General features: G+C 72.3%; 48 protein-coding genes and 1 pseudogene (1 of these 49 running past the window's edge). 20 read left to right on the top strand and 29 right to left on the bottom strand.

Annotated features, from left to right (window positions below; translation table 11 throughout):
• Positions 1-76 precede the first annotated feature (76 nt).
• A complete protein-coding gene (locus IH80_RS0119095; protein ID WP_030961930.1) occupies positions 77-679 on the bottom strand; it encodes a TetR/AcrR family transcriptional regulator in 603 nt (200 codons plus the stop codon).
• A gap of 141 nt (positions 680-820) precedes the next feature.
• Here IH80_RS0119095 and IH80_RS0119100 point away from each other — a divergent pair, with 141 nt between their 5' ends.
• On the top strand, positions 821-2374 hold the full coding sequence (locus IH80_RS0119100; RefSeq protein WP_030961932.1) for an MFS transporter: 1554 nt from the start codon (positions 821-823) through the stop codon (positions 2372-2374).
• 80 nt (positions 2375-2454) lie between these two features.
• On the opposite strand, the pseudogene IH80_RS42435 reads toward IH80_RS0119100, so the two are convergent.
• The 5 genes and pseudogenes from IH80_RS42435 to IH80_RS0119135 form a co-directional block, all read right to left on the bottom strand.
• Positions 2455-4161, bottom strand: a pseudogene (locus tag IH80_RS42435) (DUF4173 domain-containing protein); the annotation flags it as partial.
• Positions 4162-4343: 182 nt separating this feature from the next.
• The gene (locus tag IH80_RS0119120; protein WP_030961936.1) at positions 4344-5258 is read right to left on the bottom strand and encodes an ADP-ribosylglycohydrolase family protein; all 915 of its coding nucleotides are present in this window, start codon (positions 5256-5258) and stop codon (positions 4344-4346) included.
• 11 nt (positions 5259-5269) lie between these two features.
• Positions 5270-5929, bottom strand: coding sequence for a histidine phosphatase family protein (locus IH80_RS0119125; RefSeq protein ID WP_030961937.1), 660 nt, complete (start codon positions 5927-5929; stop codon positions 5270-5272).
• 72 nt (positions 5930-6001) lie between these two features.
• On the bottom strand, positions 6002-6607 hold the full coding sequence (locus tag IH80_RS0119130; RefSeq protein ID WP_030961938.1) for a YdbC family protein: 606 nt from the start codon (positions 6605-6607) through the stop codon (positions 6002-6004).
• A gap of 32 nt (positions 6608-6639) precedes the next feature.
• Positions 6640-7479 carry an arylamine N-acetyltransferase family protein gene (locus IH80_RS0119135; protein ID WP_030961939.1) on the bottom strand — a complete coding sequence of 280 codons (840 nt, stop codon included), beginning with the start codon at positions 7477-7479 and terminating at the stop codon, positions 6640-6642.
• A 95-nt stretch (positions 7480-7574) separates the two neighbouring features.
• Here IH80_RS0119135 and IH80_RS0119140 point away from each other — a divergent pair, with 95 nt between their 5' ends.
• Complete coding sequence (locus IH80_RS0119140) at positions 7575-8534, top strand: DUF1152 domain-containing protein (protein WP_030961941.1); 960 nt, start codon at positions 7575-7577, stop codon at positions 8532-8534.
• Positions 8535-8621: 87 nt separating this feature from the next.
• Here the strand turns inward: IH80_RS0119140 and IH80_RS0119145 are convergent, their stop codons facing one another.
• Complete coding sequence (locus tag IH80_RS0119145) at positions 8622-11513, bottom strand: vitamin B12-dependent ribonucleotide reductase (RefSeq protein ID WP_030961942.1); 2892 nt, start codon at positions 11511-11513, stop codon at positions 8622-8624.
• Positions 11514-11658: 145 nt separating this feature from the next.
• Positions 11659-12171, bottom strand: a complete 513-nt coding sequence (gene nrdR / locus IH80_RS0119150; RefSeq protein ID WP_030961943.1) for a transcriptional regulator NrdR — start codon at positions 12169-12171, stop codon at positions 11659-11661.
• 469 nt (positions 12172-12640) lie between these two features.
• On the opposite strand from nrdR, the gene lexA reads away from it, so the two are divergent.
• A complete protein-coding gene (gene lexA, locus IH80_RS0119155) occupies positions 12641-13438 on the top strand; it encodes a transcriptional repressor LexA (protein ID WP_030961945.1) in 798 nt (265 codons plus the stop codon).
• Positions 13439-13531: 93 nt separating this feature from the next.
• On the opposite strand, the gene IH80_RS0119160 is transcribed toward lexA, so the two are convergent.
• The 5 genes from IH80_RS0119160 to IH80_RS0119180 form a co-directional block, all read right to left on the bottom strand.
• Positions 13532-15502 carry an ATP-dependent DNA helicase gene (locus IH80_RS0119160; RefSeq protein ID WP_030961947.1) on the bottom strand — a complete coding sequence of 657 codons (1971 nt, stop codon included), beginning with the start codon at positions 15500-15502 and terminating at the stop codon, positions 13532-13534.
• A gap of 54 nt (positions 15503-15556) precedes the next feature.
• The gene (locus IH80_RS0119165) at positions 15557-17413 is read right to left on the bottom strand and encodes an IucA/IucC family protein (protein WP_030961948.1); all 1857 of its coding nucleotides are present in this window, start codon (positions 17411-17413) and stop codon (positions 15557-15559) included.
• A gap of 98 nt (positions 17414-17511) precedes the next feature.
• Complete coding sequence (locus IH80_RS0119170; RefSeq protein WP_078906619.1) at positions 17512-18228, bottom strand: GNAT family N-acetyltransferase; 717 nt, start codon at positions 18226-18228, stop codon at positions 17512-17514.
• A gap of 33 nt (positions 18229-18261) precedes the next feature.
• Positions 18262-20661 (bottom strand): IucA/IucC family protein, encoded by a 2400-nt coding sequence (locus IH80_RS0119175; RefSeq protein WP_078906620.1) that lies wholly within the window; start codon positions 20659-20661, stop codon positions 18262-18264.
• 21 nt (positions 20662-20682) lie between these two features.
• Positions 20683-22068 carry a diaminobutyrate--2-oxoglutarate transaminase family protein gene (locus IH80_RS0119180; protein ID WP_420708810.1) on the bottom strand — a complete coding sequence of 462 codons (1386 nt, stop codon included), beginning with the start codon at positions 22066-22068 and terminating at the stop codon, positions 20683-20685.
• A gap of 237 nt (positions 22069-22305) precedes the next feature.
• Between IH80_RS0119180 and IH80_RS0119185 the strand changes: the two genes are divergently transcribed.
• A complete protein-coding gene (locus tag IH80_RS0119185; protein ID WP_030961954.1) occupies positions 22306-23475 on the top strand; it encodes a trypsin-like serine peptidase in 1170 nt (389 codons plus the stop codon).
• Between the two features lie 164 nt (positions 23476-23639).
• Here IH80_RS0119185 and hflX read toward each other — a convergent pair whose 3' ends face one another.
• The 6 genes from hflX to miaA form a co-directional block, all read right to left on the bottom strand.
• Entirely contained in the window at positions 23640-25145 is a 1506-nt protein-coding gene (gene hflX / locus IH80_RS0119190; protein ID WP_030961955.1) for a GTPase HflX, read from the bottom strand.
• A gap of 133 nt (positions 25146-25278) precedes the next feature.
• The gene (locus IH80_RS0119195) at positions 25279-26823 is read right to left on the bottom strand and encodes a M1 family metallopeptidase (protein WP_030961956.1); all 1545 of its coding nucleotides are present in this window, start codon (positions 26821-26823) and stop codon (positions 25279-25281) included.
• 85 nt (positions 26824-26908) lie between these two features.
• Positions 26909-28990, bottom strand: a complete 2082-nt coding sequence (locus IH80_RS0119200) for a RelA/SpoT family protein (RefSeq protein WP_030961958.1) — start codon at positions 28988-28990, stop codon at positions 26909-26911.
• A 140-nt stretch (positions 28991-29130) separates the two neighbouring features.
• On the bottom strand, positions 29131-30006 hold the full coding sequence (gene dapF / locus IH80_RS0119205) for a diaminopimelate epimerase (protein ID WP_030961960.1): 876 nt from the start codon (positions 30004-30006) through the stop codon (positions 29131-29133).
• Between the two features lie 160 nt (positions 30007-30166).
• Positions 30167-30679: a hypothetical protein gene (locus IH80_RS0119210; RefSeq protein WP_030961961.1), complete on the bottom strand. Its 513-nt coding sequence runs from the start codon at positions 30677-30679 to the stop codon at positions 30167-30169.
• Positions 30680-30811: 132 nt separating this feature from the next.
• Positions 30812-31750, bottom strand: coding sequence for a tRNA (adenosine(37)-N6)-dimethylallyltransferase MiaA (miaA, locus tag IH80_RS0119215; protein ID WP_030961962.1), 939 nt, complete (start codon positions 31748-31750; stop codon positions 30812-30814).
• A gap of 227 nt (positions 31751-31977) precedes the next feature.
• Between miaA and IH80_RS43865 the strand changes: the two genes are divergently transcribed.
• Entirely contained in the window at positions 31978-32145 is a 168-nt protein-coding gene (locus tag IH80_RS43865; RefSeq protein ID WP_324609412.1) for a gliding motility protein, read from the top strand.
• Positions 32146-32168: 23 nt separating this feature from the next.
• Complete coding sequence (locus IH80_RS0119225; RefSeq protein WP_030961965.1) at positions 32169-32414, top strand: antitoxin; 246 nt, start codon at positions 32169-32171, stop codon at positions 32412-32414.
• Between the two features lie 64 nt (positions 32415-32478).
• Here IH80_RS0119225 and IH80_RS0119230 read toward each other — a convergent pair whose 3' ends face one another.
• A complete protein-coding gene (locus tag IH80_RS0119230; RefSeq protein WP_030961967.1) occupies positions 32479-33201 on the bottom strand; it encodes a class III extradiol dioxygenase subunit B-like domain-containing protein in 723 nt (240 codons plus the stop codon).
• 43 nt (positions 33202-33244) lie between these two features.
• Positions 33245-34768 carry a tRNA (N6-isopentenyl adenosine(37)-C2)-methylthiotransferase MiaB gene (miaB, locus tag IH80_RS0119235; RefSeq protein WP_030961968.1) on the bottom strand — a complete coding sequence of 508 codons (1524 nt, stop codon included), beginning with the start codon at positions 34766-34768 and terminating at the stop codon, positions 33245-33247.
• Positions 34769-34943: 175 nt separating this feature from the next.
• Between miaB and IH80_RS0119240 the strand changes: the two genes are divergently transcribed.
• Complete coding sequence (locus IH80_RS0119240) at positions 34944-35939, top strand: TAXI family TRAP transporter solute-binding subunit (RefSeq protein ID WP_030961969.1); 996 nt, start codon at positions 34944-34946, stop codon at positions 35937-35939.
• 3 nt (positions 35940-35942) lie between these two features.
• Here IH80_RS0119240 and IH80_RS0119245 read toward each other — a convergent pair whose 3' ends face one another.
• Both IH80_RS0119245 and IH80_RS0119250 read right to left on the bottom strand, forming a co-directional pair.
• The gene (locus IH80_RS0119245; protein ID WP_030961970.1) at positions 35943-36932 is read right to left on the bottom strand and encodes an ROK family protein; all 990 of its coding nucleotides are present in this window, start codon (positions 36930-36932) and stop codon (positions 35943-35945) included.
• An 84-nt stretch (positions 36933-37016) separates the two neighbouring features.
• Positions 37017-38147, bottom strand: coding sequence for a LacI family DNA-binding transcriptional regulator (locus IH80_RS0119250; RefSeq protein ID WP_107056858.1), 1131 nt, complete (start codon positions 38145-38147; stop codon positions 37017-37019).
• A 410-nt stretch (positions 38148-38557) separates the two neighbouring features.
• Here IH80_RS0119250 and IH80_RS0119255 point away from each other — a divergent pair, with 410 nt between their 5' ends.
• Positions 38558-39811, top strand: a complete 1254-nt coding sequence (locus IH80_RS0119255) for a glycoside hydrolase 5 family protein (RefSeq protein WP_030961973.1) — start codon at positions 38558-38560, stop codon at positions 39809-39811.
• A 90-nt stretch (positions 39812-39901) separates the two neighbouring features.
• The gene (locus IH80_RS0119260; protein ID WP_051809553.1) at positions 39902-42064 is read left to right on the top strand and encodes an endo-beta-N-acetylglucosaminidase; all 2163 of its coding nucleotides are present in this window, start codon (positions 39902-39904) and stop codon (positions 42062-42064) included.
• 15 nt (positions 42065-42079) lie between these two features.
• Here the strand turns inward: IH80_RS0119260 and IH80_RS0119265 are convergent, their stop codons facing one another.
• Positions 42080-43492, bottom strand: coding sequence for a sensor histidine kinase (locus IH80_RS0119265; protein ID WP_030961976.1), 1413 nt, complete (start codon positions 43490-43492; stop codon positions 42080-42082).
• Positions 43493-43504: 12 nt separating this feature from the next.
• Positions 43505-44206, bottom strand: a complete 702-nt coding sequence (locus IH80_RS0119270; protein WP_030961977.1) for a response regulator transcription factor — start codon at positions 44204-44206, stop codon at positions 43505-43507.
• Between the two features lie 340 nt (positions 44207-44546).
• Here IH80_RS0119270 and IH80_RS0119275 point away from each other — a divergent pair, with 340 nt between their 5' ends.
• The 8 genes from IH80_RS0119275 (at position 44547) to IH80_RS0119305 (ending at position 50967) form a co-directional block, all read left to right on the top strand.
• Positions 44547-45332, top strand: a complete 786-nt coding sequence (locus tag IH80_RS0119275; RefSeq protein WP_030961978.1) for an amino acid ABC transporter ATP-binding protein — start codon at positions 44547-44549, stop codon at positions 45330-45332.
• A 118-nt stretch (positions 45333-45450) separates the two neighbouring features.
• Positions 45451-46302, top strand: a complete 852-nt coding sequence (locus tag IH80_RS0119280) for a glutamate ABC transporter substrate-binding protein (protein WP_030961979.1) — start codon at positions 45451-45453, stop codon at positions 46300-46302.
• An 83-nt stretch (positions 46303-46385) separates the two neighbouring features.
• Entirely contained in the window at positions 46386-47060 is a 675-nt protein-coding gene (locus tag IH80_RS0119285; protein WP_030961980.1) for an amino acid ABC transporter permease, read from the top strand.
• A complete protein-coding gene (locus IH80_RS0119290; protein WP_037880456.1) occupies positions 47057-47950 on the top strand; it encodes an amino acid ABC transporter permease in 894 nt (297 codons plus the stop codon). The genes IH80_RS0119285 and IH80_RS0119290 overlap by 4 nt, the downstream gene beginning before the upstream one ends.
• Positions 47951-48136: 186 nt before the next feature.
• Positions 48137-49711, top strand: a complete 1575-nt coding sequence (locus IH80_RS0119295) for an FAD-dependent monooxygenase (protein ID WP_030961983.1) — start codon at positions 48137-48139, stop codon at positions 49709-49711.
• A 117-nt stretch (positions 49712-49828) separates the two neighbouring features.
• On the top strand, positions 49829-49915 hold the full coding sequence (locus IH80_RS47380) for a putative leader peptide (protein ID WP_311318651.1): 87 nt from the start codon (positions 49829-49831) through the stop codon (positions 49913-49915).
• A 78-nt stretch (positions 49916-49993) separates the two neighbouring features.
• Complete coding sequence (locus tag IH80_RS0119300) at positions 49994-50533, top strand: cysteine dioxygenase (RefSeq protein ID WP_030961984.1); 540 nt, start codon at positions 49994-49996, stop codon at positions 50531-50533.
• Positions 50530-50967, top strand: a complete 438-nt coding sequence (locus IH80_RS0119305; RefSeq protein ID WP_234432290.1) for a rhodanese-like domain-containing protein — start codon at positions 50530-50532, stop codon at positions 50965-50967. Before IH80_RS0119300 ends, IH80_RS0119305 begins: the two co-directional genes overlap by 4 nt.
• Before the next feature lie 373 nt (positions 50968-51340).
• Here the strand turns inward: IH80_RS0119305 and recX are convergent, their stop codons facing one another.
• Together recX and recA are read right to left on the bottom strand one after the other, a co-directional pair.
• On the bottom strand, positions 51341-51907 hold the full coding sequence (gene recX / locus IH80_RS0119315; RefSeq protein WP_051809555.1) for a recombination regulator RecX: 567 nt from the start codon (positions 51905-51907) through the stop codon (positions 51341-51343).
• A gap of 3 nt (positions 51908-51910) precedes the next feature.
• Positions 51911-53032, bottom strand: coding sequence for a recombinase RecA (recA, locus tag IH80_RS0119320; RefSeq protein ID WP_030961989.1), 1122 nt, complete (start codon positions 53030-53032; stop codon positions 51911-51913).
• A 236-nt stretch (positions 53033-53268) separates the two neighbouring features.
• Here recA and IH80_RS0119325 point away from each other — a divergent pair, with 236 nt between their 5' ends.
• Positions 53269-54330: a PP2C family protein-serine/threonine phosphatase gene (locus IH80_RS0119325; protein ID WP_037880458.1), complete on the top strand. Its 1062-nt coding sequence runs from the start codon at positions 53269-53271 to the stop codon at positions 54328-54330.
• Positions 54331-54361: 31 nt separating this feature from the next.
• Entirely contained in the window at positions 54362-55405 is a 1044-nt protein-coding gene (locus IH80_RS0119330; protein WP_030961992.1) for a S66 family peptidase, read from the top strand.
• Here IH80_RS0119330 and IH80_RS0119335 read toward each other — a convergent pair.
• On the bottom strand, positions 55399-56046 hold the full coding sequence (locus tag IH80_RS0119335; protein ID WP_030961993.1) for a class I SAM-dependent methyltransferase: 648 nt from the start codon (positions 56044-56046) through the stop codon (positions 55399-55401). The two genes, IH80_RS0119330 and IH80_RS0119335, sit on opposite strands and share 7 nt — an antisense overlap.
• 119 nt (positions 56047-56165) lie before the next feature.
• On the opposite strand from IH80_RS0119335, the gene IH80_RS0119340 reads away from it, so the two are divergent.
• Positions 56166-56921, top strand: coding sequence for a Clp protease N-terminal domain-containing protein (locus IH80_RS0119340; protein WP_030961994.1), 756 nt, complete (start codon positions 56166-56168; stop codon positions 56919-56921).
• On the opposite strand, the gene IH80_RS0119345 is transcribed toward IH80_RS0119340, so the two are convergent.
• Positions 56875-57290, bottom strand: partial view of an AI-2E family transporter gene (locus IH80_RS0119345; protein WP_199819281.1) — the end only. It continues 673 nt past the right edge of the window; the window shows 416 of its 1089 coding nt (coding positions 674-1089); its start codon lies off the right edge, out of view — the gene reads right to left on this strand; its stop codon occupies positions 56875-56877. The two genes, IH80_RS0119340 and IH80_RS0119345, sit on opposite strands and share 47 nt — an antisense overlap.

Raw genomic sequence — 57290 nt, forward strand, 5'->3', positions numbered from 1 at the left:
CCCCCGCCCCGCCCCGACCGGCACGGGACCGGCCACGGGCCCCGGCCCACCGGACCCCCGGCCGCCCCCTCCCGTCTCACACCCTGAGCAGCGGCACCATGACCTCGTCGATCAACTCGGCGATGTCACCCTCCACCCATTCACTACCGCACACCTTGGCCCGGTACATCAGCATGGCCGGAATGACATCCACGACAAACGGACCAGTGGCGTCCGGCCTCACGTCCCCCCGCTCGATTCCGCGCAGCACAAGCTCCCTGATCAGGCGCTGGGCGGGCTCCTGCAGCCCGGACCAGATGACCCCGTGGAACCGCTCCGCCGTCTTGTGATCGCATTCGTGAAGCACCGACCAGAGAGCCTGTCCGGCACGCGAGTACATGACGTCCCTCGCCCGCACGCACAGCAGATGGAGGTCCTCACGGATCGAGCCGGAGTCGGGAATCTCACCGATCCCCGGCAGACCGGTCCGCAGCGCCTCGGCCACGAGATCCGCCTTCGAGGGCCAGCGCCGGTAGAGGGCGGCCTTGCCGGTCTGCGCTCCGGCGGCGACGCCCTCCATGGTGAGCGCGTTCCATCCGACCGTGCTCAGCTGCTCCAACGCCGCGTCGAGAATCGCCCGTTCGAGTTCGGGACCCCGCCTGCGCCCCGGCGGCGCCGATGACCAGCGCGAACCCACCATCTCTCCACCCTCCGACCGGCCCGAGGAGCCGCCGCATGCATTTTCGGCCTTAGTGAACGCTTGCGTTCACTAAGGCCGGCTCCTACCGTGGACGCCGTAGTGAACGACAACGTTCACTATTTCACTTTGGGGGGATCCTCAGTGACAAGCTCTCAACTCGCCGCGCCCCGGATACCGGGCGCGGCGCGCCGGGAGGGACGCCCCGGCGTGGCCCTCGCCGTCATCGCCGCCTGCCAGCTCATGGTCGTCCTCGACGCGACCATCGTGAACATCGCGCTCCCGCACATCCAGACCGCTCTCGACTTCAGCACCACCGACCTCTCCTGGGTCCTCAGCGCCTACACCCTCACCTTCGGCGGACTGCTGCTGCTCGGCGGCCGGGCCGGCGACATCCTCGGCCGGCGCCGGGTCTTCCTGGCCGGGATCCTTCTCTTCACCCTGGCCTCCCTCCTCGGCGGCTTCGCCGAGGAGCCGTGGCAGCTGCTCGCCGCCCGCGCCCTGCAGGGGGTGGGCGGCGCGATCGCCTCCCCGACCTCGCTCGCCCTGATCACGACGACCTTCCCCGAAGGCCCCGAGCGGAACCGGGCGTTCGGGGTGTTCGCCGCCGTCTCCGCGGGCGGCGGCGCGATCGGCCTGCTGGCGGGCGGGATGCTGACCGAGTGGCTCGACTGGCGCTGGGTGCTCTTCGTCAACGTGCCGATCGGCGTGCTGATCGCGGTGCTCACCCCGCTCTACATCAGCGAGTCCGAGCGCCACCCCGGCCGTTTCGACATCGCCGGGGCCCTCACCTCCACGGGCGGCATGGCCTCGCTGGTCTACGGCTTCATCCGCGCCTCGGAGGAGGGCTGGCGCGACCGGCTCACCGTCGGTTCGTTCACCGCGGCCCTGGTGCTGCTGGCACTGTTCGTCGTCATCGAGTCCCGCGCCCGCGAACCGATCATCCCGCTGCGCATGTTCGCCGACCGCAACCGCACCGGCAGCTACGTCATCATGCTCGGCCTCGCCGCGGCCATGTTCGGCATGTTCTTCTTCATCGTCCAGTTCGTACAGAACGTGCTGGGCTTCTCCCCCATCCGGTCGGGGCTCGGATTCCTGCCGGTCACGGTCGCCATCGTCACCGCCGCCGGCCTCTCCCAGCGTTTCCTGCCGCGCTTCGGCCCCAAGCCCTTCATGGTCGTCGGGTCCGCGCTCACCGGCACCGGCCTGGCCTGGCTGACCCTGCTGCGGACCGACAGTTCGTACCTGTCCGGCGTGCTCGGACCGATGCTCCTGTTCGGCTTCGGCATGGGCCTCAACTTCGTGACGCTGACCCTCACCGCCGTCTCCGGGGTGGACCCGAAGGAGGCCGGTGCGGCCTCCGGGCTGCTGAACGCCAGCCAGCAGGTCGGCGGCTCCCTCGGCCTGTCCATCCTGGTCACCGTCTTCGGCACGGCCAGCCGCGAGGAGGCCACGCAACAGGTCCCGGCCTTCCTGGCCCAGGCGGATCCCGCGGCCGCCGCCGCCTTCCAGGAGACCGGACGGCTGCCGGATCCCTGGGGGGACCTCGTCCTCGCCCAGGGCATCTCCACCTCGTTCATGGCGGCCGTGGCCATGGCCGGCCTCGCCCTGGCCACGGCCCTGCTGGTGATCCGCGTGCGCAAGAGCGACCTGGAGGCCCTGGCCGGAGCCGCTGCCAAGGCGGGCCCCGCCGCCTGAGGGCTCCTGCGCGTACGGGCGGGCCGGGCGCGGGGATCCACCCCGCGCCCGGCCCGGTACCCGCTGCTGCGCCGGCCTCCGTACTCCATGCGGCTGGCGAAGGTGCCCAGGCGGGAGCAGACCTCGTACGACGCCGTCACGGGACGCTCGCGAAGGATCTCCCGGGCCCGGTACTCGCCCATGCTCATCGCGTACCAAGGGACGTCGCCCGACCGGGACATGTCGTCGTTGATCCCGCGCAGGGCGCAGGACCGCTGGGGCTCGGGCAGCCGGTCCAGCGCGGGAACGGCGTCCGCCGACAGGGACTGGAAGTAGGCCAGGTCGATCTTCTGGTCCTTCTCGAAGCGGGCCACGTTCCGCTCGGCGACCATCCCGTCCGGGGACAGCAGACCGAAGGCCAGGACCGCGGCGGCGGCACTTCCGGCGACCGCGCGGGGCAGCCAGCGCGCGCCGAACACCCCGGCCGCCATGATCAGTACGATGACCAGCCCGAGCCACAGCTCCATGGCGGCCACCGAGACGCGCAGCCTCGTCAGCCCGTACGCGTCCACGTAGAGGTCCATGCGGCGCAGGGCGGCGGCGACCACGACGAGCGTCAGCGCGCACAGGAGTCCGAGGACGACACGGACGAGGCGCCGGTCGCCCGCCCCGGAACGCGGGGCCCAGCGCAGGGCGAGCGCGATCACCGCGAGGGTGAGCAGGGTGGCCCAGAGCAGCTGCCAGAATCCCTGGCGGGCGTACTCGGCGTAAGTGAGGCCGGTGCTCTCCAGGACCTTGTCGTAGCCGCCGAACAGGACGGTCGCCTGGACGGCGTTGAACCCGGCGAAGAGCAGGTTGAGCACCACGAGCGGAAGGGCCCATTCGATCCGGGAGCGCGGCTTGCCCGGCGCGACCTGGATACGGTCCCAGCGCAGCGGGGCGGCCGCCGTGCGGGCCGCCGCGACCGCGATCACCACGCCGAGGACGAAGAGCATGAACCGGATGGGCCCGTCCTCGACCGACACGTCGGGCACGAGGCCGCCGAGGAGGTCGGCGAAGGCCGCGTCTGCGGAGGCGAACAGCGTGCCGAAGAGCACGAGCAGCGCCACGGCCACGGCCGTCGCCTTGACGACGGGCAGCCAGCGGTCCTTGCCGATTCCTCCTCGCGAGCGCAGTCCCTTCAGCACCCAGGCGATGCCGGACACGGTGGAGTCGGCGAACCCGAGCGGGCTGAGGAAGACCCCGGGCCAGGTGCGGCTGCCGTGGAGGGCGAGCGCGCCCAGCAGTACGGCGGCCAGGACCGCCAGGGTGGACGGCCAGGCCGAGTCGCGCAGGGCGGGTACGGCGAGGAGCGCGAGGCAGCCGAGCACCCAGGCGAGGGTCCACGGCCGGGCCGTACGGCCCGCCACGCGGGCGGCGGCGTACGCGGCGACGACGGCGGGCACCACCGCGAGCAGCAGTCCGGGGCCCACGCCGTCGGCCAGGAGCAGCGCGGCGGCGAGGCCGGAGGCGAGCACGGCGACGAGGGTCGCGGTCCGGATGGGAGCGGCCTCGGCCGGGCGCACCACCGTGGCCCAGGAGGGCTTGGCGGGCTGCTGCGGCGGCGGTGGTCCCCAGGGGCGCGGCTGCTGCGGGTGGTGGTGCGGCTGCCAGCCCGGCCGGCCGGTGGGCGCGCCCGGCCGGGGCCCGGCCGCCTCGGCGGGCGAGTTCCCGGCCGGAGCCGGCTGTGTGGGCGAACCCCCTGTCGTGGCCTCTGCGTCGGCCGCCTTCGGCTGGGCCTCGTCCGCCCCGCCGGTGTTCTCTGACATCGGGTCCCCTCCCCTGTCGGCCGCCCCCGGCGTTCAGGTGGGGGCGGCGATGAGGACAGGTTAGGCAGCCGACCAGTGGTTTTGAACAGGATCAAAAGCATGCTGTGGCAGGACCGTGACAATCAAGTCGGAAGGCAGACCCTCACCACGCGCAGAGCCCTGCCCTGATCCGCCGGACACCCCTAGGCGGGCGTCGGCGGCACCCAGGCCGGAAGCGCCTCGGTGCGCGCCAGCCACTCGGCCGGCAGCACGGCGTCTCCGCGCGCGCCCAGCACTCCGCCGACGATCGCGCAGGTCGTGTCGACGTCCCCGCCCACCTGGGCGGTGGTCCAGAACGCCCGCTCGTAGTCGTCCAGTGCCCGCGCCGCGGACCAGAGGGCGAAGGGCACGGTGTCGTGGGCGCTCGTGCGCCGGCCGCAGCCCAGCACGGCGGCGACGGTGGTCGCGTCGCCGTAGTCCAGCATGTCCCGGGCACGCCGCAGCCCGGCGCCGACCGCGCTGCGGGGGACGAGCGCGATCACCCCGTCCAGCAGATCGGCAGCCTTCGGCGGGGCGTCCGTACCCGCGGCCAGCGCGGCCGCGGCGGCGACGGCCATCGCCCCGCAGACGGCCTCACGGTGCTGATGGGTCGTGTAGGCGGAGATCTCCGCCTGGTGCGTGGCCTGCTCCGGGTCGTCGGCGTACCAGGCGCCCAGGGGTGCGATCCGCATGGCGGCGCCGTTGCCCCAAGAGCCCTGCCCGTTGAACAGTTCGGCGGCCAGCGTGCGCCAGTCCTGGCCCTCCCGCACCAGACGCAGCATCCGGTTCACGGCCGGGCCGTAGCCCCGGTCGAAGTCGTGGTGGTGGGCGAAGGAACTGGCGAGCGCGTCCTGGTCGATCCGCCCGTGCGAAGCCAGCACGGCCACCACCGAGCAGGCCATCTCGGTGTCGTCGGTCCACTGCCATGTCTCGGTGCCGGCGGGCAGCTCGCGCCGCTTGAGCAGCGGGTAGTTCACGGGGACGAAGTACTGGGAGCCGAGGGCATCACCCAGTGCCAGCCCTCGGAGGCTGGCCATGGCGCGTGCATAGCGCCGTTCGGGAGTGGAGTCAGGCGTCATCGCGGGTCACTCTAGCCGTCCAGGTCATAAGGCTCAGGTGTGGTCCACCGCTCAAACGGGCGGTCCATCCGGTACCGGCCATCGGGGCCCAGCAGGAGCATCCGGAAATCGCCGTTACCCGGATTGGACAGCGCCTCGAACTCGGCCACCGACCAGTGGAACCAGCGCATGCAGAACAGCCGCATCGTCAGCCCGTGCGTCACCAGCAGCACGTTCTGGGGATGGTCCGGGGCCTCGAAACTGCGGTAGAGGCTCTCCAGGAAGGACCCGACCCGGTCGTACACGTCGGCCCCCGACTCGCCCTGCGCGAACCGGTAGAAGAAGTGCCCGTACGCGTCCCGGTACGCCTTCTGGAGTTGTACGTCCGCCCGGTCCTGCCAGTTGCCCCAGTCCTGCTCGCGCAGCCGCGGCTCCTCGCGCATCCGGACGCGTGTGGGGTCGAGCCTGAGCTCGCGGAAGGTCTGAAGGGTCCGCCGGTAAGGGGAGACGTACGCGCTGATGGTCTCGTCGCCGAAGACCTCGCGCAGCCGGACTCCGGCCGCCGCGGCCTGCTCGCGGCCCTTCCGGGTCAGCCGCAGGGCGTGGTCGGGTTCCCTCTCGTACACCGTGTCGTCGGCGTTTCCCTCCGATTCCCCGTGTCGGACAAGGACGATGCGCCGTGGTCGAACCATCCCCCGACCCTATTCGGCCACGGCCGGGCCGGCCGACCGGGCACGCCGGTCGGCCTGGTGCTTGTCGTACGGTCACACCGTCCAGGACGGTTCCAGGTCGACGACGTCACCGGTGAGGGCTTCGACGTCGGCCTGGATCTGGGCGCGCAGGGAAAGCCGCTCGACCCGCTCCTGCCGGTACTTGCCGTGCTCGGCGGCGGCGTGCCACATGGAGAGGACCAGGAACTCACGGCCCGGCGCCTCCCCGAAGAGGCCCCGGACCATGCCGGGCGAACCCGCCATGGCCGGGTTCCACACCTTCTCCTGCATGAGGGCGAAGTGGTCGACCCTGCCCTCCCGGACCCGGGTGTGCGCGACCCGGACGACGTCGGCATCGGTGAAGCGCGGCTCGAAGCCGGTCTTCACGTCGAAGCGGTGGTCGAAGAGCGTGACGCGCCGGTCGGTGTAGGTGCCGTGCTGCGCGGCGGCCAGTCTGTCGTGCGAGCGCGCCATGAAGGAGTCGTAGAAGGAACGGCTCTCCCAGAACGCGAAGACATGCGCGACCCCCTGCCGGCCTCTGCTCCAGCCGCCGCCCTGCCCCCGGAATCCCGGCTCGCCCGGCAGCCCCGCCCATTTTCGCTGCCCCCGCTCGAACCCGCGTCGGTCCGTCACCGTGCAGCGAATCCACTTGACCAGCACTGCGCCATCGTACGGGCCGGGCGCGGCCCCGGTCAGTCCCCGGCGAGGTACATCCCCACCAGTTCTTCCGCTTCCCGATCAGGCAGCCGAAGACCGAACTCCTGGTCGAGCACGGTGAGGAGCTCGTGCGGGGCGACGAGCCGCCGCTCGGTCCTCCCGTCGGGGTGCAGCAGGGCCAGTTCCCGCCCCACGAGCGCCCGGCGGACGTCGTCGCCCGGGCGCTGGACGATGACCCGGCCGACGAAGGAGGAGTGGGGGTGGCCGGAGCTGTAGTGGTTGAGCACGACGTAGTCGACGGGGTGGTACCGCTGCGGGGAGAAGGCGTACAGGTCCCGCCAGGTGTCGCCGCGCAGGAGGCACAGCACGAGGACCCCGTCCTCCTCCGCGCGGATGCGGTACGTCCACCTCCCCTGCTCCACGTCGGCACCGGGACATCCCAGCGGAACCGGCTCGCGGGGCCCCTGGTGGCCGAACCCGGCATCGCACAGCCACTCCTCGCCGTCGACCGTGACGACGAGGACCGCATGGGTCACCGCGAGCAGGGAGTCCCCGCGGGTGCGGTTGCGGGCACCGCGCCCGGTGACCTCGTAGCCGATCCGCTCCAGGGCGGCGGCCAGCAGCGAGTTCTGCTCGTAGCAGTATCCGCCTCGGCGGCCGTGCACGAGCTTCTCCTCGAGCGACCTGACGTCCAGCGCGACGGGGCGGCCGAGCAGGACGTCCAGGCTCTCGAAGGTGATGGCGGCGGTATGGGCCCGGTGCACTGCGTACAACGTGGCGAGGTCCGCCCGGAGTTCCCCCGGAGCCCCGGAAACCTCCCGAAGGCCGATCCGCTCCAGGTAGGCGTCCAGGTCCAGGTCGTCACCACTCCACATGAACCCCATCTCCCCTGTCCCCCCGCTGCGTTCGTTCCTCGCACGACCCGGAAATCCCGGGCGGGGGCACGTCCGCGCCCCGCACAATGATCGCCATGACCGCCCTGCACACCAACCCGCTCTTCGCCCGCCTCGACGGTGCCGAACGCATCCTCGTGGCGGGCGCGGGCGGCGGTTTCGACATCTACGCCGGCCTTCCTGTCGCCCTCTCCCTCCTGCACCAGGGCAAGGAGGTCCACCTGGCGAACCTCTCCTTCAGCCACCTCGCGGGACTGCCCCCGGAAGCCTGGGCGGCCCCCGACGTCGCCGCCGTCACGCCGGAGACCGCACCCCACCAGGCCTATTTCCCGGAGCGGACGCTGGCCCAGTGGCTGAGGACGCACGGCTACCCCTCCACCGTCTACGCCTTCCCGCGGACCGGGGTGCAGCCGCTGCGCGCCGCCTACCGCGCCCTGGTGGACCTCCACCGCATCGACGCGATCGTCCTGGCCGACGGCGGCACCGACATCCTGATGCGGGGTGACGAAGCGGGCCTCGGCACCCCGGAGGAGGACATGACCAGCGTCGCGGCGCTGGCCGCGCTGGACGACGTACCGGAGCGCCTCGTCGTGTCGGTCGGCTTCGGCGTGGACGCCTACCACGGGGTCAGCCACGCCCTGGTGCTGGAGAACATCGCCGCGCTGGAGCGCGAGGGCGCCTACCTCGGCGCGTTCTCCGTACCGCGCGCCACCCGCGAGGGCGCGCTCTACCTCGACGCTGTGGCCCACGCCCAGGACAGGACCCCGGAGCGGCCCAGCATCGTCAACGGGTCGATCGCCGCGGCCGTCCGGGGGGCCTTCGGCGATGTCCGGTTCACCGCCCGCACCAGTGGCGGCGAACTCTTCGTGAACCCCCTGATGTCACTGTGCTTCGCCTTCGACCTGCCGGGCCTCGCCGCGCGCTGCCTCTACCTGGACCTCATCGAGGACACCCACCTGATGCGGCAGGTCCACTCCCGGATCGCGGAGTTCCGTGAGGATCTCGTCACCCGCCCCGCCCGCCGTTTCCCCCACTGACGGCGAACGCGCGAAGGGGACCGGCCATGGGCCGGTCCCCTTCGTGAACCGTGGATCAGCCAGCCGCGCGGACTGCTCCGCCCGGTGTCAGCTGCAGCCGCTGGTGGAGCCGCAGCCCTCGCAGATGTAGCAGGAGCCGGCGCGCTGCATCTTCGTACCGCAGGAGAAGCAGAGCGGGGCGTCCGCGGAGACACCGAGCTGCATCTCGACCAGTTCGGCGCTGCTGTGGGCCGTCTTCCGGTCCGGGGCCGGGACGGCGGCCGGGGCCGGCTTCGGCGCCGACGGCACCGCGGCGAGCGGGGCCGACTGGGCCAGCGCCTCGGTGTCCACCTCCTCCTCGAGCGGCTCGTAGGAGCCGGTCTCCAGGTGGCGCTGACGCTCCTCGGCGGTGTGGATGCCGAGGGCCGAGCGGGTCTCGAAGGGCAGGAAGTCCAGCGCCAGGCGACGGAAGATGTAGTCGACGATCGACTGCGCCATCCGCACGTCCGGGTCGTCCGTCATGCCGGCCGGCTCGAAGCGCATGTTCGTGAACTTCGAGACGTAGGTCTCCAGCGGCACGCCGTACTGGAGGCCGACCGAGACGGCGATCGAGAAGGCGTCCATCATGCCCGCGAGGGTCGAGCCCTGCTTGGACATCTTCAGGAAGACCTCGCCCAGACCGTCGTCCGGGTAGGAGTTCGCGGTCATGTAGCCCTCGGCGCCGCCCACCGTGAAGGAGGTGGTGATGCCCGGGCGGCCCTTCGGGAGGCGCTTGCGGACGGGGCGGTACTCGATGACCTTCTCGACGGCGGCGCGGATGGTCTCCTCCGTCTTGGCGGTGACCTCCTCCTTCTCCTCCTCCTTCTTCTTGGCGGAGAGGGGCTGGCCGACCTTGCAGTTGTCGCGGTAGATCGCGAGCGCCTTGACGCCGAGCTTCCACGCCTCGAAGTAGATCTCCTCGATCTCCTCGACGGTCGCCGACTCCGGCATGTTGACCGTCTTCGAGATCGCGCCGGAGATCCAGGGCTGGATCGCGGCCATCATGCGGACGTGACCCATCGGGGAGATGGAGCGCTCACCCATGGCGCAGTCGAAGACCTCGTAGTGCTCGGTCTTCAGACCGGGGGCGTCGACGACATTGCCGTGCTCGGCGATGTGGGCGACGATCGCCTCGATCTGCTCCTCCTGGTAGCCCATGCGGCGCAGGGCCTGCGGGACGGTGCCGTTGACGATCTGCATCGAGCCGCCGCCGACGAGCTTCTTGAACTTGACCAGGGCCAGGTCCGGCTCGACACCGGTGGTGTCGCAGGACATCGCGAGACCGATGGTGCCGGTCGGCGCGAGGACGGAGGCCTGGGAGTTGCGGAAGCCGTTCTTCTCGCCGAGACGGAGGACGTCCTGCCAGGCCTCGGTGGCCGCGGCCCAGATCGAGTTGTCCAGGTCCTCGGTACGCGGGGCGACGGCGTTGGCGTCGGCGTGCTGCTTCATGACGCGGTTGTGCGCCTCGGCGTTGCGGGCGTAGCCGTCGTACGGGCCGACGATGGCGGCCAGCTCCGCGGAGCGCTTGTAGGCGGTGCCGGTCATCAGCGAGGTGATCGAGGCGGCGAGGGTGCGGCCGCCGTCGGAGTCGTACGCGTGGCCGGTGGCCATCAGCAGGGCGCCGAGGTTGGCGTAGCCGATGCCCAGCTGGCGGAAGGCGCGGGTGTTCTCGCCGATCTTCTGCGTGGGGAAGTCCGCGAAGCAGATGGAGATGTCCATCGCGGTGATGACGAGCTCGACGACCTTGGCGAAGCGCTCGGCGTCGAAGGACTGGTTGCCCTTGCCGTCGTCGTTCAGGAACTTCATGAGGTTGAGCGAGGCGAGGTTGCAGGACGTGTTGTCCAGGTGCATGTACTCGCTGCACGGGTTGGACGCGGTGATGCGGCCGGACTCGGGGCAGGTGTGCCAGTTGTTGATCACACCGTCGTACTGGATGCCCGGGTCGGCGCAGGCCCACGCGGCCTCGGCGAGCTTGCGGAAGAGCGCCTTGGCGTCGACCGTTTCGATGACCTCGCCGGTCATACGGGCCCGCAGGCCGAACTCGGTGCCGTTCTCGACGGCCGTCATGAACTCGTCGTTCACGCGGACGGAGTTGTTGGCGTTCTGGTACTGGACGGACGTGATGTCCTCGCCGCCCAGGTCCATGTCGAAGCCCGCGTCGCGCAGGGCGCGGATCTTCTCCTCCTCCTTCACCTTGGTCTCGATGAAGGCCTCGACGTCCGGGTGGTCCACGTCCAGGACGACCATCTTGGCCGCGCGGCGGGTGGCGCCGCCCGACTTGATCGTTCCCGCGGACGCGTCGGCGCCGCGCATGAAGGAGACCGGGCCGGAGGCGTTGCCGCCGGAGGAGAGGAGCTCCTTGGAGGAGCGGATGCGGGAGAGGTTCAGGCCGGCGCCGGAGCCGCCCTTGAAGATCATGCCCTCTTCCTTGTACCAGTCGAGGATCGACTCCATGGAGTCGTCGACGGACAGGATGAAGCAGGCGGAGACCTGCTGCGGCTGGGGCGTGCCGACGTTGAACCACACCGGGGAGTTGAAGCTGAAGATCTGGTGCAGGAGGGCGTAGGTCAGCTCGTGCTCGAAGATCTCCACGTCGGCGGGCGACGAGAAGTAGTCGTGGTCCTCGCCGGCCTTCGTGTACGTCTTCACGATCCGGTCGATCAGCTGCTTCAGACCGGTCTCGCGCTGCGGGGTGCCGACCGCGCCGCGGAAGTACTTGCTGGTGACGATGTTGACCGCGTTCACCGACCAGAAGTCGGGGAACTCGACGCCGCGCTGCTCGAAGTTGACCGAGCCGTCGCGCCAGTTGGTCATGACGACGTCACGGCGTTCCCAGTTCACCTCGTCGTAAGGGTGCACGCCGGGGGTGGTGTGGATGCGCTCGATACGCAGGCCGCCCTTGGCAGCCTTGGTTCCCTTGGCGCGGGAACCACGTGCCGAGCTGCTCGCCGTCTCTGTCATGCCGCTGCCTCCCATATGCGGGCAAAAACGCCCTAAAGTGCCAGCGATATTCCGCGGCACAATGCTGTGTCTCTGTATCTACGTCTCTTCGCGCGGCCGACCGGCCGCGACCCGGTGTACGAGTACCGAGCCGCGGGCAGCCCGGTCAGTCGGCGGCGGAGGCGGGCACGGGGACCGAACCGGTCCCGCCGTGCTCGCACTCTTCAGGGCGAGGCCGCCGTTCGCGGAGTTCCGCGATGGCGGTCTCGAAGTCCTCGAGGGTGTCGAACGCTTTGTAGACGGACGCGAACCGCAGGTACGCGACCAGGTCGAGCTCCTGCAACGGGCCGAGTATGGCCAGACCCACGTCGTGGGTGGTCAGCTCGGCGCTCCCGGTGGCGCGCACCGCCTCCTCGACCCGCTGGCCGAGCTTGGCGAGGGCGTCCTCGGTGACCGGCCGCCCCTGGCACGCCTTGCGCACGCCGGAGATGACCTTGGTACGGCTGAAGGGTTCGGTCACCCCGCTGCGCTTGATCACCATCAGCGAGGCCGTCTCCACCGTCGTGAAGCGACGGGAGCAGTCGGGGCACTGACGGCGCCGGCGGATCGACGTGCCGTCGTCCGTGGTGCGGCTGTCGACGACGCGGCTGTCGGGGTGCCTGCAGAAGGGGCAGTGCATGGTTCCCTCACCCTCCTTCTTGGCACGACTGAATCACCCCACGGAGTCGCTGAACGACAGAGACGGACTCTGTCGGGGGCTCGCGGAGCAGCCACAAGCATATGCGATCCCGGAGGTCTCAGCGGACCCAGGGACCACAACTTCTGGGTGGCCGCGCTCATCCAACCACTAGATCTTGGGTTGCGGTGGATTTGGACGCCTCTGCGTGTCGCAGCGTCCGATAGCCGGATACGAGCCCTCCCGGTGCCACACTGGGCACAGGGGCCGCACGGCCGCGACCCGACCGGGAAGGGTACCGTAAGCAACGGAAGCCGGACCGAACCCGCGTTCGTCGATCCGTCTCCTATACACCCCGCGTTTTACCCACGCAGGGCGATCTCCGATTTTTCACTCGAACGTGTGTTTGGCGCAACCTTTCGAAAGCAACTACCGTTGTCCAGCTAGGGAGAACATTTCGAGAGGGGCCGACGTGACCACCACCGCAGACAGTGCCGCCGCCATCACTGCCCAGAACCGCTCCCAGAGCCGACTCGAGCCGGTGCATGCCATGAACGACGCAAACCTGAATCCGGATGCGGACGCCGCCGTACGTCCCGCGCGCTCGCTGCCAGGTCGACCTCCAGGCATCCGCGCCGACAGCTCCGGGCTCACGGACCGGCAGCGGAGGGTCATCGAGGTCATTCGCGACTCCGTGCAGCGCCGGGGTTACCCGCCGTCGATGCGCGAGATCGGCCAGGCCGTCGGCCTGTCCAGCACGTCGTCGGTGGCGCACCAGCTGATGGCCCTGGAGCGCAAGGGCTTCCTCCGCCGCGACCCGCACCGGCCCCGGGCCTACGAGGTGCGCGGCTCGGACCAGCCCAGCTCGCAGCCCACGGACACCACCGGCAAGCCCGCGGCCTCCTACGTTCCCCTGGTCGGCCGGATCGCGGCCGGCGGCCCGATCCTCGCCGAGGAGTCGGTGGAGGACGTCTTCCCGCTCCCTCGCCAGCTCGTCGGCGACGGGGAGCTCTTCGTTCTCAAGGTCGTCGGCGACTCGATGATCGAGGCCGCCATCTGCGACGGCGACTGGGTCACGGTCCGTCGCCAGCCCGTCGCGGAGAACGGCGACATCGTCGCCGCGATGCTGGACGGCGAAGCCACCGTCAAGCGCTTCAAGCGCGAGGACGGCCACGTCTGGCTCCTCCCGCACAACGCCGCCTACCAGCCGATCCCCGGCGACGAGGCGACCATCCTCGGCAAGGTCGTCGCAGTCCTGCGCCGCGTCTGACCCCGCCCCTCCCTAGCCAGCCCCCGGGACCCACTGCGCCGGTCCCGGGGGTTGTTCTGTTCCCGGCGGCCGATCGCCTCTGCTTCCGAGGACCTACTTGCCGTCCGCCTGGGCGGCGGCGTCGATCGCGGCCAGCGAGCGGCGGACCTGGTTGCGGTCGTTGGTGTACCAGAAGTCCGGCAGCGTGGCCCGCAGGAAGCTCCCGTACCGGGCCGTGGCCAGGCGGGGATCCAGGACCGCGACGACGCCCCGGTCACCCGAGGCCCGTACGAGCCGGCCCGCGCCCTGGGCCATCAGCAGGGCGGCGTGCGTGGCGGCTACGGCCATGAACCCGTTGCCCCCGTGCTCCTCCACCGACTTCTGGCGGGCGCTCATCAGCGGGTCGTCTGGGCGCGGGAAGGGGATCCGGTCCATGATCACCAGCTGGCAGCTGGGGCCTGGCACGTCCACGCCCTGCCACAGCGAGAGCGTCCCGAACAGGCAGGTCTTCGGGTCGGCGGCAAAGGTCTTGATCAGCTCGCCGAGCGTCTCCTCGCCCTGGAGCAGGATCGGATGGTCGAGCCGGCCGCGCAGCTCCTCGGCGGCCGCCTTGGCACCGCGCATGGAGGAGAACAGCCCGAGGGTGCGGCCGCCCGCCGCCTCGATCAGCTCGGCGAGCTCGTCCATCATGTCGCCGCGGGTGCCTTCCCGGCCCGGCGTGGCCAGGTGCTTGGCGACGTAGAGGATGCCCTGCTTCGGGTAGTCGAAGGGCGAGCCGACGTCCAGGCCCTTCCACAGGGGCACGTCGTCCCCTTCGACGCCCTCCGGGGACAGCCCCAGGGACGCGGCGACGCCGTTGAAGTCGCCGCCGATCTTCAACGTGGCGGAGGTGAGCACCACCGAACGGTCCTCGAAGAGCTTCTCGCGCAGCAGACCCGACACCGACAGCGGGGCGACACGGAGGCTGGCGCCGAAGCGGTCGTGGCGCTCGTACCAGACGACGTCGTACTCGGAGCCGTTCGTGATCCGCTCCGCCACCGAGTGGACGTTCTCCACCGCCGCCAGGGCCTGCTTGCGAACCGCGTCCTCGTCGTGGACGGACTTGTCCCGGGTGGCCCCGATCGCCGAGATCACATTGCGTGAGGCGTCCCGCAGGGACATCAGGGCGTAGCCGAGGTCCTCGGGGATCTCCTCCAGGCGGCCCGGGAGCGCCAGCTCCATGACGCGTTCGAAGGTTTCGGAGGCGGTCTGCAGGGCGTCCGCGATCTTCTCGTCGACCAGCTTGGCGGAGCGCTTCACTGCCCGGTTGACCTGGCCGGGGGTCAGTTCGCCGGTGGCGACCCCGGTCACCCTGGAGACCAGCTCGTGGGCCTCGTCCACGATCAGCACCTCGTGCTGCGGCAGCACCGGAGCGCCCTCGATGGCGTCGATGGCGAGCAGCGCGTGGTTGGTGACGACAACGTCCGCGAGCTTGGCCCGCTCGCGCGCCGCCTCGGCGAAGCACTCGGCTCCGTACGCGCACTTCGTCGCGCCCAGGCACTCTCGGGAGGAGACGGAGATCTGCGACCAGGCCTTGTCGGACACGCCCGGCGTCAGGTCGTCGCGGTCGCCGGTCTCCGTCTCGTCGGCCCAGTCGCGCAGGCGGAGCAGGTCCTGCCCGAGCTTGCTCGTGGGGGTGGCCGCCTCGAACTGGTCGAAGAGGCCTTCCTCCTCGTCCTGCGGGGCGCCCTCGTGCAGGCGGTGCAGGCAGAGGTAGTTCGACCGGCCCTTGAGCATGGCGAACTGGGGCCGGCGGCGCAGCTGCGGGTGCAGGGCCTCCACCGTCCGGGGCAGGTCACGCTCGACGAGCTGCCGCTGGAGGGCGAGGGTCGCGGTGGCCACGACCACGCGCTCGCCGTGGGCGAGGGCCGGCACCAGGTAGCCGAGGGACTTACCGGTGCCGGTTCCCGCCTGGATGAGCCGGTGGGAGTTGTCGTCGATCGCTTCGGCGACGGCTTCGGCCATGGCCACCTGGCCGGGGCGCTCCGTACCGCCGACGGCGGAGACGGCGGCGTGCAGCAGGTCGGGGAGGGAGGGCTTCGTCATAGCACTGCCAACCCTACGGGGCCCCGCTGACAGCGGGCGCACACCGACGGGGATTCATGGCCGGTGGAGGGGGTTGGGCACGGTGCCGTACTGCACGGCGTGCGGGCGATCGGGGCGGTCGCGGTAGCCGTCCTCGTAGAGCCGGTTCCTGTTCAGGCACAGCCGCGCGATGCGCTCGCCGAGCAGGTCGAAGAGCTCGTAGCGCTCCTTGAGCTCGGGGAAGCGCGCCTGGTGGCGCATGATCTCGGCCCTCACGAGCGACCAGAAATCGCCCTCCGGGACGTCGAGGCGGGCCTCGCACAGGGCCGACAGATAGCGGAAGACTCCGATGAACAGTCCGGAGTGGATGAACTGCGGCAGGAAGTCGGCGGGCTCGGTGAGGAGGACGGCCCGGACCTCGTCGGGCACGGAGGCCAGCTCCGGCAGCGGCTCGTCAGTGATGTTGACGTCGTCCACGAAGTCCTTGACCGCCAGCCGGACCGGGACGTCGTGCTCGTCGAAGATCACGACGACGTTCTCGCCGTGCGGCGAGAAGACGGTGCCGTAGCGGTACAGGAAGTGGAGCAGTGGGGGCAGGACGGCCGCGAAGAGCCGCTGGAGCCAGACGGTGGGTGTCAGGCCGGAGCGGGCGACCAGTTCGGCGGTGAAGGACCGGCCGCGGGGGTCTGTGTGGAGCAGTGAGGCGAGGGTGCGGGCACGTTCCCCCGCCTCCAGGAGACCGGTGAGGGGCTCGCGCCAGATCGCGCCGAGGAGTTCCTTGTACTGGTACGGGACCTCGGGGAGCCGGTCGTACACGGGGTGGCGGACGGTGACGGAGGCGACCTCCCCGAGCAGGACGACCCGGCATTCGTCGCGCAGGAAGGGGTCGTCGTCGCGGAGGGAGTGGATCCAGGCGGTGACGGCGGGGGCCGCGAGGGCGAGGTCGGAGGGCAGCCCGCGCCAGACCATGGTGTTGAAGACGGAGAGTGGGAGCTTGACGCTGTGCCGGTCCGGGCGGCTGAGGTTGAGGAAGGTACGGATCGACTGCTGGGGCAGGCGGACGTCCGGATCGGCGGGGAGCGGGACGAGGTCTCCCGAGGCGAGCGCCGGAGCGAAGAGGGGGACGACGACCTCGTCCCACTGCCAGGGGTGCACGGGGAAGTAGAGGTAGTGCAGCGGGTCAACGCCGCGGTCGCGGAGGGTCTGGTCGAAGGCCGCGCGGGTGGCCGGGTCGAGCTCGGCGGAGTAGAGCCGGGCAGGGTCCTGCAGGCCGGCGGTGCCGCGGTAGGTGGCCAGCGAGGTGTGGGCGGCGAGCCAGGGCAGGCACTGGCGGGTGCGGGCCTCGGGGGCCCAGGCCGTGGTGTCGGAGGCGGACAGTCCGATCCGGCCCTTGTTGAGGACGAGCCAGGGGTGGCCGGTCTGGTGGCCTTCGAGGGCTGCGTAGTCCAGGTCGGCGAGAACGTCGGCGGTGAGGGCGGTGTGGTCGAGCCGGGCGTCGGCGGCGAGGGTGGTGCTGAGCTCGCGGACGAGGTGGCCGAGGGTGGCTCCGTCGAGGCCGAGGAGGGTGCGGGCGCGGACGAGGAAGTCGTACGGGTCCCCGAAGGAGGTCGGGGTGGCCGGTGCGGGTGGGGGCGGCGTGAGCGTGATGGTGTCCGGTGCGACGTGCCAGCTGCCGTACACGCGGCGGCGGGCCCGGAAGCCGAGGCTGCTGCCGTCGTCGAGGGTCAGGGTCCAGGCGTCTCCGGCGGCAGCCGGGGCGGGAACGGGGCGGATGATCTCCTCGTAGGCGAATTCGGCGAGCATCTTGGCGAGGAGCCGGCGGGCGGCGAAGTCCCAGGTCGGCAGGGTGAGTTCGGGCGGCGTGCAGAGGTGCTGCGGCGACGGCGGCAGGACGGGATCCGTCGGGTCGGGGGCTGCTGGGAAGTTCGGCACGAGACTCCTCGAAGATCGGGAACTTTGCTGCGCGGCGCAGAGTTTTCGAAGGGAGAGGTGCGAGCGACGACGACGGTCGGGGCGTGCGGGTGCGGCGATCAGAGGAGATTGCGCAGGGCCCGCTCCCGGACCATCAGGGCGGCGCGCTTCTCGGGGAGGTCGATTTCCGCATGGCAGCGGAAGCCTGAGCTGAGGAAGGCCGAGACGGAGGGGGTGTTGCGGATGTCCGGTTCCGCGACGACGCGTGTGCAGCGGGGACGGTTGCCGAGGACCAGGTCGGCGACGGCGCGGAGCAGAGCCGTGCCCAGCCCGCGGCCGCGGTTCGTGCCGTCTCCGATGAGCAGGTGGATACCCGTGTCGTGGGGGCGCGCCGGGTAGTGCCGGGAGAGCGGGTCGAGGTCGGCCCGGTAGATCTCCCAGTAGCTCATCGGTGTGCCGTCGAGGAGGCCGAGGCAGGGGATGCTCTCGCCGTCGCCGTCGAGCTGGGACCGCAGGTGGGCAGCGGTGATCTCGGCGGGCCCGTCGAGTTCCCAGTAGGCGGCCACCTCGGGGTCGTTCATCCAGCGGGTGAGGAGTTGCAGGTCTCGGCCCGGCCGTACGGGTTCGAGGCGGAAAACTCCGGCCCGGGTGGTGACGCTGCCCCAGGTGGCCGGGGAATCCAGCAGGTCGGCCTCGGCGAGCAGGGGCAGCAGGTCGGCGTTGAGACGTGTCCCGGCGGTGGGCTGCACGAGGCCGAGGGCGTCGAAGGCAGCGGCGTCGTCCGGGGCGTTGGGACGGGGTCCGGCTGAAACGGCGGCGGTGTCCGTGAGGCGCATCGGGGGATCTCCTCCGCGTCGGGCGCCGACGCGTCAATCGTGAAGGGGGTTGGTGATGGTGACGTAGACGGACTGGGTGTCGACGGGGCCGACCAGCTCGTCGAGGCCGCCCAGGCGGGTGAGCAGGTTCGCCTTGCAGCGCAGGGTGGGCGAGTCGAGCAGCCGGGTGGGGAGCGGGCCGAGGCCCGCGGCCTTGGCGAGGAAGCGGCGGAAGGCGGCGAGGAGGACGCGCTCGTCGGCGAGGCGCTGGGAGCCGAAGGCACCGATCAGGCCGAGCACGTTGTTGATGCCGAGGTAGTAGGCGAAGCGCTCGTCGGTCACGGAGTCGGAGACGAAGGTGTCGCTACGGCTGCCGATGCCGGGGAGCCTCTGCTCCAGTTCCGCGCGGCGGGATGCGCGGAAGTAGTAGCCCTGGTTGTCGCGGTAACGGCCGCCGGCCGGCCAGCCGGCCGGGTCGAGGAGGACCAGCGTGTTCTGCTGGTGCGCTTCGAGGGCGATGCCGGCGAGGGCGTCGAAGGCGAGGACCGGAAGGACCACGTGGTCGAGGTAGCGCAGGAACCACTCGGCGGCGACGGCTGAGGTGGTGTGTCCGGTGGCGGAGGCGAGACCGGTGACGATCTCGGCGAGACGGGAGCTCATGGTGGTCCGGCCGGGCCATGGGCGGGGGGAGGTGAGCGCGGCGATGCAGACGGCGTCGTCGCCCGAGCGGAAGGGGTTGTGACGGAGCAGGGCGTCGAGGCCGGGGACGGGGGTGCCGTCCGGAGCGTCCACGGCCACCCAGGCCGGGTCGCGGACGATGTCGAAGCCGGGGTGGGCCGCCTGCCACTGCTCGGCGAGGCCGGTGCGGAGCAGCCGGTGCACCTCGACGCCGCGGTGGAGTTCCTTGCGGAGGTTCTCGCGGCGGGAGTTGGTGATGCGCAGGCCCAGGGAGAGCTTGAGCATCGCGGGGACGCCGGGCCGGTGGACGGTGCGGACGGAAGAGGTCGGGTACCAGGCCTCGCCGTGCGGGCCCAGGTCGTGCAGGAGTCCTGCGTCGCAGAGGGCGGTGACGGAGGGGCGTTGGAGGAGGTCTCGGGCCTGCCAGGGGTGCAGGGGGAGGGGGGTGGTGCCATCGGGCAGCGGGAGTCCGGGGGCGAGCCGGCCGAGGAGTTGCGGTGCGGAGACGGGGCGGCCGCGCTCGGTCCAGGCGGATTCGGTGGCGAGCGCGGAAGGGGCGACCGCGAACCAGTGCAGGGGGAAGGAGCCGTGGAGCTCGGGTGAGTAACGACGGGCTTCGGTCTCGGAGAGTCCTTCACGGCTCTTCGGGTCGGGCTGGAGGGGGTGACCGAGCAGGAGCGACTGTTCGGCGGTGAGGAAGCGGTCCGCGCAGGCGGGGGCCGGGGCGATGGGGCGCTCTCGCCGGTCGGCGATGAACTCGGTGGTACGGCGCACCGAGTCGGCGACCCGGCCGACGAGATCGGCCCTGCCGCGGCCGTCGCCCGCGCCCTCGCGGGCGATGAGTGCGGCAAGGGTGACGGCGTCCAGGCAGGGCGCGGTGGGGGCCGTGCCTTCGAGGCGGGCGGGGCCGAAGCGGTGCCAGCCCGCGTGGGACCAGTGGCGTACGCCGACCAGCACGGCGGTGCCGGACGCGGGAAGGGGGATGCGCAGCGGGCTCCCGGTGGGGCCGTCGGGGCGGTGGAGTCCGGATTCGCGGACCCAGCACCGGAGCAGGTTCTCCACCGCCGCGGCCTCGGCGGCGCGGGCCGGGTCGGGGTCGTCCAGCGGGTCGGGGGCGGCGATCGGCTCCGGTCGGATGAAGCCCGGCCGGCCGGTGCGCGCTCTGGGGGTGCCGTCCTTCTGGCGGGGCACGGTGGCGGTCGCCCCGGCGTCGGCCGCGCCGGACTGCGGGGACCGTGCGCCGGGTGCGGTCTCCTGGCCCGGGGGGTGCTCGGTGGTGTGCCCGTCGGTGGGGGCGGCGGCATCGGAGCGGTGTCCGGGGGCCGGATCGGCCGAGGGGATGTGGGGGTCGGCCGGGCCGGGATCCGGATCCGCCGCCTGAACGTGCTCCGTGCCCCACGGCGTGGTGGGGCCCGGCGATGCCGGTGTGCCGGTGACCGGGACGGGCCCGGGCGCCGGCCGCGGCGGAGCAGGGTCCCGTACGGGGCTGGTGGCGGCCGCCGCGGGTGCGGGGCCGGGGTCCGGTGACGGCTGCCCCGGGGCGGCGGCTGCGGGCTCGGGACGCGGGAGGGCCGTGCGGACCGGGTCGGGCTGCGGCTGTGTCTGTGGCTGCTCCGGCCGTGCCTGCGGCTGCGGGGGCGCCTGCCATTCGAGGGCGGCGGGCAGGGAGACGGCGGAAGGCGGGGTGCGCGGAAGGGGGTTGGGCCGGATCGGTGGCGTCGGGGTGACGGGAGTGCTGATGGGAGTGGTCGGGGTGGACTGGTGCGGCTCGGGCATCGCGGGTCCTCGGGTGGCAGGTCAGCGGGTCCGGCGGGTGGCGGCCGGGATGGCGTCGGCCAGGCGGTCGAGGACCGCCGCGGCCTGCTCGTCGGTCAGGGTCAGCGGTGGGAGCAGGCGTACTACGGCTCCGTGGCGGCCGCCGAGTTCGACGATCAGGCCGCGCTCCAGGCACTCCTGGCGGACGGCCGCGGCGAGGGCCGGTGCGGCGGCTCCGGTATCGGGATCGACGAGTTCGAGGCCGATCATCAGGCCCCGGCCCCGGACGTCCCCGATGCAGGGGTGGCCGGAAGCCAGACCGTGCAGGGCCGCCAGCATCCGGTCGCCGAGGACGGCGGCGCGTTCCGCGAGCCGGTTCTCGCGGACGAAGGCGAGCGTGGCGGTGCCGGCGGCCATGGCGAGCTGGTTGCCGCGGAAGGTTCCGGCGTGGGCGCCGGGGGTCCATACGTCCAGGCCCGACCGGTACACGATCACCGCGAGGGGCAGGCTGCCTCCGATGGCCTTGGACAGGACCATCACGTCGGGCACCACCCCGGCGTGGTCGACGCCCCAGAAGGCCCCGGTCCGCCCGACGCCCGTCTGCACCTCGTCGGCGATGAGGGGGATCTCCCTCGACTCGGTGATCTCGCGCATGCGGCGCAGCCAGCCGTCCGGGGCGGGGTTGACCCCGCCCTCGCCCTGGACGGGTTCGACGATCAGGCCCGCGGGGAGGGGGATCCCGCCCTTGGGGTCGTCGAGCAGGTTCTCCGTCCAGCGCGCGGCGAGTTCGGCTCCCTCCGGGCCCCCGACGCCGAACGGGCAGCGGAAGTCCTGCGGGTAGGGAAGCCGGGTCACCCGGGTCTCGGCAGCACCTCCCGAGGCTTCCAGGGCTCCGGCGGTCATGCCGTGGTACGCCCCGGTGAAGGCGAGCAGTCCGGATCGCCCGGTCGCGGTGCGGACCAGTTTCAGGGCGGCTTCCACGGCGTCCGTGCCGGCGGGCCCGCAGAACTGGATCCGCGCGTCGGCGGCCAGCGCCGGAGGCAGGTTGGCGAACAGTTCGGTGGTGAAGGCGTCCTTGACCGGTGTCGCGAGGTCCAGCACGTGGAGCGGCGCACCCGAGTCCAGGACACCGCGGACGGCTTCCAGCACCACGGGATGGTTGTGTCCGAGCGCGAGCGTGCCGGCGCCGGAAAGACAGTCGAGGTAACGCCGGCCGTCGGCCCCCTCGATGGTCAGTCCGCGGGCCCGCACCGGGACGATGGGCAGGGACCGGGCATAGGTCCGGGCGGCGGACTCCCGCTGCGCCTGCCGGCGCAGGATGCCGTCGTGACCTGCTGCGCGGGCGCCCTGCAGCGGCACTTGGGGCGTCGCTCGCGGCGGGGGCTGCGTCGCGGCCGCCGCCGCCCCGGCCGGCTCGGTGAAAGCCACGAGTGTCGCTCCTCCCACACTGACTGCGCTTACGGATTGCCCTTCGGACACCGACGCTCCCCCCATCCCCCGTACGTACCAACGACGGTGACGGCGACGGATCACGGGTGGACGCAAGATCCTTGGTACTCAAGATGTGAGCAAAAGGAACCGCTGACCCGGGCTGTGTCGTCCAAGGCGGCAGCGGCATAGTGGGGGGCTCCACTCAAGCCTCGAACCTCCAGGGGGACGAACGACATGCGACCGAACCGACCGGTCACCGCGACGCTGTGCGCGGCCGCCCTCGTGCTGACCGCCGCTGCCTGCGGCCCCGGCGACGGGGAGGCCGGCGGCGACGCCAAGCCGACCGTGGCGGCGAGCCTGCCGAACACGGACGGGATAAAGATCCCGGACCAGCTCAAGGAAAAGCTCAAGGAACGCGGCATCGACCTGGAGAAGTGGAAGGGGGGTGAGTGGAAGAACTGGAAGCAGGAGGACTGGCTCCGCGAGGCGGGGGACTACATCAACCCGATCATCGAGGACCTCTGGAACCCGGACCGCATGCGCGATGCCGAGCAGCCGCAGCGGCCGTCGGTCGACCCGGACGCGGGCAAGGACCAGGGCGTCACCGACCCGACCCCGGTGCCGGTCGCGGCCAAGCCGGCCAACGCGCCCTACCACCAGAGCGTTCCGGAGTCCGGCAAGGTCTTCTTCGACGGCCCCGAGGGCTCGATGGTCTGCTCGGCGACCGTGGTCAAGGACCCCGCGCACCCCGGCAAGTCGAACCTGGTCTGGACGGCGGGCCACTGCGTGCACGCCGGCAAGGCGGGCGGCTGGTACCGCAACATCGCCTTCGTCCCCTCCTACAACAACGCGGGCAAGCCGTCGGCGCAGCTCAAGGGCGCGCCCCGCGAGCAGGTGGCCCCGTTCGGCGTGTGGTGGAGCGACTGGGCGCAGACCTCCGACCAGTGGATCGCGACCGGCGGTCCGACCGGCGGCGCGGGTGCTCCGTACGACTTCGCCGTGCTGCACGTGACGCCCGAGAAGGGCAGCGGCAAGTCCCTCGAGGAGACGGTCGGTTCGGCACTGCCGGTGGAGTTCGCCGCCCCCGCCGTGCCGAAGGTCGCGAGCCTGACGGCGACGGGCTACCCGGCGGCGGCCCCGTTCGACGGCCAGAAGGCCTTCCAGTGCACGGACAGGCCGGGCCGGCTGACCCTGAGGGCGAACGAGCCGGTGATGTACCGCATCGGCTGCACGATGACCGGCGGTGCCTCCGGTGGCGGCTGGGTCGCGACGGGCTCCAACGGCAAGCCGGCGCTGGTGTCGAACACCTCGATCGGCCCGGCCAAGGCCGGATGGCTGGCCGGACCGCGGCTGGGCCCGGAGGCGAAGGGCATCTTCGACGCCGTCAGCCGCAAGTTCAAGTAGTCCCCGCTGCCGTACCGCCCCGCCGCGGAGCAGCAGGACGCTCCGTACCGCCCCGCCGCGGAGAAGACGGAGAGCGAACGACGGAGGGCCCCCTGCACACCGCAGGGGGCCCTCGAACGTCATGCCGTCATGCTCTCACCGTCAGGTGGTGGGCACCGGCTCGGCTACTGCTTCGCCAGCGCGTACGGCGCCAGGTCCGCCGCCAGTTCCTGGTGGACGCGCACCTTGAGCAGGGTGCCCTCCGGGGTGTGCTCCTCGGAGATCACCTCGCCCTCGGCATGCGCCTTGGCGACGAGCGAGCCGCGCGTGTACGGCACCAGGGCCTCCACCTCGACCTCGGGCCGCGGCAGCTCGGAGTCGATGAGCGCGAGGAGTTCCTCGATGCCCATGCCCGTCCGCGCCGAGACGGCGATGGAGTGCCGCTCGATGCGCAGCAGCCGCTGCAGCACGAGCGGATCCGCGGCGTCGGCCTTGTTGATCACCACGATCTCGGGCACGTCGACCGCGCCGACCTCGCGGATGACCTCGCGCACCGCCGCCAGCTGCTCCTCCGGCGCCGGGTGCGAGCCGTCCACGATGTGCAGGATCAGGTCGGAGTCGCCGACCTCCTCCATCGTGGAGCGGAACGCCTCGACGAGGTGGTGGGGCAGGTGCCGGACGAAGCCGACCGTGTCGGCCAGGGTGTAGACCCGGCCGCTCGGCGTCTCGGCCCGGCGCACGGTCGGGTCGAGGGTGGCGAACAGGGCGTTCTCCACCAGGACGCCCGCGCCCGTGAGGCGGTTGAGCAGCGAGGACTTGCCCGCGTTGGTGTAACCGGCGATGGCGACCGAGGGCACCTTGTTGCGGCGCCGTTCCTGCCGCTTGATGTCACGGCCGGTCTTCATGTCCGCGATCTCCCGGCGCATCTTCGCCATCTTCTCGCGGATCCGTCGCCGGTCGGTCTCGATCTTGGTCTCACCGGGGCCTCGGGTGGCCATGCCGCCACCGCCGCCGCCACCCATCTGCCGGGACAGCGACTGACCCCAGCCGCGCAGTCGCGGCAGCATGTACTGCATCTGCGCGAGCGCCACCTGCGCCTTGCCCTCTCGGGACTTGGCGTGCTGGGCGAAGATGTCGAGGATCAGTGCGGTCCGGTCGACCACCTTGACCTTGACGACGTCTTCGAGGGCGATGAGCTGACCGGGGCTGAGCTCACCGTCGCAGACGACGGTGTCGGCGCCGCTCTCCATGACGATGTCACGCAGCTCGCGGGCCTTGCCCGAGCCGATGAAGGTCGCCGGGTCCGGCTTGTCGCGGCGCTGGATGACGCCGTCCAGTACGAGAGCACCCGCCGTCTCGGCGAGGGCGGCGAGCTCCGCGAGGGAGTTCTCCGCGTCCTGCACCGTGCCGGAGGTCCAGACACCGACGAGGACGACGCGCTCCAGGCGGAGCTGTCGGTACTCGACCTCGGTGACGTCTTCGAGCTCGGTGGAGAGGCCGGCCACGCGGCGCAGAGCCGCGCGCTCGGATCGGTCGAACTGGTCGCCGTCCCGGTCTCCGTCGATCTCGTGGCTCCAGGCGACGTCCTCTTCCATCAGGGCATCGGCCCGAAGGCTCTCGGTGAAGCTCTGCGGGTCACGCACGTCGGATGCGTCCCGCGCGTCCTGGGAAGGGGAAGAAGAGGAGGTCATTGGATCCTTACGTCGATTCGAATAGCAGTGTCACGTCCGGCGGGGACACGGTAGCTGTCTCGTCCAACGTGTCACACCGTCCGGGGATTCCCCGAACGGACCCGTCGATGGTGACATGCCCGTTCCTCGGCGGTCACACCCTTTTCCCGGCGGGCACGGCCCTGCCCGCAGCCGCCTCGCCCGGAGCCGCCTTGCCCGCAGGCGCCTCGCCCGCCACCGCCTTGCGGGGCGCGGCCTTGTCCGCCGCCGGGGCGCTCCACTCCGGGTGCCCCGGCATGGGCGGGGTCTTCGCTCCGTACAGCCACGGCTCCAGGAAGGGCCCCAGGTCACGGCCCGCCTCCTGCGAGGCGAGGCGTACGAAGTCCGCCGTGCCGGCGATGCCGTCCCGGTACTGCGCGACCCAGCGCCGTTCGATCCGGTCGAAGGCGGCGGCGCCGATCTCCTGCCGCAGCGCGTAGAGGATCAGCGCGGAGCCGTCGTAGACCACCGGCCGGAACAGGCCGATCTTCTCGCCGGGCGCGGCCGCCTTCGGGGCGGCCGGGGGGCCGCCCGCCGCCCGCCACTGGTCGGAGCGCTGGTACGCCTCGCGCATGCGCCGCTCCAGGGAGTACTTGCCGAGCCCGTCCGCGTACAGGGCTTCGTACCAGGTGGCGTGTCCCTCGTTGAGCCACAGGTCGGACCAGGTGCGGGGGCTCACGCTGTCGCCGAACCACTGGTGGGCGAGTTCGTGGACCATGACCGCCTCGACGTACCAGTCGGGGTAGCCCTCGCCGGAGAACAGGCTGCTCTCGAAGAGCGAGAGGGTCTGCGTCTCCAGCTCGAAGCCGGTGGTGGCCCGGGCGATCAGCACCCCGTAGTTCTCGAAGGGGTAGCGGCCGACCCGCTCCTCCATCCACGCGATGTGGCCGGCGGTCTTCTTCAGCCAGGGGTCGAGCCGCCGGCGGTCGGCCGCGGGCACCACGTCACGCAGGGGCAGCCCGTGCGGGCCGGTCCCGTGCACGACGGCGGAGCGGCCCACGGAGACCTGGGCCAGCTCGGTGGCCATCGGGTGCCGGGTCCGGTACGTCCACGTCGTCGAGGCGCCCGTGCGCCGGGCCGGTCCCGCCTGGAGGCCGTTGGCGACGGCCGTGAGCCCGCCGGGGGCGCTGATCCGGAAGGTGAAGAGGGCCTTGTCGGCGGGGTGGTCGTTGCAGGGGAACACGCGGTGGGCGGCGTCCGCCTGGTTGGCCATGGCCAGACCGTCCTCGGTGGGCACCCAGCCGCCGTCCCCGCGGCCGCGCGGATCGCTGGTGTGCCGGACGGTGATGCGCAGCGCGCCGCCGTCGGCGACCGCGTGCCGCGGGGTCAGCACGAGGTCCTCCCCCACGCTCTCGAACCGTGCGGGCTCCCCGTTGACCTCGGCGGACGCCACCTTGCCGTGGGTGAAGTCCAGGTTGATCCGCTCCAGCGGCTCCAGCGCCCGGGCGTCGATGACGGTGACCGCGTCGAGCGGGGTCAGGTTGTCCTTGTACGTGAAGGACAGGTCGTACGAGAGCACGTCGTAGCCGGGGTTCCCGAGCTCGGGGAAGAGCCGGTCGCCGATGCCCAGGGGCTTCGGCGGGGGCAGTACCGCGGCGACGAGGGTGAGGGAGGCCGCGGCGAGCAGGGCGGCGCGCAGGCGGGGCGAGGAGAGCTGCATCCACCATCGCTTACCAGTGCCCGCCGCGGGGCCGTGCACGGCGCGCGACGGGTCCACCCGAACGGGACCTTCCGGCGGCCGCCCCCTACGCCCGGCTGACGTCGTACACGCCCGGCACGTCCCGCATGGCGCGCATCAGAGCGGGGAGTCCGGCCGCATCGGGCAGCTGGAGGGTGTAGGTGTGCCGGACCCGGCCCTCGACCGGCGGTTCCACGGTCGCGGAGACCACCTCGACGCCCTCGCGGGCGATGGCCTCGGTCAGGTCCGCGAGCAGGTGGGGGCGGCCGAACGATTCAGCGAGCAGGGTGACCCGGCAGTCCGCCGTGGCCCTCCAGTGCACGGCGACGGAGGTCCGGCCCACGGCGCGCATCTGCGCCACGGCCGCGCACTGGACGCGGTGCACGGTGACGGCTCCGCCGCGGACCAGGAAGCCGGCCACCGCGTCCGGCGGGACCGGGGTGCAGCACCCGGCCAGCCGTACGGTGGCGTCGGGCAGGTCGGCGACGGCGTTGGCCCCGCCGCCCCGGGCTCCGATGACCGACAGCGGCGCCCGCGCGGCCGTGGTGGTGGCCATGGCGCGGTCGGGATGGGAATCGAGCCAGCTGCTGATCGCGATGCGGGCGGCGGGTGTCCTGGCGTGGTCCAGCCATTCGGCGGCGGGTCCGGAGGAGGTGTCCTGCGCGAGCAGCAGCTGGACGGTGTCCCCGTCGGACAGCGGCGAGGACAGGGAGGTGAGGCGCCCGTTGACGCGGGCGCCGATACAGCCGTGGGCCGCCTCGCCGTGCTGTGCGTACGCGGCGTCGACACAGCTGGCCCCGGCCGGGAGGCCCAGCGTGCCCCCGTCGGCCCGGAACACGGTGATCTCCCGGTCCTGTGCCAGCTCGGCGCGGAGCACGGTCCAGAAGGTGTCGGGGTCGGGCGCGGACTGCTGCCAGTCGAGCAGCCGGGAGAGCCAGCCGGGCCGCGTGGGGTCGGCCCGCTCCTCGTCCGGGTCGGCGGTGGCGTCCGGGGTCGCGGTGGCGTAGGGGTTGCCGAGCGCGACCACGCCGGCCTCGGCGACGCGGTGCATCTGCCGGGTGCGCACGATGACCTCGGCCACGTAGCCCTCGGGCGTGGCCACGGCGGTGTGGAGCGACTGGTAGAGGTTGAACTTGGGGGTGGCGATGAAGTCCTTGAACTCCGAGACCACCGGGGTGAAGCAGGTGTGGAGCTCGCCCAGGACGGCGTAGCAGTCGGCGTTCTCGCCGACGAGGATGAGGATGCGTCCGAAGTCGGAGCCGCGCAGCTCGCCGCGGGTGCGGGAGATCCGGTGCACGGATACGAAGTGCCGCGGCCTGACCTGTACTTCGGCGGCGATGCCGGCCTCGCGCAGGACGCTCCGTACGGAGTCGGCGATGCCGGGCAGCGGGTCGCTCTCGCCGGCGTGGGCGGCGATGAGGGCGCGGGTGCTCTCGTACTCCTCGGGGTGCAGGATCGCGAAGACGAGGTCTTCCAGTTCGGTCTTGAGGGCCTGCACGCCGAGCCGCTCGGCCAGCGGGATCAGGACGTCGCGCGTGACTTTGGCGATGCGCGCCTGTTTCTCGGGGCGCATCACGCCCAGGGTGCGCATGTTGTGCAGCCGGTCGGCGAGTTTGATGGACATCACGCGGACGTCGTTGCCGGTGGCGACGAGCATCTTGCGGAAGGTCTCCGGCTCGGCAGCGGCGCCGTAGTCGATCTTCTCGACCTTCGTGACGCCGTCGACGATGAAGCAGACCTCGTCGCCGAACTCGGCCCGGACCTGATCGAGGGTCACGTCCGTGTCCTCGACCGTGTCGTGCAGCAGAGAGGCCGTCAAGGTGGTCGTCTCGGCGCCCAGTTCGGCGAGGATCAGGGTAACGGCGAGCGGATGTGTGATGTACGGCTCACCACTTTTTCGCATCTGGCCGCGATGGGAGCTCTCGGCGAGGAGATAAGCACGCCGCAGAATGGACATATCGGCGTCCGGATGATGGGCGCGATGAGCCTCGGCGACGTGGCCGATCGCGTCGGGGAGCCGGTCCCGGGACGTCGGCCCGAGCAGGGCCGCGCGCCCGAGCCGGCGCAGATCGAGCCTGCTCCGGCCCCGTCTGCGGAGCTCAGGGCGCGCTTCGGGGTGTGCTTCGGGGTTCGTGGCCTCTGCACTCATGGGCACCTCCGGCGGCTTCGACCGGCGGTGGTGGGCATGGGGTGAGCCCTCAGGGCCGGTGCCTGATGTTACCGACCCCACCACGTGGCGCAGTCCACCTCTCGCACAGCGTGAAACGGATCACCCATTAGAGGGAAGCTTCAGGAGAAAGCCGTTTCGGTGAGCCAGGCCTCGTCGAACGCGCCCGCGGCCACGATCACGGCCGGCCCGGTCATGTCGATCCGGCCGTCGGGGTGTTCGGTGATGACGAGCGTTCCGCCGGGGAGGTCGACGGTGTACGTGGCCGGTTCGCCGGTGGTGGCGGGGTCCGCGCCGTCGCGGCGGATGGCGGCCACGGCGACGGCGCAGGCGCCGGTGCCGCAGGAGCGCGTCTCGCCGGAACCGCGCTCGTGGACGCGCATGGCGACGTGCCGGGGGCCGCGGTCGACGACGAATTCGACGTTGACACCCGTCGGGTAGGCGGACGCCGGGCTGAACGGCGGGGCGGTGAACAGGTTCCCGGCGTCGTCGAGGCTGTCGACGAACGCGACCGCGTGCGGGTTCCCCATGTTCACGTTGCGGGCGGGCCAGCTGCGCGCCCCGACGCTGACCGTGACCTCGCCCTCGGGGAAGGCTGCGCGGCCCATCGAGACGGTGACGTCGCCCCCCTTGTCGAGGTGCACGTACTTGACACCGCCCCGCGTGGCGACGGCGAGGTCACCCGGCTCGACGTGACCGGCGTACTGGAGGTAGCGGGCGAAGACGCGCACGCCGTTGCCGCACATCTCGGCGATGGAGCCGTCGCTGTTGCGGTAGTCCATGAACCACTCCGCCTCGTCGGCCAGGTGCGCCGCCTCGGGGTGCGCGGCGGACCGGACGACGTGGAGGACGCCGTCGCCGCCGATGCCGGCGCGCCGGTCGCAGAGCTTCGCGACGGCGGACGCGGGCAGCTCGATGGCGTTGTCCGGGTCCGGGACGATCACGAAGTCGTTCTCGGTGCCGTGGCCCTTGAGGAAGGGGAGGGTGGTCTGCGTCACCCGCCCATCGTACCGAGCCCCTGCTCAGAGCAGCCGTGCGGCCCGTCCGCGATCACCGGGCCCGGTGGCGATCACCCGGTCCCGGCGGGGATCACCGGGGCTGCGACGGCGATCACCGGGGGCCCTGCGGCGGTCGGCGGAGCCGGGCGACCTGGCGGGGTCAGCGGAGCCGGGCGACCCGGTACACGGCGAGGCCCACGACGACCAGCGCGACCACGGCGTACAGCGCGGCCATGCGCCAGTCGGGGCGGCGGCCGCTCCCCCGGGCCGGGAGGCCGGGCCAGGTGTAGCCGACCCGTCGGGCGGCCATCATCCCCCAGCCTCCGGCGCAGCAGCTGATGAGGAAGCCGAGCATGGCCACCACGGCTCCGCCGTCGCCGAACTCGAAGGCGAGGGGGAAGGCGAACATCAGCGAACCGGCGGCGGCGAGCATCACGATGGGGGCGATCTGCCACACGCGCAGGCGGCGCTGGGGTCGCAGTTCGACCTCGAACTCGGGTCCGGCGGCCGCCTCGGCCTCGGCGGTGTCCGGGGCGTCCGGGCCGTCGGGCGTCAGCCGCGCGGGGTCGGCGGGCAGCCCGAGGCCCGCGGTCCCGTCAGTCCCGCCGAGAAGCATCGGATCCGCTTCCCGCCGGGTGTCGTCCCGCCCGGTGTCGCGAGGGCCGGCCTCCATCGCCACGCGCCCTCCCCACTCGGACTCAGTACGCCGCCATGCATCGCAGGTGATCGCACCCGCTGGAGTTTGATGATGGCACGCCCTCAGGCCTGCTACGGGCGCCCGGGGCTTCCCGATGCCATCACGTGATCAGGCTGTAACCGCTCGTTCGACCAACGACGCGGCAAGTCCGGGGAGTTCCGCCCGGTCTGCGACGGCCCCGCTGAGCCAGTGGACCCGCGGATCACGGCGGAACCAGGAGTCCTGGCGGTGGGCGAACCGCTTGGTCGCCCGGACCGTCTCCGCCCGGGCCTCGTCCTCGGTGCACTCGCCGGCGAGCGCGGCGAGCACCTGCTGGTAGCCCAGCGCGCGGGAGGCGGTGATGCCGTCCCGGAGCCCGCGGGCCTCCAGCGCGCGGACCTCGTCCACCAGCCCGGCCTCCCACATCCGGTCGACGCGCACTGCGATCCGCTCGTCGAGCTCGGGCCGGGCCACGTCGACGCCGATCTGGACGGTGTCGTAGACGGACTCGTGAACGGGCAGGTTCGCGGTGAACGGCTTGCCGGTGATCTCGATGACCTCCAGCGCGCGGACGATGCGCCGGCCGTTGCTGGGCAGGATGGCCCGGGCGGCCTCCGGGTCGGCGGCGGCGAGGCGGGCGTGCAGGGCGCCGGGACCGCGCAGGGTGACCTCTTCCTCCAGCCGGGCGCGGACCTCGGGATCGGTGCCGGGGAACTCCATCACGTCGAGGGCGCCCCGGACGTACAGGCCGGATCCGCCGACGAGGACGGGGGTGCGGCCCTCGGCGAGCAGTTTGTCGATCTCCAGGCGGGCCAGCCGCTGGTACTCGGCGACGTTGGCGGTGTCGGTGACGTCCCAGATGTCGAGGAGGTGGTGCGGGACCCCGCCGCGCTCCTCGGCCGTCAGCTTGGCGGTGCCGATGTCCATCCCCCGGTACAGCTGCATGGAGTCTGCGTTGACGACTTCGCCGTCGAACCGGCGTGCCAGGGCTACGCCCAGGTCTGACTTTCCTGCCGCGGTGGGACCGACGACGGCGATGACCCGCGGGGCGGGGGCTGCTTTCCTCACCGCCCCAGTCTCTCAGCCCCCGGTCAAGACGCGTCCATGTACCCGATCGAGCGACGTGACGGGGTCGCAGAGGGGTCGTTGCCCTGGCGAGGTTCCGGCCGGGCGCACGCCGTGCGCACGCCCGGCGCGGACCGGTTCGGTCACCGCGGAACTTCACTCACACGCGTAACGTTACGGGAGTAGACATGGGCGTTTTTGATCGGTTTTTTCGTCGTAAGGGCGAGGCCGTGACCGAGGAGGTCGCGGCCGCGGCTCCGGCGGCGGAGTCCGGTGCGGCCGAGGAGGCCGGAGCTGCTGTCGCGGAGAGCGAGCCGGTGGAAGCCGTGGAGATCCCGAAGCAGCAGTCGGCCGAGGTGGCCGCGGACAGCGAGGCCGGCGAGGGCGCCCGTACGTAGCGAACGCCAACGGAAGGTGACCCATGGGCCTGCTGGACAATCTGAAGGCCAAGCTCGGTCCGGCGAAGGACAAGGTCGGCGATCTCGCGCACCAGCACGAGGGCAGGATCAGCGAGGGTCTGGACAAGGTCGCCAAGGCCGTGGACTCCAAGACCAAGGGCAAGTACAGCGGCCAGATCACGAGCGGGACGGGCAAGGCGAAGGACGCCCTGGGCAAGATCGCGCACAAGGACGCTCCCGGCGGGCCGACGCCGCCGGCAGCCTCCTGACGCGCCCCTTCGGTGTTCCCGGGCCCGTGAGCCGCCCTGCGGGCGCCCGGGGCGTGCCGACCCGCTAGGACCAGACGGCGACGAAGTACCCCACGCCGTACGGGGCGTCCTCGTAGAGCAGGCGCCCGGTGAGGTCCGCGCCCTCGGCGGCGCCGGCCAGCACCTGCCAGGGGGCCCGGCCGGCGGCCTGGAGGTCGGCGGCGAGGGCGGCGTCGATGCCGGCGAGCGCGGCCACGTCGGCGGCGCCCAGTGCGCGGGCGGCGGCCGCGTCGAAGCCCGCGGCGCGCTCGTCCAGGTAGCCGGGGGCCTTGAGGGTGCGGCATGCGCTGCCGTCCCCGAGGACCAGCATGGCCACGCGGTCGGCGGAGCGGCCCAGGTCCGCGCCGAGGAGGCCGCAGCCGCTCGGGGGGAGGTCTTCGGCGACGGCCACCCCGGCGACCGGGGCGGCCGACCAGCGGGCCTGCCCGAGCAGCCAGCCCCCCACGGCGAGGGAGGCCGGGAGGGTGCTCCCCGTGGCCCGGCCGCTCGGCGGTTCGCCGAGGTCCGGGCCCAGGGTGACGGTCAGGTCCACGCCGAACCCGGCGAAGGTGCCGGGGGTGCCCTGGTCGTATCCACCGCCCTCGGCGGCGGCCCCGACCACGACCAGCAGATCGGGCCGGGAGGCGGCGAGCACCGCGAGCGCGTCGGAGCAGGCGGTGCGGGCGTCGCCGAGTTCGGCGGCGGCGCCCGCGGCGACCTCCGGCACGAGCAGCGGCGGGGCGGGACAGACGGCAGCGGCTACGAGCATGATCCGCAGCCTAGCCGGGCCGCCGCCCCACGGCTCCAGGACCTCAGGAGGAGGCCGGCACCGAGCAGCCGGAGGCGACGGCCGGAAGGGGCGCCGGGACGCCCAGCGTCGGGATGCCGAGCATGACGCCCGCCGGCTGGGCCGGGGCGGCGTTGCGCTTCTCCCAGGCGTCGCCGGCGCGGGTGCGGCGCACGGTCAGCGTGGGGCCCTCGGCCAGCAGGTGGTGCGGGGCGGCGTAGGTGATGTCCACGGTGACCACGTCACCGGGGCGGACCTCCTGCTCCGGCTTGGTGAAGTGCACCAGGCGGTTGTCGGGGGCGCGGCCGGAGAGACGGTGCGTGGCGCCGTCCTTGCGGCCCTCGCCCTCCGCGACCATGACCTCCAGCGTGCGGCCGACCTGCTTCTTGTTCTCCTCCCAGGAGATCTCCTCCTGGAGGGCGACCAGGCGCATGTAGCGGTCCTGCACGACCTCCTTGGGGATCTGCCCGTCCATGTCGGCGGCGGGGGTGCCGGGCCGCTTGGAGTACTGGAAGGTGAACGCGTTCGCGAAGCGGGCCTCGCGCACCACGTGCATCGTCTGCTGGAAGTCCTCCTCCGTCTCTCCGGGGAAGCCCACGATGATGTCGGTGGAGATCGCGGCGTGCGGGATGGCCGCACGGACCTTCTCGATGATGCCGAGGAAGCGCTCCTGGCGGTACGAGCGGCGCATCGCCTTCAGGATCGGGTCCGAACCGGACTGCAGCGGCATGTGCAGCTGCGGCATCACGTTCGGCGTCTCGGCCATCGCGGCGATCACGTCGTCCGTGAAGTCGCGCGGGTGCGGGGAGGTGAAGCGGACCCGCTCCAGGCCCTCGATCTGGCCACAGGCGCGCAGCAGCTTGCTGAAGGCCTCGCGGTCGCCCAGGTCGGAGCCGTAGGCGTTCACGTTCTGGCCGAGCAGGGTGATCTCCGAGACGCCCTCGGCGACCAGGGCCTCCACCTCGGCGAGGATGTCGCCGGGCCGGCGGTCCTCCTCCTTGCCGCGCAGCGCCGGGACGATGCAGAAGGTGCAGGTGTTGTTGCAGCCGACGGAGATCGAGACCCAGGCGGCGTACGCGGACTCGCGGCGGGTCGGGAGCGTGGAGGGGAACGCCTCCAGCGACTCGGCGATCTCGACCTGCGCCTCCTCCTGGATGCGGGCGCGCTCCAGCAGCACCGGGAGCTTGCCGATGTTGTGCGTACCGAAGACGACGTCGACCCAGGGGGCCTTCTTGACGATCGTGTCGCGGTCCTTCTGGGCGAGGCAGCCGCCGACGGCGATCTGCATGCCGGGGCGCTTCGTCTTCATCGGGGCGAGCCGGCCGAGGTTGCCGTACAGCTTGTTGTCGGCGTTCTCACGGACCGCGCAGGTGTTGAAGACCACCACGTCGGCGTCGCCGTCGGAGCCCTCGGGCGCCCGGACGTATCCGGCCTCCTCCAGCAGACCGGAGAGCCGCTCCGAGTCGTGCACGTTCATCTGGCACCCGTAGGTGCGCACCTCGTAGCTTCGCTTCTCGTCCACTGCCTGGCTCCGGTCGCTGCTGGTCATGCAACAAGGGTAGGCGGTGGACGGGAGCCCTCCGGTCGCCGTGCGCCCGGTCCCCGGGCGGGAGGCTGCCGAACCGGACGAGCCGCAGGTCAAGGGCGTGGACGGCGGTCCCGGGCGGGGTCCGCGGACGGCCCGCGCCGTGACAGGACGGCGGCCGGGTGGCAGGATCTCGGCCATGCCTCTCGTACCGCCCCGGATCAGCAGGCGCCACGCCCTGCGGGTCCTGGTGGCCGTACTCGCCGTGCTCGGCGTCCTCACGTGGTGGCTGAAACCCTTCGGGCCGTCGGAGCCGGAGGGCGAGCTGACCTTCAGCACGGGCGCGCGGACCGGCGTCTACCACCGCTACGGACAGCTCCTGCAGCAAGCGCTCGGGCAGGACATGCCCGGGGTGGACGTCACGCTGGTGACCAGCGAGGGCTCGCAGGAGAACCTCAAGCGGCTGGCCACCGGCGAGGCGGACTTCACCGTGGCGACGGCGGACGCGGTCGCCAAGTACCAGCACGACGGCAAGCCCGGGGCGGACCTCCTGCGCGGATGCGCGCGGCTCTACGACGACTACGTGCAGCTGGTGGTGCCGTCGGGGTCCCCCGTGCAGTCGGCCCGGGACCTGCGGGGCAAGCGGGTGGCGATCGGCCAGCCCGGCTCCGGCGTGCGGCTCGTCACGGACCGGCTGCTCACCGCGGCCGGCATCGACCCCGTCCTGGACATCACGCCGGTGTCCATCGGCATCGACACCATGCCGACCGAGCTGGAGGCGGGCCGGATCGACGCCTTCTTCTGGTCGGGCGGCCTGCCGACGAACGCGGTGAAGGAGCTGTCGGAGCGCTTCGACATCCGGCTCGTCCAGCTCGGCGACCTGGTGGAGCAGCTCCAGGGCAGCGGCAGCCCGACGCGCTACTACCGCACGGCCGTCATGCCGCAGGACGCGTACACGCGGGCGCGCAACACCAGCTCGGTGACCACCCTGGCCGTACCGAACCTGCTGGTGACCACGGCCAAGACCGACCCCGAGCTGACCGAGCGGCTGACCCGGACGGTGATCGGCAGCCGCGACCGGGTCGGGCGCGCGGTGCACGCGGCGCAGCTGGTGGACCTGCGGACGGCGATCTACACCGACCCGCTGGAGCTCCACGAGGGCGCCGGCCGGTACTACCGGTCCGTCAAGCCCTGACGCTCACGCCTCGGGCGAGGACGCGGCCACGGGCGGGAGCGGGGCCGAGAGCATCGTCGCCGCCGCGGCCGCGCCGATCAGGCCCGCATGGGTGCCCAGGGTCGCCGGCACCACCCGGAGCCCCTGGACGAAGGAGAGCGTGGCGTACTGCGCGAGGTGGCTGCGGATCGGGCCGAAGAGGGTGTCTCCGGCGGCTGCCACGCCCCCTCCGATGACCGCGATGTCCGTTTCCACGAGGGTCGCTGCGGCCGCGATGGCGGCAGCCAGGGCGCGGCCTGCGCGGTCGAAGGCGGCCAGGGCGATCGGATCGCCCTGCGCGGCCGAAGCGGCCACACCCGCCGCAGTGGCGTCGCGCGGTGCGCCCGGGTCTCCTGTGCCGGAGCCCGCCGACGGGGTCCAGCCCTGGTCGAGGGCCCAGCGGGCGATCGCCGTGCCGGAGGCGATCGACTCGACGCAGCCGCGGCCGCCGCAGACGCACGGCTCGCCGTCGAAGGCCACGCTGATGTGGCCGATGTGGCCCGCGTTGCCGGTGGGGCCTGGGTGGAGCCGGTTGTTGAGGATCAGGCCACCGCCGACGCCGGTGGAGACCACCATGCACAGGGCGTTCGCGTGCCCGCGGGCCGCGCCCAGCCAGTGTTCGGCCGCGGTCATCGCCACCCCGTCGCCGGCCAGTACGGTCGGCAGGCCGGCGCCGCGGGCCTTGAGCTCGGCCGCGACCCGCTCCTGGACCGGGAAGTCCCGCCACGCGCCGATGTTGACCGGGCTGACCGTGCCCCGGGAGGTGTCCACGGGGCCGGCACTGCCGATCCCGCACCGGACCGCGGACGCCCACAGCGGCGACGCGGACAGGTCTCCCACGACCTCGGCAACCGCCGCCATGACCCCTTCGGCGTCCACTCCGCGCGGGGTGGCGCGGCGGGTGGTGGCCGTCATCGTCCCGTCGGGGTGCACCAGCGCCCCGGCGATCTTCGTGCCGCCGATGTCGATCGCCACCGTCGGTCCGGCGGCCGCCTCGGCGGCGGGCGGTGCGGGCGACGGGGCGGAGGGGGTGATCACGGTGGCGGCTCCAGGAAGGGGTCAGGAATCAGTATGCGCCGGGGCCGGTGCCGTGCTGTCGCGGGGCTCCAGGCGCGGCTGCTCGCTCTCGCGCACCCGGGGCGGGCCGCCGGCGAGCACGGACAGGAGTTCCTCGGCGGCCAGGCGCCCGAAGCCGGCCGTGTCACGGACGAGGGCGGTGAGGCGGGGGTGGGTGACCCGGCACAGCGCGGAGTCGTCCCAGGCCACGATCGACAGCAGGTCCGGTACGGGGATGCCCAGCTCGGCGGCGACCGCGCTGCCCGCCACGGCCATCACGTCGTTGTCGAAGACGAGCGCGGTGGGGGGCTGCGGCTCGGCGAGGACCCGGCGGGTGGCGGCAGCGCCCTGCGCGTCGGAGTAGTCGGTGACCACCGAACGCACGTGGTCCGGTCCGAGCCCGCGCCGCGCGGCCTCGGACCGGAGGGACTCCATCCGTCGAACCGTGTGCGCGAGGCCGGGGAGCCCCGCGATGTGGACGATCCGGCGGTGCCCCAGCCCGTGAAGGTGGTCCAGGACCTGCGCCATCGCCCCCGCGTCGTCGGCCCGGACCGCGGAGACCGGCCACAGCAAGGACGCCGGTGCGGGGGTGGGCGGGGGGCCGGGGGCGCGGAGGGAGCCCGGGTCCGCCGCGGGCGCGGGGACCGTCGCGGGCCCGGGCGGCGGGCCGGGCTCGCCGATGGTGACCGCGGGCAGGCCCAGCTCCGCCAGCAGCGCGGGGCGCGGGTCCCCGGTACGCGGGTCGACGACGAGCACGCCGTCGACCCGGCGTTCGGCCCACCAGCGGCGGTAGACCGCGCACTCGGCGTCCACGTCCTCGACGACCTGGAACAGCAGGGCGGTCCGGGCGGCGGAGAGGGCCTCCTGGATGCCGGAGACGAGCTGCAGGAAGAACGACTCGACGCCCAGGGTGTGCGCGGGGCGGGCCAGGACGAGTCCGACGGCACCCGAGCGTTCGCCGGAGAGCGCGCGGGCGGCGCTGTTGGCCTGCCAGCCGAGTTCCTCGGCGACGCGGCGGATCCGGGCCCGGGTGTCCTGCGAGACGCCCGGCCGGCCGTTGAGGGCGAAGGAGACGGCGCTCTCCGACACTCCGGCCCGGCGGGCGATGTCCTTGATCGTGGGTCTGCGGGCCATGGCCTGCCTCATTCCTCCTCCGGCCGGTCCGGACCGAGCGGACGGCGATGGCCGGACCGTACGCGATCCGGCCGCGGCGGGCAGCCCGGACGGCCGCATGGCCGCCCCCGGGCCCCGTCGGCGGACGGCCCGTCAACCACCGCACCGGCTCGGTCCCGGCGTGCGGCGGCGGCCGGGACGGCGCCGGCAGTGACCGGAGATCCACTGCCGTTTTCCGCACACTTCCCTCACCGCCGCCCGCACTAAACCGCATTAGTCTTCCGGCCACTTCCCCGCACGTCCCCTTGCCGTGCCTGGACTGAAGCGCATAAGTCGCCTCGGGATAGGCCCTGTTGACTTTCCGCATCGGCAGCGGCAGTTTGTGGCCCGTCCGGTGAATTCGTGCGCACCCCCGAACCCCAGGACTCCTCGTGCAGGATGACGCGCTCCGCTTCGGTGCCAACTACACGCCGGCCCAGGGCTGGTTCCACCACTGGCTGGACTTCGACCTCGACGCGGTCAGGGCCGATCTCGACGCGATCACCGCGCTCGGACTGGACCACGTCCGCGTCTTCCCCCTGTGGCCGGTCTTCCAGCCGAACCGCACGCTGATCCGGCCGCGCGCAGTCGAGCAGCTCGTCGCGCTCGCCGACGCGGCCGCCGAGCGCGGCCTCGACGTCAACGTGGACGGTCTGCAGGGGCACTTGTCGAGCTTCGACTTCCTGCCCGCCTGGACCACGACCTGGCACCGGCGCAACATCTTCACCGACCCCGACGTGGTCGCCGGGCAGGAGGAGTACCTGCGCACGCTGGCCGCGGCCCTCGCCGACCGGCCGAACTTCCTCGGCATGACCGTCGGCAACGAGATCAACCAGTTCTCCGGCGCCCCGCACCCCGACCCCGACCGCATCACCCCCGCGCAGGCCGCCGACTGGCTGGAGCGGATGCTGGCGGCCTGCGAACGGGGGGCGCCCGGACGCCTCCACCTGCACGCCGAGTACGACGCCGTCTGGTACCGGGACGGCCACCCCTTCACACCCGCCCAGGCGGCGGGGCTGGGCGGGGCGACCGCCGTCCACTCCTGGGTGTTCGACGGCACGGCGCAGCGCCACGGCGCGAGCGGGACGGCGACCGAGCACCACGCGGCGTACCTGATCGAGCTCTCCAAGGCCTGGGCTGAGGACCCGCACCGCCCTGTGTGGCTCCAGGAGGCCGGCGCCCCGGCGCCGCTGATCGGGCCGGAGCAGGCGGCGCGGTTCACCGAGGCCACCGTCGTGAACGCGCTGGACTGCCCTGACCTGTGGGGCGTGACCTGGTGGTGTTCGCACGACGTGTCCCGGGAGCTCGCCGACTTCCCGGAGCTGGAGTACGGCCTCGGCCTGCTGGCCAACGACGGCGCGGCCAAGCCGGCCGGCGCCGCCCTCGCCCGGATCGCCCGGGAGTGGCGCGGACGCGCGCACCGCCCCCCTCCGCGCTCCACCGCGCTCGCGGTGGACGTGGGCGGGACGGAGGCGGCCCCGGGCCGCTCCGTGTGCGCCCCCGGCGGCGCGTTCTTCGACGCCTGGACCCTGCTGACGGACCGGGGGGTGCGGCCCGCGGTGGTGCTGGCGGAGCGCGCCGAGGATCCGGCCCATCTGGCGGCGCGCGGCATCACCGAGGTGCTGCGCGTACCCGACGTGGTGTGACCGACCCGTCGTGACCCGACCCCTCGTGACCCGACCCCTCGTGACCCGACCCGGTCCCCCCGTGAGCCGACTCCCCGTGAGGAGCCCCGCATGTCCGAGACCGACCGCGGCGTCGATCCGCGTACGCCGCCCGTCCCGTTACGGCCGAACCGTCGCAGAGTGCTGGTCGCCGGGGCCGGCGCCGCCGCGCTGCTGGGCGTGGCCGGGCGGGCCCGGGCCGCGTCCCCCACGGCCCCCGCACCGGCACCGCCCTCCACACCCACACCGGCCCCCGTACCCGAGCCGGCCGGCCTGGCTCCGTACGCCTCCTACTGGTTCCCGGACTCCCTCCCGGCGGGCACCCCGGGGCCCGGGATCGTGTGGCGCTCGCTCAGCCGGTGGACCCCCGAGGACGACCCCGATCTGGCCCACAACACCGCGACCGTGCCGCTCGCCGAACGGTTCACGCCCGTCCCGGCCAACAGGACCGCCCGCACCGGCCAGGCCCGGATCTCCTCCCTCGTCTCCTTCGCACCGACCGCCGGGAATCCTTCGCAGGGCTCTCCCACCGCCGACTACTACGCGCTCACGCACTGGGCGTACATCGACGAGCTGGTCTTCTGGGGCGGTTCCGCCGGCGAGGGGATCGTCCTGGCCCCGAACGCGCCCGTGGTCGACGCCGCGCACCGCAACGGGGTCCGGGTGCTGGGCAACGTGTTCCTGCCGCCCGTGGCGTACGGGGGCGACCTCCGGTGGACCCGCGACCTGGTGCAGCGCGACCCGTCGGGCCGCTTCCCGATCGCGGAGCAGCTCGTCCGGGTGGCGCGGGCGTACGGCTTCGACGGCTGGTTCGTCAACGCCGAGACCGACGGCGGCGACAGCGCGCTGGCCACCCGGATGCGGGAGTTCCTGCGGGCCCTGCGGGCGGCGGGCGCGCCGCACGGCCTGCGGATCACCTGGTACGACGCCATGAACAGCACCGGCCGGGTCGGCTGGCAGGGCGCCCTGAACGCCCTCAACCAGGAGTTCTACGAGGACCGGGCCGGGAAGGTCGCGGACACGATGTTCGTGGACTTCCGCTGGACCCCGGACACGCTGGCCGCCTCGGGCGCGCTCGCCGACCGGCTGGGCCGCTCGCGGTACGAGCTGTGGGCGGCGGTGGACACGGAGTCCCGGGGCTGCGAATCCGCCGTCCGCTGGGACGCGATCGTCCCGCGCACACGCGACCACGTCGTCAGCTACGCCTTCTACCGGCCGGAGTGGACCCGCAACCACCTCACGGACCGCTCCCCCGGCGCCTTCCACCGCGCGGACGACCGCTTCTGGACGGGCGAGTCCCTGGACCCGGCCCGGCCCGCGCCCGAGAGGTCCTGGCGGGCTCCCGCGACGGTCGTCGCCGACCGGTCCACGGTCACCGGGCTGCCCTTCGCGTGCTGCTTCAACACCGGTCACGGTCTGCGCTGGTACGAGGAGGGCGAGGTCGTGTCGGACACGCCCTGGAACCACCTGGGGCTCCAGGACCGGCTGCCGGGCCGACGCTGGGTGGTGGAGACCGCCGGGCCGCGCCCGTCCGTCACCCTGGACTTCACGGACGCCTGGCGCGGCGGTTCCAGCCTGCTGGTCTCGGGCGGCCCGACGGCTCCGGTGACCGTCGGGCTGCACTCCACGCGGCTGCCGCTGACCCGCGGGAGCGTCGTGGAACTGGTGCACGCGACCGGGTCGGGTCCGGTCACGGCCGAGGTCGGCGTGGCCACCCGCGAAGCCTCCGTCCCCGGCGGCCCGGTCCCGTACGTCTGGCTGCGGGCCGGAAGCACGGGCGCGGGGCCGGGCTGGCGCACGGCGCGGGCGGCGCTCGCACCGCTGGCGGGCAGGACCGCGTACGCCCTGGCCGTACGGATCACCGCGTCCGGGGGCGGGCCGCTGGTGTGGCGCCTCGGCGCCCTGTCGGTGCACGACGGTTCCGGCGGCCGGCGTCCGGCCCCGCCCACCGCGGCGGCCGTGGACGCCGCAGCCCGGCAGGACGGCCGGGCCTGGCTCCGCCTGTCCTGGCGGGCGGCGGCCGGTGCGGGGGGACGGCCGCGCCACTACGAGGTGCACCGGGTGCTGCCCGACGGCGGCCGCCGCTTCCTCGGCGGGACCTGCGGGACGGCGCTCTACCTCCCCGGGGTGCCGCGGGCCGGCCGGGAGGGGGCGGCCGTCTTCGAGGTGCGGGCCGTGGACGAGCTGTACGCGGTGTCCGCGCCGGCCCGCACGACCCTGCCCTGGGGGCCGTAGCCGGCCCGGCGGGAGTCAGGAGGGCTCGGGGCCGGTGCGCGGGACCGTCACGGTCACCCGCAGCCCGTGCGGCGGGTTCGTCTCGTAGGAGAGGGTCCCGCCGCCCCCGGCGAGCAGGGCCCGGGAGATCGACAGCCCGAGGCCGGAACCCTTGATGTTCTGGTGGCGGCCGCTGCGCCAGAACCGGTCTCCGACCCGCTGCAGCTCCTCCTCGGTGAGGCCGGGGCCGCGGTCGGCGACGACGACGCGGACCGAGCGGCCCTCGGCCGAGACCGACACCTCGACCTCCTCTCCGGCGGGCGTGAACTTGAGGGCGTTGTCGATGACGGCGTCGAGCGCGCTGGACAGGGCGATGGGATCGGCCCAGCCGGTGACGGCGGTCCGGCCCGTCTCGGTGAGCCGTACGCCCTTCTCCTCGGCGTACGGCCGCCAGGCGGCGACCCGTTCCGCGGCGAGGGCGCCGATGTCGGTGAGGCTGATCTCGGCGGAGGCGTGCTCGGCCAGCGCGAGGTCCAGGAGGTCGTCCAGGACCTGGGTGAGGCGTTTGCCCTCGGTGCGTACGGAGGCGATCTCCTCGTTGCCCTCGGGCAGTTCGAGGGCGAGCAGCTCGATGCGCAGGAGCAGTGCGGCGAGCGGGTTGCGCAGCTGGTGCGAGGCGTCGGCGACGAACGCCCGCTGCTGTTCCAGTGCCTCTTCGACGTTGTCGGCCATCTCGTTGAACGAGTGCGCCAGGCGCTGGAGTTCCGGCGGGCCGCTGGCGGCCGCGACCCGGGAGTTCATCCGGCCGGTGGCGATGCCGTGGGCGGCGGCGTCCAGGGTCCGTACGGGCTTGAGCACCCAGCTGGTGAGCTGCAGGGCGGCGCCGAAGGCGACGAGCATGGCGGCGGCGAGGCCGCCGGCGATGAGCAGCCAGCCCTTCAGGATCCGGCCGCGCATGAGGTCGGTCGGCGATTCGGTGGCGACGACGGCGACCACGTCGCCGTCGAGGACGACCGGTGAGGCGACGAGCAGCTTTCCGTTGGTCTGCCAGGGCCAGACCTGGGGCGGGTCGTGGCTGCGGCGCCCGGCGAGCGCCTCGCTGAAGGCCTTGCGGCCCTCACCGGATTCCGGGAGCCGCCACCAGCCCGGGGAGCGGACCATGGCGTTGTCGTCGCGGTTGAAGATGCCGACGCGGATGCCGTACAGCTCGTGGTAGCGGCCGAGTTCGTGCTGGAGGGTCTCCTCGCGCTCGTCCGCCCCGGTGGAGCCGGAGCCGCGGGCGTCGATGACGAACTGGGCGAGGGCGGCGAAGCGGGCGCTGTCGTCGATGCGGTCGACGACCACCCGCTGCTGCTGCCCGGCGGCGAGGCTCACGGCGAGCGGGAAGCCGAGCGCGAGGAGCGTGCCCGCCATCAGGATGACGAGCAGGGGGAGCAGACGGGCGCGCACGGCAGGAGGTTCCTAGGGGGCGGCCGGGGAGACGAGCCGGTAGCCCACCCCGCGGACGGTCTCGATGAGGGCGGGCATGCGCAGCTTGGAACGCAGCGAGGCGACGTGCACCTCGAGGGTGCGCCCGGTCCCCTCCCAGCTGGTGCGCCACACCTCGCTGATGATCTGTTCGCGGCGGAAGACGACGCCGGGCCGCTGCGCGAGCAGGGCCAGCAGGTCGAACTCCTTGCGGGTGAGGGGTACGTCGGTGCCGTCCACGCTGACCCGGCGGGTGGGCAGCTCGATGCTGACGGGGCCGAGGCGGACGGTGGTGGGTGCACCGCTTCCGGCGGCGGTCTCCTCGGAGGCTCCGGTGCGCCGGGCGACGGCGTGGATGCGGGCGAGGAGCTCGCCGGTGTCGTAGGGCTTGACGACGTAGTCGTCGGCGCCCATGTTCAGGCCGTGGATGCGGGAGCGTACGTCGGCCCGCGCGGTGACCATGATGACGGGTGTGGCGGTGCGCTTGCGGATCCTGCCGCACACCTCGTAGCCGTCCTGGTCGGGCAGGCCGAGGTCGAGCAGGACCACGCCGAAGGGCGGGGCGCCGGCCGGCAGCAGTGCCTGCAGGGCCTCTTCGCCGTTGCGGGCGTGGGTGACCTGGAAGCCGTGCCGGGCGAGGATCGCGGACAGGGCGGCGGCGACGTGGTCGTCGTCCTCGACGAGCAGCAGTCTCATGTCGTCCCCCTCTCCTACTTCTCTCGGTCGACCCGCGCCCCGGTCATGGTCACGGTCGGGTCCTTGCGGTCTCGCGGCCGGTCGGTGCCGCGCGTACGGCCGCAGAAATGGCCACCCTGCATCCACGCCCATGCGGAGTCCCACGTCAAGAGGGTTCCGCCGCGGCGCGCCTTCCGTTATGCACCCGGTACGCGGACATGATCGACCACGCCGGTACCGCGCACGGAGCGTATCCGGAAGAGGCCGGATCGTTATGCTCAATTCTCCCTCAGATGTGATGACGTTGTGCGCGCCTCGTCACTACTGTCCTCCCAACCGAGGAGGACGGAGCTAGAAGCCGATGAGCGGAGTATCAGTGACCAAGGACGTTCAGGACGCGGCCGGTACCGCGGACGACCTGGTCGTGCTGAGCAACGTCAACAAGCACTTCGGCGCGCTGCACGTGCTTCAGGACATCGATCTGAGCATTGCCCGCGGCGAGGTGGTCGTGGTGATCGGTCCTTCGGGATCGGGCAAGTCCACGCTCTGCCGGACCATCAACCGCCTGGAGACCATCGACTCGGGCACCATCACGCTCGACGGCAAGGAGCTGCCTTCCGAGGGCAAGGAGCTCGCCCGTCTGCGTGCCGACGTCGGCATGGTGTTCCAGTCGTTCAATCTCTTCGCGCACAAGACGGTGCTGGAGAACGTCATGCTGGGCCAGCTGAAGGTCCGCGGGACGGACCAGGCCACGGCCCGCGCGAAGGCGGTGTCCCTGCTGGAGCGGGTCGGCGTCGGCACGCAGGCCGACAAGTACCCGGCCCAGCTCTCCGGCGGTCAGCAGCAGCGCGTGGCGATCGCCCGGGCGCTGGCGATGGAGCCGAAGGTGATGCTCTTCGACGAGCCCACCTCCGCCCTGGACCCGGAGATGATCAACGAGGTGCTGGAGGTCATGCAGCAGCTCGCCCGTGAGGGGATGACCATGGTGGTCGTCACGCACGAGATGGGCTTCGCCCGCTCCGCGGCGAACCGGGTCGTCTTCATGGCCGACGGAAAGATCGTCGAAGAGGCCACCCCCGAGCAGTTCTTCAGCAACCCGCGCAGTGATCGGGCTAAGGACTTCCTGTCGAAGATCCTGCACCACTGAGGTTCACGTCTGGTAGTCATCCGTATGCGGATCACTCCCGGAACGGTTCCTGTCGGCCGTGCGTGCGCCGTAAGCGTCGCTCGTCGTTCAACAACGTCTCATCCGAGGGAAGTTCACCATGAAGATCTCCAAGGCCGCTGCGGCCGCGGCCGTCGCCGTAGCCCTGTCCCTGACCGCGACCGCGTGTGGCGGCAGCAAGAAGGACGCCGCCAGTGACGGCGGTGCCTCCGGTGGCGCCAAGGACAAGATCGTCGTCGGTATCAAGTTCGACCAGCCCGGTCTCGGCCTGAAGACCCCGGACGGCAAGTTCACGGGCTTCGACGTCGACGTGGCGACCTACGTCGCCAAGGAGCTCGGCTACCAGCCCGACCAGATCGAGTTCAAGCAGGCCGTCAGCGCCGAGCGCGAGAACCTGATCTCCAACGGCGACGTCAAGTTCATCGTCGCGACCTACTCGATCAACGACAAGCGCAAGGAGCGGGTCGACTTCGCCGGCCCGTACTTCCTCGCGCACCAGGACCTGCTGGTCCGCGCCGACGACACGAGCATCACCAAGGTCGAGGACCTGAACAAGAAGAAGCTCTGCTCGGTCACCGGCTCCACCTCGGCGCAGAACGTCAAGAAGAACCTGGCCCCCGAGGCCGACCTGCTGGAGCAGGGAGGCTACTCCGAGTGCCTCACCGGCCTGGAGAACAAGGCCGTCGACGCCCTGACCACGGACAACTCGATCCTGGCGGGTTACGCGGCGCAGGAGAAGAACAAGGGCAAGTTCAAGCTCGTCGGCCTGAGCATGAGCAACGAGAACTACGGCATCGGTCTGAAGAAGGGCGACAAGGAGCTCCAGACCAAGATCAACGGCGCGCTCAAGAAGATGGTCGAGGACGGCAGCTGGCAGAAGGCCGTGGACAAGAACCTCGGCCCGGCCAACTACAAGAACGAGCCTGCCCCGCAGATCACCGAAGGCAGCTGATTCATCGGTGAGGGGCGTCGCCGCCCGCCTGCCGCGGGCGGCAGCGCACCTCACCGGCCATCCTGGGGAGAGCGCAGGGCATCGTGTTCGATTTTCTTGATTCCGGGCAGTACGACGTGCTCGGAGCCTTCTGGGTGACGGTTCAGCTCACCCTCTACTCGGCGGTCGGGTCCCTGATCTGGGGCACCGTCCTGGCGGGGATGCGGGTCAGCCCGGTCCCGCTGCTCCGCGGCTTCGGCACCGCGTACGTCAACCTGGTGCGCAACACGCCGCTGACCTTGCTGATCATCGGCTGCTCACTGGGCCTGAGCCAGACCCTCGGCATCAACCTGGGCGGCGAAACGTTCAAGGAGACCGGCTTCCGGCTCGCGGTCCTCGGACTGGTCGCCTACACCGGAACCTTCGTCTGCGAGGCCCTGCGCTCCGGCATCAACACCGTGCCCGTCGGCCAGGCCGAGGCGGCCCGCGCGCTGGGGCTGAGCTTCTTCCAGGTGCTCACCCTGATCGTGCTCCCCCAGGCCTTCCGGGCGGTCGTCGCACCGCTCGCCAACGTACTGATCGCGCTCACCAAGAACACCACGGTGGCGGCGACCATCGGCGTGGCCGAGGCGGCGCTGCTGATGAAGGAAATGCTGGAGAACGAGGCCCAGGCGGTCTTCGCCGTCTTCGCGGTCTTCGCCCTCGGTTTCGTCCTTCTGACCCTGCCCACCGGCCTGCTGCTGGGCTGGGTGGCCAAGCGAGTGGCGGTGAAGCGATGAGCTCCGTGCTGTACGACACCCCGGGCCCCAAGGCCAAGGTGCGCAACTGGATCTACAGCGGGATCTTCGTCGTCCTGTTCGGGCTCGTCCTGTGGTGGGCGCTGTCCCTCATGGGCGAGAAGGGCCAGCTCGACGCCGACAAGTGGACCCCCTTCGTCACCGACGGGCAGATCTGGACCACGTACCTGATCCCCGGCCTGATGGAGACCCTCAAGGCCGGCGCGCTCGCCATGGTGATCGCCCTCCCGCTCGGTGCCGCGCTGGGCATCGGCCGGCTGTCCGACCACGCCTGGGTGCGGGCCGCGGTCGGGGCGTGGGTGGAGTTCTTCCGCGCCATCCCGGTGCTGATGCTGATGCTGTTCAGCAACGCGCTGTACGCACCCCAGCTCATGGACGTCCCCTCCGACACCCGGCCGTTCTGGGCCGTGGTCACGGGCCTGGTCCTCTACAACTCGGCCGTCATCGCCGAGATCGTCCGGGCGGGCGTGCTCTCCCTCCCGAAGGGACAGGCCGAGGCCGCGAAGGCGATCGGCCTGCGCAAGGGCCAGACCATGACCCACGTGCTGCTGCCGCAGGCCGTCACGGCCATGCTGCCGGCCCTGGTCAGCCAGCTCGTCGTGATCCTCAAGGACACCGCGCTCGGCGGCGCCCTGCTCGGCTTCGCGGAACTGCTCTCCATGAACCGGCAGATCGCGGCGAACTACAGCAACACCATCGCGACCATGTTCGTGATCGCCCTGATCTACATCGTGGTGAACTTCGCCCTGACCACTCTGGCCTCCTGGCTGGAGAAGCGGCTGCGGGCATCGAAGAAGAGCACCGGCGCGGTGCTCGGCGCGGAAGAGGTCGACGACCCGGTCCCCGGGGCGAACACCGCGGCCGGAGCCTGACGGCACCCCGGCCGACGACCCCCTGAGGTCTGACGTACGGTCAGTCGTAATGCGCATCCAGTGTGGTGCGGCGGAACTCATCCGCCGCACCACACTGCGTTGCGCCCTCGGGTGTCACTTGACGCAGACACCTCCAATGGGTTGCATACGTTCTGTGATCACATACCGGACATCGGGAGCCGCGCCATGGACCCGGTGATCGTCGTCGGCGCGGGGCCCGTCGGGCTGTCCCTGGCCCTCGCCCTCGCGGGCGCGGGCGTGCCCTCCGTCGTGCTCGACGAGCGGCCCGCCAAGGAGGAGGTCCGGCCCGCCCGTACGGTCGTCCTGCACGCGGACACCGCGGCCATGGCGCACCGGCTGGGCTGTACGACGCTGCGCGACGAGGGGGCGTACTTCGCCGCCTGGCGCACGATGCGGCGCGGCCGTGACGTCCACCGGCTCACCTTCGAGGACCACCCCGCCCCCCTGCACGTCCCGCAGCACGCCCTGGCGCGCGGACTGCGCGCCGCCGCCGTGGCGCACCCCCTCGTCCAGCTGATCTGCGACAGCCGGCTGGACTCCCTGGAACAGGACGACCGCGGCGTCACCGCGCACACCCGGGGCGCCGAGACCACCTGGTGGCGCGGGAGTTACCTGGTCGGCTGCGACGGAGCCCGCTCCACCGTGCGCAAACTGCTCGGCATCCGCTTCCCGGGCCGTACCGCCGTCGAGCGGCACGCCGTGGCGGCGCTGCGCACCGAACTGCCGTGGCCCGGCGAGGCCCTGCTGCAGCGCGGCGGGGCGCAGGAAGTCACCTCCCGGCCGCTGCCCGACGGGGTCTGGCGGCTGGACTGGCTGCTCCCGGCCCGCGGCGATCTGGTCACCCCCGACGCGCTGGTCACCCTGATCCGCGACACCCTCGCCCAGTGGTGCGGCGGTACGACTCCCCCGTACGACCTGCTCGACACCGGCGTGCACACCCTGCACCACCGGCTGGCCCGGCGCTGGCGCGACGGGCGGGCCTTCCTCGCCGGCGACGCCGCGCACCTGCTGGGCGCCCTCGGCACCCAGGGGGTCGAGGAGGGGCTCCGCGACGCCGAGAACCTGGCGTGGAAGCTCTCGCTGGCCTGGCACCAGGGTGCCTCCGAGGCCCTGCTCGACGGCTACGAGGGCGAGCGGCGCACCGCGGTGGCCTCCCGGCTGCGCGCGGCCGACCAGGCGATGCCGGCACTGCGGTCCGGAGGCGGCCTGCGCACCTACCTCCCCGGGGCCTCGCGTTCCGCCGAGTCCCTCCTGACCGACGGCCACCTGGGACGGGGGCCGCTGGGCGCGGAGCCGGCGTACGCCCCGCCGGTCGCCGTGCGCGAGGTGCCGACCGACACGGAACCGGGCGGTCCGGTGGCGAACGTCCCCGTCACGGCGCCCGACGGGGCGACCGTGCCGCTGCGCGACCTGCTGGGTCAGGGCCGGCTGCTGGCGGTCCTGGTGGCCCCGGGCACCGGGGTCTGGGACCGGCGCCACTGGCTGGGTGCCGGGCTGATGCCCCGCCTGGCCGCGGCCGTCAGCGCCCTGCCCGTGCGCACCGATCTGCTGGTCGCGGACAGCTACCCGGGCGCGCCGGCGCACACCGTGCTGCTGGTACGGCCGGACGGCCACCTGGCGGCCACGTTCGCGGGGGTCCGCCCGGCGGAGCTGTACGAGGCGGCGGACGCCGTGCGGGCCGGTGCTCCCGCGTCCCGGGTGCCCACGCCCTCGACGTCGAAGACCGTGGTGGTCGACTGAGCGCGGGGATCGGCCCACGGCCAGGGCCGGCCGACCGCCGGGGCCGAACGACCTCGGTGATCGAACGACCGCGGTGATCGATTGACCGTGTACGGGCCCGCGTGGTTCACTCGCGAAATGACCGGCAACGACGTACGCCTGTGGCGGAGGGTCCATATGGACCTGCTCCGCTACGCGGGCTGCGTGTGTCGCCCTTCCTGCTGATTCGCCCTTCCCTCCGCGCGCCCCGTGCCGTCCACCGGCCTGCGCGCATTTCCGCGAACCCAGGAACGGTCACTTTCCATGTCTGCACCCGCACCCGCGTACACCCCTGAGTCCGTACGGGCCCAGGGCCCCTCGGCCACCGAACTCCTCGACTTCGCCCTCCGTACCGCGGCCGACCCCGGGATCGTGGCGTCGCTGCCGCTCGATCCCGAGGGCCGCACCTGGATCCGCCTCGACGGGCCCGGCGGCAGCGAGGCCTGGCTGATCGGCTGGCCGCCGGGCACCGGCACCGGCTGGCACGACCACGCCGAATCGCTCGGCGCGTTCGCGACCGCCCGCGGCCGGCTCACCGAACGCTCGCTGGCCGTGCGCCTGCCCTCGGAGGGCTGGCGGTCGCTGGAGCTGGCCCCCGGCGTCGACAGCAGCCGCACCCTGGCGGTGGGCGGCGGACGGGCCTTCGGGCGTCACCACGTGCACGAGGTCCTCAACGAGTCTCCGGACGAGCACGCGGTCTCGGTGCACGCGTACTACCCGCCGCTCCCGCTGATCCGCCGCTACAGCCGCAGCGGGCCGGTGCTGCACCTGGAGCAGGTCGAGCGTCCGGCGGACTGGCAGTGAGCGCCCGGCGCGGACCGGTCACCCCGGTCGGCATCGACGAGCTGCTGGAGCGCGTCCGGGCGGGCTACACCCGGGTCGACGCGCAGGAGGCGTACGCGGCCTCGGCGGCCGGGGCGCTCCTGGTGGACATCCGCTACCAGGCCCTGCGGGAGCGGGACGGCCTGATCCCGGGAGCGCTGGTGGTCGAGCGCAACGAGCTGGAGTGGCGCCTGGATCCGACGGGCAGCCACCGCGCCGCCGAAGCCACGGGCCACGACCTCCGGGTGGTGGTGATCTGCAACGAGGGCTACGCGTCCAGCCTCGCCGCGGCCTCGCTGCACGCCCTGGGCCTGCACCGCGCGACCGACCTGACCGGTGGCTTCCAGGCATGGAAGTCGGCGGGCCTCCCCGTCGTCACGGCTACCGAGCCCCCGACGGCGGCGCCGCACCCGTGAGCGCGCCGGGGCCGCACCGCCGTCGCGGTGCGGCCCCGGACCTCACCCCTTCGCCGTGGCGACCTCCACCGGAGCCGCCCGCAGCGCCGCCCGGCCCGGGATCGCGGTGGCCGCCAGGGCCAGCAGCCCGGCCAGGCCCACCACCGCCGCGTACGCGACCGGCAGGACCGCCGAGGGTGCCGCAGGCGGTGATGAGGGCGGTCGCGCACAGCAGTGCGACGAAGGCTCCGAGGAATCCGGCCTTGCGGTGCCTAGCGGTCTGGAGGACGTAGCGCAGCATCATGGCGCCCACTCAGCTGCGAGGCGCTCCTGCGGGCACTGGAGTCGCCTGGCGTCCCGGCCCGGGGGCTGCCCCCACCCCGGGCCCTCGGGCTCACTCCCCCGCGTACCCGAGGTCGTCGGCGACCTCGCCCTCCGCCTCCAGGGCCCGGCGGACCACGCGCAGGGCCATGCCCTCCGGGTACCCCTTGCGGGCGAGCATCCCGGCCAGGCGCCGGATCCGCTTGTCCCGCTCCAGGCCCCGGGTGGAGCGGAGCTTGCGCTCGACGAGCTCGCGGGCGGTCTGCTCCTCCTGGTCGGAGTCCAGCTGTCCCAGGGCCTCCTCCACCAGGGTGGCGTGCACCCCCTTGGTCCGGAGCTCCTGCGCGAGTGCCCGGCGGGCCAGGCCCCTGCCACGGTGGCGGGACTCGACCCAGGCTCCGGCGAACGCCGCGTCGTCGATCAGGCCCACCTCCTCGTACCGGGAGAGGACCTCCTGCGACACCTCGTCGGGGATGCCCCGCTTGTGCAGGGCGTCCGCGAGCTGGCGCCGGGTGCGCGGGCTCCCCGTGAGCAGACGCAGGCAGATCGCCCGCGCCTGCTCCTCGGGGCTCTGGGGCGGCAGCTCCTGGCGGCCCTCACGGCCTCCTCGGCTCCCACCGCCCCCTTCCTGCTCGCGCATGGATCAGCTCTTGGTCACGGCGGCCTTGGCCGTCGTCTTGGCCTTCGACACGGGGGCGGGAACCGCCGCGGCGTCGGCGGGGGCGGCGGCAGCAGCCGCACCGGCCGCGTCGTCGCCGCCACCGTCCTTGCGCGCGCCCACGCCCAGCTTCTCCTTGATCTTCCGCTCGATCTCGTTCGCGAGATCCGGGTTGTCCTTCAGGAAGTTGCGGGCGTTCTCCTTGCCCTGGCCGAGCTGGTCGCCCTCGTACGTGTACCAGGCACCGGCCTTGCGGATGAAGCCGTGCTCCACGCCCATGTCGATCAGGCCGCCCTCGCGGCTGATGCCCTGGCCGTAGAGGATGTCGAACTCGGCCTGCTTGAACGGCGGCGCGACCTTGTTCTTCACGACCTTGCAGCGGGTGCGGTTACCGACCGCCTCCGTGCCGTCCTTCAGGGTCTCGATGCGGCGGATGTCGATGCGCACCGAGGCGTAGAACTTCAGCGCGCGGCCACCGGTCGTGGTCTCCGGCGAGCCGAACATCACGCCGATCTTCTCGCGGAGCTGGTTGATGAAGATCGCGGTGGTCTTGGACTGGTTGAGCGCACCGGTGATCTTCCGGAGCGCCTGGCTCATCAGACGGGCCTGCAGACCCACGTGCGAGTCGCCCATCTCGCCCTCGATCTCGGCGCGCGGCACGAGGGCCGCCACGGAGTCGATGACGATCAGGTCGAGGGCACCGGAGCGGACGAGCATGTCCACGATCTCCAGCGCCTGCTCACCGGTGTCCGGCTGCGACAGGATGAGGTTGTCGGTGTCGACACCGAGGGCCTTCGCGTACTCGGGATCGAGCGCGTGCTCGGCGTCCACGAAGGCGACGGTGCCGCCGGCCTTCTGCGCGTTGGCCACGGCGTGCAGGGTCAGGGTCGTCTTACCGGAGGATTCCGGGCCGTAGATCTCGACGACGCGGCCGCGCGGCAGACCGCCGACGCCCAGGGCGATGTCCAGCGCGGTCGACCCGGTGGAGATGACGTCGATGGGGTCGTTCGGCTTGTCGCCGAGGCGCATGACCGCGCCCTTGCCGAATTGCCGTTCAATCTGTGCGAGAGCGGCGTCGAGAGCCTTCTCGCGGTCGGTGCCTGCCATGGGTTCCACCCGGTTTGCTTGAGTCGATCGCTTCACGCCATTGACGCTAATGCCTGCCACTGACAATGCGCCTCCACGACCGGTTCGGCTGTGGATAACTCATCAGAATGGATGTTCGATTTCCCTGTCAAGCTCGCCACGCCAGAGCGCTATGCCCCGGTTACGTAGATATCCTGTGAAGTGTGATCGAGTCTGGACGGCCACGACTCCGTAGGCGCCCCGGCCCGGGAAGACTCGTGCGGCTGTCGCCGGTCATCCTGACCGTCGTCATCGCCGGCCTGGCATACAACACTCCGCCGGAGATGGCCTTCAGCCGCCTCCTGCCCGCGGCGCCGGCCCTCGCCGCCGCCATGTGGCCGGTGCTCCCCACCGTCCTGCTCGGGACCGTCTGCCTCATCCTGATGATCGGCCTCAGCCTCGTCTTCCCCGACCTGGGGACGTGGTGGACGGCCGCGGGCATCATCGCGGTCACCGTGGCCGCCGCGTACGGGAGCCACGTCAGGCTCCAGCGGGAGCGCACGCTCTTCCAGGTGCGGCTCGTCGCCGACGCGGCGCAGCAGGTGGTCCTGAGCCCCATGCCGCGCCGCCTCGGCAGGATCGAGATCGAATCGCTGTACCTCGCGGCCGCGGCGGAGGCCAGCATCGGCGGGGACTTCTACGAGGTGGCCGACACCCCGCACGGGGTCAGGCTGCTCATCGGTGACGTGCGCGGCAAGGGGCTGCCCGCCGTGGGGGCCGCCGCCGCGATCGTGAACGCCTTCCGGGAGGCCGCCTACGGCGAGACCGACATGGTCGAGGTCGCACGCCGGCTCGACGCCAGCAGCATGCGCTACAACGCCGCCTTTCCCCCGGAGGGGCCGATGGAGCGCTTCGCCACCGCCCTGCTCGTCGAGATCCCGCACGAGGGGAAACGCATCGACATCCTCAACTGCGGACATCCCCCGCCCCTGCTCCTGACCCACGGCAGGCTCCGCACCCTCGAGTCGGCCACCCCGTCGCCGCTGCTCAGCCTCGCGGACCTGATCGGCGACCAGTACAGCATCGACAGCTTCGACTTCGCCCCCGACGACCTGCTGCTCCTCTACACCGACGGGATCGCCGAGGCCCGCGCCCGCGACGGCGAGTTCTTCCCGCTGGCCGCCTGGATGGAGCGGCAGCCCCAGACGCCGCCCCACGAGCTGCTCACGACCCTCCACCGCGACCTCCTCCACTACAGCAGGGGACGCCTCGACGACGACATCGCCGCCCTCGCCGTACGCCTGCGCGCGCCGGCGCCGCAGGTCACGGAATCCCGGTGAGCGGCGATGTCCGGGAACCTACGATCACCTCATGATCGAATTCACGTATCCGCCCAAACCCCGCCCCGGGGACCGGATCGCGGTCCTGTCCCCCTCGTCCGGGCTGCCCGGCCTCTTCCCGCTCCCCCACGAGCTGGGGCTGCGCAGGCTCCGTGAGGACTTCGGACTGGAGCCGGTGGAGTACCCGACGACGCGGAAGATGGGCTCGACGCCCGAGGAGCGGGCCGCGGACGTCCACGCCGCCTTCGCGGACCCCGACATCAAGGCGGTGATCGCCACCATCGGCGGCGACGACCAGATCACCGTCCTCCCCCACCTCGACGGCGACCTCCTGCGCGCCCACCCCAAGCCGTTCATCGGATACAGCGACAACACCAACCTCCTGCTGTTCCTGCGCAACCTGGGCATGGTCTGCTACCACGGCGCCTCAGTGATGGTCGAGCTCGGCCGGCCCGGCGCGATGCACCCGGCCACCGCCGCCTCTCTCCGGGCGGCGCTGTTCACCTCGGGCCCGTACGAGCTCAACCGGTCCGGCGAGTACGGGGACGTCAACCTCCCCTGGGAGGACCCGCGCACCTTCGACGCCGAGCCGCCGATGGAACGCTCCTACGGCTGGACCTGGCACCACGACGACCGGGTGGCCGAAGGGGCCGGCTGGGGCGGCAACCTGGAGATCCTCTCCTGGATGATGGCGGCCGACCGCTCGGTGCTGCCCCCCGACGCCTACGCCGGCGACGTGCTGTTCCTGGAGACCTCCGAGGAGATGCCGCGCGCGGAGGAGGTCTACCGGATCCTGCGGAACATGGGCGAGCGGGGCCTGCTGCGGCAGTTCCCCGCGCTGCTGATGGGCAGGGCGAAGAGCTGGTCGTTCGAGAACCGTTTCGACGCCGGGCAGAAGGAGCGCTACCGCGAGGAGCAGCGCGAGGCCGTCCTGCGCGCGCTGCGGCAGTACGCCCCCGGCACCATGGCGGTCTTCGACGTGGACCTCGGCCACACCGACCCGCAGCTCGTGATCCCCGTGGGCGGGCGGATCCGGGTGGACGGACCGGCCCGGCGGATCACGGTCACCTACTGAGGCGCGGGCCGCCGGGGCCCGGGCGAGAGCGCGACGCCGAGCGAGGCGGCGGCGAAGGGCTTCGGCGCGCGCTCCTGGTAGAAGACGTCGAGCTCCGTGACCGTGAAGCCGGCGGCGGTCAGCAGGCCGACGGTCTCCCGGGTGAGGTGGCACCCCCCGCAGAGCCGCTTGTGCAGCGGTTCGATCCGGCGCTGCCAGCGGCGCACCTGCCGGTCCTCCTCCGGCGCCAGGCCGTGTTCGACGAAGTGCAGGGCGCCGCCGGGCTTCAGGACGCGCCGCACCTCGCGCAGGGCCACCAGGGGGTCCGGGACGGTGCACAGCGTCCACGTGGACAGGGCGGCGTCGAAGGTGCCGTCCTCGAAGGGCAGCGACCGGCCGTCCGAGCCCGCCCGCCGCACCGGCACCGGGGAGGCCCGCACGCGGTCGGCGGCGAGCCCCCACCCCCGGTCGGAGGGCTCGATCGCGGCCACACCCGTGACGCCCGGCGGGTAGAAGGGGACGTTGTGACCGCTGCCGAAGCCGATCTCGACGACCTCCCCGGCCAGGCCGGCGCAGACGCGCCGCCTGAGCGGCCGGGTCGTCCGCGCCCCGCACGCGGCGTCGACGATCCGCGGCACGATCCGTTCGGCGTAGAACCCCATCACAGCCTCCGTGTCCGTGCCTCCAGCTTGACACCGGCCCGCGGCCCCGGGAAACGGCCGCGCCCCGAGTGACAACCTGAGGTTGACACTCGCTCGACTGTCAACCTAGGGTTGCACCTATGACGAACCCTTCGGTGGAATCCGTTCGCATGACCCATCCGGTACGTCTCGACGACCTGATCGAGGCCATCAACAAAGTCCACACCGACCCCCTGGAGCAGCTCAGCGGCGCCGTCGTCGCCGCGGAGGCCCTCGGGGACGTCGCGGACCACCTCATCGGCCACTTCGTCGACCAGGCCCGCCGCTCCGGCGCCTCCTGGACCGACATCGGCCGCAGCATGGGCGTCACCCGCCAGGCGGCCCAGAAGCGCTTCGTGCCCAAGGCCGACAAGGAGGGCTCCGACGCCCTCGACCCCAACGCGGGATTCGGCCGCTTCACCCCCCGCGCCCGCAACGTGGTCGTGACCGCGCAGAACGAGGCCCGCGCCGCCGGCAACGCCGAGATCCGCACCGAGCACCTGGTCCTGGGCCTGGTGGCCGAGGCCGACGGCCTCGCGGGGCTCGTCCTGCGTGCCCAGGAGGTCTCACCCGACGACGTACGGGCCGCCGCGACCGCAGCACTCCCGCCCGCCCAGGAGGAGCTCCCCGCCCTCGTCCCCTTCGACGCCTCGGCGAAGAAGGCCCTGGAGCTGACCTTCCGTGAGGCCCTGCGCCTGGGCCACGACTTCGTCGGCACCGAGCACATCCTGCTCGCGCTCCTGGAGCTGGAGAACGGCGAGGGCGTACTGAGCGGCCTCGGCCTGGACAAGGCCGGCGCAGAGGCGACCGTCAGCGAAGCCTTGGCAGCCGTACTCGGCGGAGAGGACGGGAAGTAGAGGAGTCCGCGTCCCGCGTCAGCTCGTAGCGCTTGACGTAGGCGCCGAGGAAGGCCTGCAGCGTCGCGACGGCCGGGATCGCGATCAGCGCCCCGACCGCGCCCAGCAGGGCGGTGCCCGCGATGACCGATCCGAAGGCCACCGCGGGATGGATGTCGACGGTCTTCGAGGTCAGCTTCGGCTGGAGCACGTAGTTCTCGAACTGCTGGTAGACCACCACGAACCCGAGGACGTACAGCGCGTACCAGGGATCGACGGTGAAGGCGAGCAGGACCGGCAGCGCGCCCGCGAGATAGGTGCCGATGGTGGGGACGAACTGGGAGACCAGCCCGACCCACACGGCGAGCGCGGGCGCGTACGGCACCCCGA

It is taken from the genome of Streptomyces sp. NRRL S-378, assembly GCF_000720645.1.
Lineage (GTDB): Bacteria > Actinomycetota > Actinomycetes > Streptomycetales > Streptomycetaceae > Streptomyces.

Excerpts from the sequence above, each read along its gene's own strand:
- IH80_RS0119095 (WP_030961930.1), bottom strand. The coding sequence starts at position 679 with ATGGTGGGTTCGCGCTGGTCATCGGCGCCGCCGGGGCGCAGGCGGGGT.
- IH80_RS0119120 (WP_030961936.1), bottom strand. The coding sequence starts at position 5,258 with ATGACGCCTGACTCCACTCCCGAACGGCGCTATGCACGCGCCATGGCC.
- IH80_RS0119125 (WP_030961937.1), bottom strand. The coding sequence starts at position 5,929 with ATGGTTCGACCACGGCGCATCGTCCTTGTCCGACACGGGGAATCGGAG.
- IH80_RS0119135 (WP_030961939.1), bottom strand. The coding sequence starts at position 7,479 with ATGTGGAGTGGTGACGACCTGGACCTGGACGCCTACCTGGAGCGGATC.
- IH80_RS0119140 (WP_030961941.1), top strand. The coding sequence starts at position 7,575 with ATGACCGCCCTGCACACCAACCCGCTCTTCGCCCGCCTCGACGGTGCC.
- IH80_RS0119145 (WP_030961942.1), bottom strand. The coding sequence starts at position 11,513 with ATGACAGAGACGGCGAGCAGCTCGGCACGTGGTTCCCGCGCCAAGGGA.
- nrdR (WP_030961943.1), bottom strand. The coding sequence starts at position 12,171 with ATGCACTGCCCCTTCTGCAGGCACCCCGACAGCCGCGTCGTCGACAGC.
- IH80_RS0119160 (WP_030961947.1), bottom strand. The coding sequence starts at position 15,502 with ATGACGAAGCCCTCCCTCCCCGACCTGCTGCACGCCGCCGTCTCCGCC.
- IH80_RS0119170 (WP_078906619.1), bottom strand. The coding sequence starts at position 18,228 with ATGCGCCTCACGGACACCGCCGCCGTTTCAGCCGGACCCCGTCCCAAC.
- IH80_RS0119175 (WP_078906620.1), bottom strand. The coding sequence starts at position 20,661 with ATGCCCGAGCCGCACCAGTCCACCCCGACCACTCCCATCAGCACTCCC.
- IH80_RS0119185 (WP_030961954.1), top strand. The coding sequence starts at position 22,306 with ATGCGACCGAACCGACCGGTCACCGCGACGCTGTGCGCGGCCGCCCTC.
- hflX (WP_030961955.1), bottom strand. The coding sequence starts at position 25,145 with ATGACCTCCTCTTCTTCCCCTTCCCAGGACGCGCGGGACGCATCCGAC.
- IH80_RS0119195 (WP_030961956.1), bottom strand. The coding sequence starts at position 26,823 with ATGCAGCTCTCCTCGCCCCGCCTGCGCGCCGCCCTGCTCGCCGCGGCC.
- IH80_RS0119200 (WP_030961958.1), bottom strand. The coding sequence starts at position 28,990 with ATGAGTGCAGAGGCCACGAACCCCGAAGCACACCCCGAAGCGCGCCCT.
- IH80_RS0119210 (WP_030961961.1), bottom strand. The coding sequence starts at position 30,679 with ATGGAGGCCGGCCCTCGCGACACCGGGCGGGACGACACCCGGCGGGAA.
- IH80_RS0119225 (WP_030961965.1), top strand. The coding sequence starts at position 32,169 with ATGGGCCTGCTGGACAATCTGAAGGCCAAGCTCGGTCCGGCGAAGGAC.
- IH80_RS0119230 (WP_030961967.1), bottom strand. The coding sequence starts at position 33,201 with ATGCTCGTAGCCGCTGCCGTCTGTCCCGCCCCGCCGCTGCTCGTGCCG.
- miaB (WP_030961968.1), bottom strand. The coding sequence starts at position 34,768 with ATGACCAGCAGCGACCGGAGCCAGGCAGTGGACGAGAAGCGAAGCTAC.
- IH80_RS0119240 (WP_030961969.1), top strand. The coding sequence starts at position 34,944 with ATGCCTCTCGTACCGCCCCGGATCAGCAGGCGCCACGCCCTGCGGGTC.
- IH80_RS0119250 (WP_107056858.1), bottom strand. The coding sequence starts at position 38,147 with ATGGCCCGCAGACCCACGATCAAGGACATCGCCCGCCGGGCCGGAGTG.
- IH80_RS0119260 (WP_051809553.1), top strand. The coding sequence starts at position 39,902 with ATGTCCGAGACCGACCGCGGCGTCGATCCGCGTACGCCGCCCGTCCCG.
- IH80_RS0119270 (WP_030961977.1), bottom strand. The coding sequence starts at position 44,206 with ATGAGACTGCTGCTCGTCGAGGACGACGACCACGTCGCCGCCGCCCTG.
- IH80_RS0119275 (WP_030961978.1), top strand. The coding sequence starts at position 44,547 with ATGAGCGGAGTATCAGTGACCAAGGACGTTCAGGACGCGGCCGGTACC.
- IH80_RS0119280 (WP_030961979.1), top strand. The coding sequence starts at position 45,451 with ATGAAGATCTCCAAGGCCGCTGCGGCCGCGGCCGTCGCCGTAGCCCTG.
- IH80_RS0119290 (WP_037880456.1), top strand. The coding sequence starts at position 47,057 with ATGAGCTCCGTGCTGTACGACACCCCGGGCCCCAAGGCCAAGGTGCGC.
- IH80_RS0119295 (WP_030961983.1), top strand. The coding sequence starts at position 48,137 with ATGGACCCGGTGATCGTCGTCGGCGCGGGGCCCGTCGGGCTGTCCCTG.
- IH80_RS47380 (WP_311318651.1), top strand. The coding sequence starts at position 49,829 with ATGACCGGCAACGACGTACGCCTGTGGCGGAGGGTCCATATGGACCTG.
- IH80_RS0119300 (WP_030961984.1), top strand. The coding sequence starts at position 49,994 with ATGTCTGCACCCGCACCCGCGTACACCCCTGAGTCCGTACGGGCCCAG.
- recX (WP_051809555.1), bottom strand. The coding sequence starts at position 51,907 with ATGCGCGAGCAGGAAGGGGGCGGTGGGAGCCGAGGAGGCCGTGAGGGC.
- recA (WP_030961989.1), bottom strand. The coding sequence starts at position 53,032 with ATGGCAGGCACCGACCGCGAGAAGGCTCTCGACGCCGCTCTCGCACAG.
- IH80_RS0119330 (WP_030961992.1), top strand. The coding sequence starts at position 54,362 with ATGATCGAATTCACGTATCCGCCCAAACCCCGCCCCGGGGACCGGATC.
- IH80_RS0119335 (WP_030961993.1), bottom strand. The coding sequence starts at position 56,046 with ATGGGGTTCTACGCCGAACGGATCGTGCCGCGGATCGTCGACGCCGCG.
- IH80_RS0119340 (WP_030961994.1), top strand. The coding sequence starts at position 56,166 with ATGACGAACCCTTCGGTGGAATCCGTTCGCATGACCCATCCGGTACGT.